This is a genomic window from Cryobacterium fucosi (assembly GCF_004403515.1).
In the GTDB taxonomy this organism is placed as follows: domain Bacteria; phylum Actinomycetota; class Actinomycetes; order Actinomycetales; family Microbacteriaceae; genus Cryobacterium; species Cryobacterium fucosi.
Genome location: NZ_SOHH01000075.1, coordinates 1 through 55,816, shown reverse-complemented (window position 1 = coordinate 55,816; position 55,816 = coordinate 1). Strand labels below are relative to the sequence as shown.

General features: G+C 69.0%; 55 protein-coding genes, 1 tRNA gene and 1 pseudogene (1 of these 57 cut by a window edge). 35 read left to right on the top strand and 22 right to left on the bottom strand.

Translation table 11 applies throughout. The features are described from left to right. The 3 genes in view from E3T48_RS11280 to E3T48_RS11270 are tightly spaced (each overlapping or abutting the next) and all read right to left on the bottom strand, a layout consistent with a single transcriptional unit that may run on beyond the window. Positions 1–272, bottom strand: the 5' portion of a protein-coding gene (locus E3T48_RS11280) for an ABC transporter permease (protein ID WP_241986775.1). Its footprint begins 517 nt before the window's first position; only the first 272 of its 789 coding nucleotides appear in the window; it begins with the start codon at positions 270–272; the stop codon falls past the left edge of the window. Then, on the bottom strand, positions 269–1,330 hold the full coding sequence (locus tag E3T48_RS11275) for an ABC transporter ATP-binding protein (RefSeq protein ID WP_420898368.1): 1,062 nt from the start codon (positions 1,328–1,330) through the stop codon (positions 269–271). The genes E3T48_RS11280 and E3T48_RS11275 overlap by 4 nt, the downstream gene beginning before the upstream one ends. Next, the gene (locus E3T48_RS11270) at positions 1,323–1,988 is read right to left on the bottom strand and encodes an ABC transporter permease (protein ID WP_241986774.1); all 666 of its coding nucleotides are present in this window, start codon (positions 1,986–1,988) and stop codon (positions 1,323–1,325) included. Before E3T48_RS11270 ends, E3T48_RS11275 begins: the two co-directional genes overlap by 8 nt. A gap of 146 nt (positions 1,989–2,134) precedes the next feature. On the opposite strand from E3T48_RS11270, the gene E3T48_RS11265 reads away from it, so the two are divergent. The 4 genes from E3T48_RS11265 (at position 2,135) to E3T48_RS11255 (ending at position 4,702) form a co-directional block, all read left to right on the top strand. Further along, positions 2,135–3,013 carry an IclR family transcriptional regulator gene (locus E3T48_RS11265; protein WP_134524147.1) on the top strand — a complete coding sequence of 293 codons (879 nt, stop codon included), beginning with the start codon at positions 2,135–2,137 and terminating at the stop codon, positions 3,011–3,013. A gap of 226 nt (positions 3,014–3,239) precedes the next feature. Then, positions 3,240–3,401 (top strand): hypothetical protein, encoded by a 162-nt coding sequence (locus tag E3T48_RS16775; RefSeq protein WP_166789709.1) that lies wholly within the window; start codon positions 3,240–3,242, stop codon positions 3,399–3,401. A 67-nt stretch (positions 3,402–3,468) separates the two neighbouring features. Continuing rightward, positions 3,469–3,813: a substrate-binding domain-containing protein gene (locus E3T48_RS11260; protein ID WP_338145236.1), complete on the top strand. Its 345-nt coding sequence runs from the start codon at positions 3,469–3,471 to the stop codon at positions 3,811–3,813. Beyond that, positions 3,806–4,702, top strand: a complete 897-nt coding sequence (locus tag E3T48_RS11255; RefSeq protein ID WP_134524145.1) for a carbohydrate kinase family protein — start codon at positions 3,806–3,808, stop codon at positions 4,700–4,702. Before E3T48_RS11260 ends, E3T48_RS11255 begins: the two co-directional genes overlap by 8 nt. 85 nt (positions 4,703–4,787) lie before the next feature. Here E3T48_RS11255 and arsM read toward each other — a convergent pair whose 3' ends face one another. The 4 genes from arsM to E3T48_RS11235 form a co-directional block, all read right to left on the bottom strand. Next, positions 4,788–5,603 (bottom strand): arsenite methyltransferase, encoded by an 816-nt coding sequence (arsM, locus tag E3T48_RS11250; protein ID WP_134524144.1) that lies wholly within the window; start codon positions 5,601–5,603, stop codon positions 4,788–4,790. 81 nt (positions 5,604–5,684) lie between these two features. Next, positions 5,685–6,458, bottom strand: coding sequence for an SGNH/GDSL hydrolase family protein (locus tag E3T48_RS11245; protein WP_241986773.1), 774 nt, complete (start codon positions 6,456–6,458; stop codon positions 5,685–5,687). A 114-nt stretch (positions 6,459–6,572) separates the two neighbouring features. Next, on the bottom strand, positions 6,573–7,184 hold the full coding sequence (locus E3T48_RS11240) for a HEAT repeat domain-containing protein (RefSeq protein WP_134524143.1): 612 nt from the start codon (positions 7,182–7,184) through the stop codon (positions 6,573–6,575). A 71-nt stretch (positions 7,185–7,255) separates the two neighbouring features. Beyond that, the gene (locus tag E3T48_RS11235; RefSeq protein ID WP_166789708.1) at positions 7,256–7,720 is read right to left on the bottom strand and encodes a GNAT family N-acetyltransferase; all 465 of its coding nucleotides are present in this window, start codon (positions 7,718–7,720) and stop codon (positions 7,256–7,258) included. Positions 7,721–7,775: 55 nt separating this feature from the next. Between E3T48_RS11235 and E3T48_RS11230 the strand changes: the two genes are divergently transcribed. From E3T48_RS11230 to E3T48_RS11220, 3 genes are read left to right on the top strand one after another with little or no spacing between them, the layout of a single operon-like run. Continuing rightward, positions 7,776–8,222, top strand: coding sequence for a MaoC family dehydratase N-terminal domain-containing protein (locus E3T48_RS11230; RefSeq protein WP_134524141.1), 447 nt, complete (start codon positions 7,776–7,778; stop codon positions 8,220–8,222). Further along, the gene (locus tag E3T48_RS11225) at positions 8,219–8,677 is read left to right on the top strand and encodes a MaoC family dehydratase (protein WP_134524140.1); all 459 of its coding nucleotides are present in this window, start codon (positions 8,219–8,221) and stop codon (positions 8,675–8,677) included. The genes E3T48_RS11230 and E3T48_RS11225 overlap by 4 nt, the downstream gene beginning before the upstream one ends. Then, on the top strand, positions 8,670–9,857 hold the full coding sequence (locus E3T48_RS11220; protein WP_134524139.1) for a UDP-N-acetylmuramate dehydrogenase: 1,188 nt from the start codon (positions 8,670–8,672) through the stop codon (positions 9,855–9,857). The genes E3T48_RS11225 and E3T48_RS11220 overlap by 8 nt, the downstream gene beginning before the upstream one ends. 201 nt (positions 9,858–10,058) lie before the next feature. Here the strand turns inward: E3T48_RS11220 and E3T48_RS11215 are convergent, their stop codons facing one another. The 3 genes from E3T48_RS11215 to E3T48_RS11205 all read right to left on the bottom strand — a co-directional run bounded on the left by E3T48_RS11215 (position 10,059) and on the right by E3T48_RS11205 (position 13,200). After that, entirely contained in the window at positions 10,059–10,931 is an 873-nt protein-coding gene (locus tag E3T48_RS11215) for an ABC transporter permease (protein ID WP_241986772.1), read from the bottom strand. Then, positions 10,928–11,887: an ABC transporter ATP-binding protein gene (locus E3T48_RS11210; protein ID WP_134524138.1), complete on the bottom strand. Its 960-nt coding sequence runs from the start codon at positions 11,885–11,887 to the stop codon at positions 10,928–10,930. The genes E3T48_RS11215 and E3T48_RS11210 overlap by 4 nt, the downstream gene beginning before the upstream one ends. A 110-nt stretch (positions 11,888–11,997) precedes the next feature. Beyond that, a complete protein-coding gene (locus E3T48_RS11205; protein ID WP_134524137.1) occupies positions 11,998–13,200 on the bottom strand; it encodes a pyridoxal phosphate-dependent aminotransferase in 1,203 nt (400 codons plus the stop codon). Positions 13,201–13,423: 223 nt separating this feature from the next. Here E3T48_RS11205 and E3T48_RS11200 point away from each other — a divergent pair. From E3T48_RS11200 to rplA, 5 genes are all read left to right on the top strand, one after another. Beyond that, a tRNA-Trp gene (locus E3T48_RS11200) sits at positions 13,424–13,496 on the top strand. A gap of 42 nt (positions 13,497–13,538) precedes the next feature. Then, the gene (secE, locus tag E3T48_RS11195; protein ID WP_134524136.1) at positions 13,539–13,814 is read left to right on the top strand and encodes a preprotein translocase subunit SecE; all 276 of its coding nucleotides are present in this window, start codon (positions 13,539–13,541) and stop codon (positions 13,812–13,814) included. A 94-nt stretch (positions 13,815–13,908) separates the two neighbouring features. After that, positions 13,909–14,871, top strand: a complete 963-nt coding sequence (gene nusG, locus E3T48_RS11190) for a transcription termination/antitermination protein NusG (protein WP_134524135.1) — start codon at positions 13,909–13,911, stop codon at positions 14,869–14,871. Positions 14,872–14,955: 84 nt separating this feature from the next. Continuing rightward, positions 14,956–15,387: a 50S ribosomal protein L11 gene (rplK, locus tag E3T48_RS11185; protein ID WP_134424703.1), complete on the top strand. Its 432-nt coding sequence runs from the start codon at positions 14,956–14,958 to the stop codon at positions 15,385–15,387. A gap of 92 nt (positions 15,388–15,479) precedes the next feature. Further along, positions 15,480–16,169, top strand: a complete 690-nt coding sequence (gene rplA / locus E3T48_RS11180) for a 50S ribosomal protein L1 (protein WP_134524134.1) — start codon at positions 15,480–15,482, stop codon at positions 16,167–16,169. A 369-nt stretch (positions 16,170–16,538) separates the two neighbouring features. Here the strand turns inward: rplA and E3T48_RS11175 are convergent, their stop codons facing one another. The 4 genes from E3T48_RS11175 to E3T48_RS11160 form a co-directional block, all read right to left on the bottom strand. Beyond that, complete coding sequence (locus E3T48_RS11175; protein ID WP_134524209.1) at positions 16,539–16,916, bottom strand: VOC family protein; 378 nt, start codon at positions 16,914–16,916, stop codon at positions 16,539–16,541. 56 nt (positions 16,917–16,972) lie between these two features. Beyond that, the gene (locus E3T48_RS11170; protein ID WP_134524133.1) at positions 16,973–18,406 is read right to left on the bottom strand and encodes an aminobutyraldehyde dehydrogenase; all 1,434 of its coding nucleotides are present in this window, start codon (positions 18,404–18,406) and stop codon (positions 16,973–16,975) included. Between the two features lie 105 nt (positions 18,407–18,511). Then, positions 18,512–19,324 (bottom strand): cache domain-containing protein, encoded by an 813-nt coding sequence (locus tag E3T48_RS11165; protein WP_420898369.1) that lies wholly within the window; start codon positions 19,322–19,324, stop codon positions 18,512–18,514. Then, positions 19,299–20,075 (bottom strand): FadR/GntR family transcriptional regulator, encoded by a 777-nt coding sequence (locus E3T48_RS11160; protein WP_134524131.1) that lies wholly within the window; start codon positions 20,073–20,075, stop codon positions 19,299–19,301. The genes E3T48_RS11165 and E3T48_RS11160 overlap by 26 nt, the downstream gene beginning before the upstream one ends. Before the next feature lie 124 nt (positions 20,076–20,199). Here E3T48_RS11160 and E3T48_RS11155 point away from each other — a divergent pair, with 124 nt between their 5' ends. From E3T48_RS11155 to E3T48_RS11130, 6 genes are all read left to right on the top strand, one after another. Further along, positions 20,200–21,408, top strand: coding sequence for a CaiB/BaiF CoA transferase family protein (locus E3T48_RS11155; RefSeq protein ID WP_174844156.1), 1,209 nt, complete (start codon positions 20,200–20,202; stop codon positions 21,406–21,408). A 62-nt stretch (positions 21,409–21,470) separates the two neighbouring features. Continuing rightward, entirely contained in the window at positions 21,471–22,622 is a 1,152-nt protein-coding gene (locus tag E3T48_RS11150; protein ID WP_134524207.1) for an acyl-CoA dehydrogenase family protein, read from the top strand. 168 nt (positions 22,623–22,790) lie between these two features. Next, entirely contained in the window at positions 22,791–23,447 is a 657-nt protein-coding gene (locus E3T48_RS11145) for a GntR family transcriptional regulator (RefSeq protein WP_166789707.1), read from the top strand. A gap of 118 nt (positions 23,448–23,565) precedes the next feature. Next, positions 23,566–25,251: a circularly permuted type 2 ATP-grasp protein gene (locus E3T48_RS11140; protein WP_134524129.1), complete on the top strand. Its 1,686-nt coding sequence runs from the start codon at positions 23,566–23,568 to the stop codon at positions 25,249–25,251. After that, a complete protein-coding gene (locus tag E3T48_RS11135) occupies positions 25,245–26,174 on the top strand; it encodes an alpha-E domain-containing protein (RefSeq protein ID WP_134524128.1) in 930 nt (309 codons plus the stop codon). Before E3T48_RS11140 ends, E3T48_RS11135 begins: the two co-directional genes overlap by 7 nt. Continuing rightward, the gene (locus tag E3T48_RS11130) at positions 26,171–27,016 is read left to right on the top strand and encodes a transglutaminase family protein (RefSeq protein ID WP_134524127.1); all 846 of its coding nucleotides are present in this window, start codon (positions 26,171–26,173) and stop codon (positions 27,014–27,016) included. The genes E3T48_RS11135 and E3T48_RS11130 overlap by 4 nt, the downstream gene beginning before the upstream one ends. 171 nt (positions 27,017–27,187) lie before the next feature. On the opposite strand, the pseudogene E3T48_RS11125 reads toward E3T48_RS11130, so the two are convergent. Continuing rightward, positions 27,188–27,520, bottom strand: a pseudogene (locus tag E3T48_RS11125) (hypothetical protein); the annotation flags it as partial. Between the two features lie 112 nt (positions 27,521–27,632). Then, positions 27,633–29,123, bottom strand: coding sequence for a helix-turn-helix domain-containing protein (locus E3T48_RS11120; RefSeq protein ID WP_134524126.1), 1,491 nt, complete (start codon positions 29,121–29,123; stop codon positions 27,633–27,635). A gap of 142 nt (positions 29,124–29,265) precedes the next feature. Between E3T48_RS11120 and aceB the strand changes: the two genes are divergently transcribed. Together aceB and E3T48_RS11110 are read left to right on the top strand one after the other, a co-directional pair. Further along, the gene (aceB, locus tag E3T48_RS11115) at positions 29,266–31,002 is read left to right on the top strand and encodes a malate synthase A (RefSeq protein WP_134524125.1); all 1,737 of its coding nucleotides are present in this window, start codon (positions 29,266–29,268) and stop codon (positions 31,000–31,002) included. A 123-nt stretch (positions 31,003–31,125) separates the two neighbouring features. Further along, the gene (locus E3T48_RS11110) at positions 31,126–31,653 is read left to right on the top strand and encodes a GNAT family N-acetyltransferase (protein ID WP_134524124.1); all 528 of its coding nucleotides are present in this window, start codon (positions 31,126–31,128) and stop codon (positions 31,651–31,653) included. On the opposite strand, the gene E3T48_RS11105 is transcribed toward E3T48_RS11110, so the two are convergent. From E3T48_RS11105 to E3T48_RS11095, 3 genes are all read right to left on the bottom strand, one after another. Beyond that, on the bottom strand, positions 31,650–33,128 hold the full coding sequence (locus E3T48_RS11105) for a cryptochrome/photolyase family protein (RefSeq protein ID WP_277613516.1): 1,479 nt from the start codon (positions 33,126–33,128) through the stop codon (positions 31,650–31,652). The genes E3T48_RS11110 and E3T48_RS11105 overlap by 4 nt on opposite strands. Further along, positions 33,125–34,198: an NADP-dependent oxidoreductase gene (locus tag E3T48_RS11100; RefSeq protein ID WP_241986770.1), complete on the bottom strand. Its 1,074-nt coding sequence runs from the start codon at positions 34,196–34,198 to the stop codon at positions 33,125–33,127. The genes E3T48_RS11105 and E3T48_RS11100 overlap by 4 nt, the downstream gene beginning before the upstream one ends. A 402-nt stretch (positions 34,199–34,600) precedes the next feature. After that, positions 34,601–35,230, bottom strand: a complete 630-nt coding sequence (locus E3T48_RS11095) for a YqaJ viral recombinase family protein (protein ID WP_134524204.1) — start codon at positions 35,228–35,230, stop codon at positions 34,601–34,603. A 251-nt stretch (positions 35,231–35,481) separates the two neighbouring features. On the opposite strand from E3T48_RS11095, the gene E3T48_RS11090 reads away from it, so the two are divergent. Both E3T48_RS11090 and E3T48_RS11085 read left to right on the top strand, forming a co-directional pair. After that, the gene (locus E3T48_RS11090) at positions 35,482–36,228 is read left to right on the top strand and encodes a response regulator transcription factor (RefSeq protein WP_134524123.1); all 747 of its coding nucleotides are present in this window, start codon (positions 35,482–35,484) and stop codon (positions 36,226–36,228) included. Further along, complete coding sequence (locus E3T48_RS11085; protein ID WP_134524122.1) at positions 36,228–37,706, top strand: sensor histidine kinase; 1,479 nt, start codon at positions 36,228–36,230, stop codon at positions 37,704–37,706. Before E3T48_RS11090 ends, E3T48_RS11085 begins: the two co-directional genes overlap by 1 nt. Positions 37,707–37,938: 232 nt before the next feature. Here the strand turns inward: E3T48_RS11085 and E3T48_RS11080 are convergent, their stop codons facing one another. After that, on the bottom strand, positions 37,939–38,760 hold the full coding sequence (locus E3T48_RS11080; protein ID WP_241986769.1) for a GntR family transcriptional regulator: 822 nt from the start codon (positions 38,758–38,760) through the stop codon (positions 37,939–37,941). Positions 38,761–38,775: 15 nt separating this feature from the next. Here E3T48_RS11080 and E3T48_RS11075 point away from each other — a divergent pair, with 15 nt between their 5' ends. From E3T48_RS11075 to rplL, 5 genes are all read left to right on the top strand, one after another. After that, positions 38,776–39,510 carry a DsbA family protein gene (locus E3T48_RS11075; RefSeq protein ID WP_134524121.1) on the top strand — a complete coding sequence of 245 codons (735 nt, stop codon included), beginning with the start codon at positions 38,776–38,778 and terminating at the stop codon, positions 39,508–39,510. Further along, a complete protein-coding gene (locus E3T48_RS11070; RefSeq protein WP_134524120.1) occupies positions 39,510–40,421 on the top strand; it encodes a cytochrome c biogenesis CcdA family protein in 912 nt (303 codons plus the stop codon). Before E3T48_RS11075 ends, E3T48_RS11070 begins: the two co-directional genes overlap by 1 nt. Before the next feature lie 54 nt (positions 40,422–40,475). Beyond that, positions 40,476–40,778 (top strand): DsrE family protein, encoded by a 303-nt coding sequence (locus E3T48_RS11065; protein ID WP_166789706.1) that lies wholly within the window; start codon positions 40,476–40,478, stop codon positions 40,776–40,778. A 425-nt stretch (positions 40,779–41,203) separates the two neighbouring features. Further along, positions 41,204–41,719, top strand: coding sequence for a 50S ribosomal protein L10 (gene rplJ, locus E3T48_RS11060; RefSeq protein ID WP_134524118.1), 516 nt, complete (start codon positions 41,204–41,206; stop codon positions 41,717–41,719). A 52-nt stretch (positions 41,720–41,771) separates the two neighbouring features. Beyond that, the gene (gene rplL, locus E3T48_RS11055; protein ID WP_134510997.1) at positions 41,772–42,155 is read left to right on the top strand and encodes a 50S ribosomal protein L7/L12; all 384 of its coding nucleotides are present in this window, start codon (positions 41,772–41,774) and stop codon (positions 42,153–42,155) included. A 340-nt stretch (positions 42,156–42,495) separates the two neighbouring features. Here the strand turns inward: rplL and E3T48_RS11050 are convergent, their stop codons facing one another. Further along, positions 42,496–43,524: a LacI family DNA-binding transcriptional regulator gene (locus tag E3T48_RS11050; protein WP_134524117.1), complete on the bottom strand. Its 1,029-nt coding sequence runs from the start codon at positions 43,522–43,524 to the stop codon at positions 42,496–42,498. Positions 43,525–43,846: 322 nt separating this feature from the next. Here E3T48_RS11050 and E3T48_RS11045 point away from each other — a divergent pair, with 322 nt between their 5' ends. The 3 genes from E3T48_RS11045 to E3T48_RS11035 all read left to right on the top strand — a co-directional run bounded on the left by E3T48_RS11045 (position 43,847) and on the right by E3T48_RS11035 (position 47,446). Then, positions 43,847–45,163 (top strand): ABC transporter substrate-binding protein, encoded by a 1,317-nt coding sequence (locus tag E3T48_RS11045; RefSeq protein WP_134524116.1) that lies wholly within the window; start codon positions 43,847–43,849, stop codon positions 45,161–45,163. Positions 45,164–45,341: 178 nt separating this feature from the next. After that, positions 45,342–46,475 carry a carbohydrate ABC transporter permease gene (locus E3T48_RS11040; RefSeq protein ID WP_134524115.1) on the top strand — a complete coding sequence of 378 codons (1,134 nt, stop codon included), beginning with the start codon at positions 45,342–45,344 and terminating at the stop codon, positions 46,473–46,475. After that, positions 46,472–47,446 (top strand): carbohydrate ABC transporter permease, encoded by a 975-nt coding sequence (locus tag E3T48_RS11035; protein WP_134524114.1) that lies wholly within the window; start codon positions 46,472–46,474, stop codon positions 47,444–47,446. Before E3T48_RS11040 ends, E3T48_RS11035 begins: the two co-directional genes overlap by 4 nt. A gap of 180 nt (positions 47,447–47,626) precedes the next feature. Here the strand turns inward: E3T48_RS11035 and E3T48_RS11030 are convergent, their stop codons facing one another. Next, entirely contained in the window at positions 47,627–48,490 is an 864-nt protein-coding gene (locus E3T48_RS11030) for a DUF559 domain-containing protein (protein ID WP_166789705.1), read from the bottom strand. Between the two features lie 413 nt (positions 48,491–48,903). Between E3T48_RS11030 and E3T48_RS11025 the strand changes: the two genes are divergently transcribed. The 5 genes from E3T48_RS11025 to E3T48_RS11005 all read left to right on the top strand — a co-directional run bounded on the left by E3T48_RS11025 (position 48,904) and on the right by E3T48_RS11005 (position 55,725). Next, positions 48,904–50,823: an ABC transporter ATP-binding protein gene (locus E3T48_RS11025; RefSeq protein WP_241986768.1), complete on the top strand. Its 1,920-nt coding sequence runs from the start codon at positions 48,904–48,906 to the stop codon at positions 50,821–50,823. 378 nt (positions 50,824–51,201) lie between these two features. Then, the gene (locus E3T48_RS11020; RefSeq protein ID WP_134524112.1) at positions 51,202–52,566 is read left to right on the top strand and encodes a cystathionine beta-synthase; all 1,365 of its coding nucleotides are present in this window, start codon (positions 51,202–51,204) and stop codon (positions 52,564–52,566) included. Between the two features lie 19 nt (positions 52,567–52,585). Continuing rightward, positions 52,586–53,740 (top strand): cystathionine gamma-synthase, encoded by a 1,155-nt coding sequence (locus tag E3T48_RS11015; protein ID WP_134524111.1) that lies wholly within the window; start codon positions 52,586–52,588, stop codon positions 53,738–53,740. Between the two features lie 128 nt (positions 53,741–53,868). After that, positions 53,869–54,546: a cyclase family protein gene (locus E3T48_RS11010; RefSeq protein ID WP_166789704.1), complete on the top strand. Its 678-nt coding sequence runs from the start codon at positions 53,869–53,871 to the stop codon at positions 54,544–54,546. A gap of 156 nt (positions 54,547–54,702) precedes the next feature. Further along, positions 54,703–55,725, top strand: a complete 1,023-nt coding sequence (locus E3T48_RS11005; protein WP_134524109.1) for a LacI family DNA-binding transcriptional regulator — start codon at positions 54,703–54,705, stop codon at positions 55,723–55,725. Positions 55,726–55,816 lie beyond the last annotated feature (91 nt).

Sequence of the window (55,816 nt, the reverse complement as noted above, 5' to 3'; positions counted from 1 at the left end):
CCGGTGGGAATCGCGAGCACGGCGACGAGCGCCGAGGCAACCACGGTCAGGCCGAGGTGCTCGCGAGTCCGTGCGACGATGTAGTCCAGGTTGAGGGTGCGTTGTTCAATCGAGTCCAGGTTCAGGCTTGAGAGCCACAGGAGGGTCAGACCGAGCACGAGGACAACCACGAGCGGGGTCACGAACCGGGTTCTCGTGAAGAATGCGTGGCGAGGACTGGGCGGCTGCCGGATCGCCAGCATCTGGCGGGTGGCATCGAGGGTCATGGTCATGCCCCCTGGCCGGTGCCGGCGCTCCGCCGCGCCACGGGGGCGATCGGAACCTCGGCTCCGAGCACCGCCGAGATGCGGTCGACGCTGATCGATCCGACCGGCCTCTCAGACCGGTCGACAACGGTCAGGGCCGGGAGCCCGGTGAGCACGAGCGAGTCCAGCGCGTCGCGCAGGGAGTCGTCCACGCTGACCGTGATCGGCCCGCCGGCTGACTGGCCGACCGGACCGAGTTTCGCCTCTGTGACGGGGATGAGGACGAGGCGCTTGATCGCGGCACCATGCCCGATGAAGGAGGCGACGTAGTCGTTTGCGGGGCTGGTCAGGATGTTCGCGGGGGTGTCGAACTGTTCGATTTGGCTTCGGTTGCTCAGCACGGCGATGCGATCGCCCAGGCGCACGGCCTCGTCGAAGTCGTGGGTGACGAAGATGATGGTCTTACCCAGCGATTCCTGAAGCCGCAGGAATTCGGCCTGGAGCTTCTCCCTGGTGATCGGGTCCGTCGCGCCGAACGGCTCGTCCATGAGCATCACAGGCGGGTCCGCAGCGAGGGCGCGGGCCACCCCGACCCGCTGCTGCTGGCCACCGGACAGTTGTTTGGGGTAACGGCCAGCGAATTCGGATGGCTCGAGCTCCACCGTGGCGAGCAGTTCCTCGACGCGTTCGGTGGTCTTCGCCTTGCTCCAGCCAAGCAGCCTGGGCACGACGGCGACGTTTTCGGCGATCGTCATGTGGGGGAACAACCCGATCTGCTGGATCACGTACCCGATGTGGCGGCGGAGTTCGTTCGGGTCGAGCGAGAGCACGTCCCGCCCGTCAATGGAGATGGAGCCGCTGGTCGGTTCGATGATGCGGTTGATCATCTTCATGGTTGTGGTCTTACCGCAGCCGCTGGGACCGACGAACATGATCAGTTCGCCCGGCTCCACGGTCATCGAGAAGTTCTCCACCGCAGCGATCGGCTGGTTGTGGTAGGTCTTGGTGACGCCGTCGAGCACGATGCGTGCGCCGCTGGTGTTGCGGGCGATCTGCATGATGGCGGTGTCTGCTGGCTTAGGCACGGAGTCCCCTTGAGGTTGTGGAACGGGTGATTGCGACGAAGATCGCGTCGATCAGGAGCGCGAGGATGACGACGCCCAGGGTGCCGGTGAGGGCGAAGTTGAGGGCGTTCTTGGAGCCGAGTGACGACAATCCCTTGAAGATGAAAGCCCCCAGGCCCGGGCCGGCGACGTACGCGGCGATTGCCGCGATTCCGACGGTGAGTTGGGCAGCGACGCGCACCCCGGTGAGAATCACCGGCCAGGCCATCGGGAGCTGAATGCTGAAGAGCACCTTGACCGGGCTCATCCCCATCCCCTTGGCGGACTCCATGATGGCGGGCGGAACTTCCCGCAGTCCGACGACGGTGTTGCGCACGATCGGGAGCAGAGAGTAGACGACCAGGGCGATCACCGTGGGGGTCCAGCCCAGGCCGAAGGGCGGGATCAGGATGGCCAGCAGCGCGAGGGACGGAACGGTCAGCGCCACGCCGGCGGCCGCGATCGTGACTGAGCGGGGGATGGGGCGGTTCCAGACCAGCATGCCGATGCCGACGCCGATCGCCATGGCGATGACGAGGGCGACGGCAACGACGGTGACGTGCTCGACGACCAGCCCGAGGATGTCGTCCCAGCGGCGCGCCCAGAACGTCAGCAGCCCGGTGAAATCAAATTCCGTCACGGATGCTTCCTCCTTCACTCTTCGTTGAGTTGAGTTGAGGTCGGCTCGGAACCGAAACGACCGTCGAATAGAACGAGGCTACGAGACGGTTCTTATTTGCGCAACTGTCGTTGTGCATATGGCAACTGACGGTTATAGTCGCATCCATGATGGAGGACACCAGCCCCGCGGTCGCCCCGGGGCCACGCCGGAATTCGGCCGGACTCCGGCGTGATTTCGAGTTGATGGAGGCCCTCGGGTCCGCTGAGGCCGAATCGTCCGGCGGGCTGGGGGTGGTGAGGGTTGCCGAGCTGGTGAACAGGGACAAGGGAATCGTGTCCCGCACCCTGGCAACGCTCGCCGAGGTCGGCCTGGTGGCCAGGGATCCGGTGACGCAGAACTACCGCCTGGGCTACCAGCTCTACGCGCTCGCCGCGCGCACCTTGGAGGCCCAACTGGTGCGGGCATCCGTGCCCTACCTGCGGCGCGTGGTCACCGCCACCCGGGAGACGGCGAACCTGTGCGTGCTGCGCGGCGGCAACGTGCTGACGCTCTCGAGTCAGATGAGCGAATACGCGTTCCGGGGGGTCGGCTGGGAGGGCGTCAGTACCGCGGCGTGGCAGACCTCATCGGGCCGGGTCCTGGTCAGCGATTGGGCCGACGAGGACCTGCGCCGGTGGTACGACGTTCATGGACACGACACCGCGGTGCTCCGCCCGTTCGCGACAGTCGCCAACCCGGCAGGGGGGCTGGAGTCGCTTCCGCCGCGCCAGGGCCGGCCGCGGATCACGGATTTCGCCGGGTTCCGGACGGAGATGCTCCGGATCCGCGCGCACGGCTATGCCACGGTGAACGAGGAATTCGAGAAGGGAGTGGTGGGTGTCTCGGCACCGGTCCTCGATTTTCGTCAGAACATCGTGGCGGCGATCAACGTGTCGGCCCCAAAACCCCGCCTGGGAGCGCACCTCGAGGAGGTCGGCGCGCTGACGGCCCGAATCGCACGGGAGCTCTCCGCCGAGCTCGGTGCGTTCCAGAGCGAACAGTAGGGCCGCCGGATCACCGCTTGCGGACACCGCCATGGCCACGCGCGGCCGATCCCGGTCGAGCTCAAGCCGCACGGCATCAACGTCGTCAGCATCGAACCCGGCGCGAACCGCACCGGGTGGAACACCATCGCCAGGAGCCGGGTGGTGCCCGAAACGACCGGATCGGACTAGGCTGCCGGTTACCGGGGAGGTCCCTCGGCAGTAGAGCAAGTTGAGGTCGGCAATCATGAACCTGTTACTGATCATCATCGCAATCGTGGCCGTCGTGCTTCTCCTCACCGGCGGCTTCGTGCAATCCCTGCAGTTCCTGCTCTGGGTCGGGGTCGTGCTTCTCGTCATCGCCGTGATCATGTTCCTGGTCCGGTCGATCTCGGGACGTCGCACCTGACACAGCCCCAACTGACGCCAGCGAAAGGGTCGCCCGGATGTGGGGCGACCCTTTTGCGGCGTTCAGCATGTTGCAAGCCGCGAGCCGCGGCACCCCCGGGCTGCACGACGAGGAGGCGGCCGCGCGGGCGATCTTCAGCAGCCAGCACCTCGTCACCATCGGTGCCATCCGGGCGCTCCGCGCCCTCGGGCTGCACCGCACGGTGGCGCTGATCGGCTTCGACGACGTGCCGCTGGCCGACCTGCTCGACCCGGGCATCACCGTCGTCGCCCAGGACCCCCAGGGCATCGGACGGCTGGCCGCCGAACGTGTTTTCGCACGGCTCGATGGTGACCGCACCATCGGGAAGACCTATATCGTGCCAACCGAGCTGATTGCTCGCGGATCAGGGGAGATAAGACCGAATGACTGAAACAAACCGTGTCGTCGTCGTCGGCGACGCACTCATCGACGAACTGCGCGACGTGGAGTCCCTCCGTGAATTCCCGGGCGGCGCAGCCCTGAACGTGGCCGTCGGCCTGGCCGTGCTCGGCGTTCCGACGACGCTGATCGCCATGGTCGGCGACGACTCGGACGGCGCGGTGCTCCGGGACTTCCTCGCCGCCCACGACGTCGCCCTGGTCGCCACTCCCGGCCCGCACGGCAGTTCGCGCGCCACCTCGGACCGCACGGACGGCGAGCCGCGCTACGCCTTCAACGAGGCCGCGAAAAAGCGCCGGATCGAGTTCGGCGAGGCCGAGCGCGCCGCCCTCGACGCCGCGAGCCTGGTGGTCGTCAGCTGCTTCCCGTTCGACGACACGGCCCAGACCGACGCCTTCCTCGCGGCGGTCGCCGACCCGGAGCGGCGTCTGGTGATCGACCCGAACCCGCGGGCCGGCATGCTCGCCGACCGCGAGGCGTTCGTGCGTAACTTCGAGCGCGCCGCCGCCCGCAGCCTGCTGACCAAGGTCGGTGACGAAGACGCCGAGTTGCTCTACGGCAGCACCCTGGCCGAACTGCGGACCCGGCTCGTGGCCGCCGGAGCCCACCACGTGCTGGCGACCGCCGGGCGCGACGGGGCGACGATCGAGACCGACGACGGCCTGCTCGTGAGCGAACCGATCAGCCCGCTTCCCGGCGCCGTGGTCGACACGATGGGCGCGGGCGATGCGACCCTGGCCTCCAGCGTGCAGACGTTCCTGACCCAGGGCGTGCCCACGGATGCCACCGGCTGGCAGCGCCTGCTGGCCGACGCCATGCGCATCGCGGCCGCCACCTGCCGCGAGGAGGGTGCCCTGCTGCGGGTGCCGCCCGTCGTCTGACGCCCGGCCGCTCGCCCGGCCGCTCGCGGCCGCCCTTCGGCGACCGGACGGCCGGGATCAGACGGCCGGGATCGGACGGCCGGGATCAGACGGCGTCGAGCGGCTTGACGGCTCGCACGATCGCACCGTGCATGCCGGGAGCGACCTCGTGGGTGAGGCTGACGCTCACCTGCTCGAAACCGGCCCGGCCGAGTTCGTTCGTGTACTCCTCCACCGAGAGTGCGCCGGCGATGCAGCCGACGTGCGAGCCTCGGGCGGCCCGCTCGGCCGGGCTGAGCTGGTTCTCGGCCACCACGTCGGACACTCCGACCCGGCCGCCCGCAACGAGCACCCGGAACATCTCCCGGAGCACGGCCGGCTTGTCCGTGGACAGGTTGATCACGCAATTGGAGATCACGACGTCGATGCCGGCGTCGGGCAGCGGGAGGTCCTCGATCGTTCCCTTCCGGAACTCGACGTTCTCGGCGTGCGCGGCCGCGGCGTTGGCCCGGGCGAGGTCGAGCATTTCGTCGGTCATGTCGACGCCGTAGGCGAACCCGGTGGGACCGACCCGGCGGGCGGAGAGGAGCACGTCGATTCCTCCGCCGGAGCCGAGGTCGAGCACGGTTTCTCCGGGGCGGAGGTCGGCGACCGCCGTGGGGTTGCCGCAGCCGAGGCTGGCCAGCACGGCCGCCTGGGGGAGGGCGCCGGTCGATTCGGGGTCGTAGAGCGCGGCACCGAAGACGAGGCTCTCGTCGACGAACGCCGGTCCGCAGCAGTCGGCCGCGGCATCCGCCCCGTCGCTGGGTCCGCAGCACGCGGCGGTGGCCGCCGGGGTCGCGTCCCGCCGGGTCACGGCCAGGGCCGCGCTGGCGTAGCGGGCGCGTACTGCCTCGCGCACGGTGTCGGTGTCTTCGCTCATGAGGGCTCTCCGTCGGTGCGGTGATCGTTGTCGATGCACTCATCCATCATATATTGATGAGCGTCAATATACGCGGGTGGCTCAGGCGTCCACGAGCTCGAGGGTGGGGCGCTTCGGCGGCCGTCCGTCGCCGGACGAGCGGCCGGTGAGACGCCGCCCGATCCACGGCAGCACGTACTCGCGGTAGTACGCGGCCGTTCCCTGCACCCGGTCGCCGGCGGCGGCCTCGACCTCGGCCCATCCGGCGGGCACCGGCACGCCGAGCGCGTCGAGCACGTTGGCGGCGACCCGCGTGTGCCCGAGGGCGTTCAGGTGCAGCTTGTCGACCGACCAGAACCGCGCGTCGGCGAGGAGCGCGTCGGCCCAGTTGTCGACCAGGGTGACCCCCGGACGCACGAACGCGTCCCGCGCGGCCTCGGCGAGCCGATCGCCGCGGCGCTGCATCACCGCACCCATCGGCAGGTGGCGCGACGGGTTGCCGCCGCTGAGCACGAGCACGTGGGCGCCGCTGGCGAGCCCGCGCTCGACGACCTGGCCCAACAGGTCGATGACGTAGGAGATCTCGACCCGCGGCCGCATCAGGTCGTTGCCGCCGCCGCAGATGGACAGCAGGTCGGGGGCCTGGCTGATGGCCGGTTCGAGCTGCTCGGCGACGATCGGGCCGAGCAGGCGCCCGCGCACGGCGAGGTTCGCGTAGGAGACCGGGGCGTCGGATGCCGCGGCGAGGCCGAGCGCGACCAGGTCGGCCCAGCCGCGAAGCCGGCCGCCCTGCAGCTCGTCGCCGACGCCCTCGGTGAAACTGTCGCCGATGGCGACGTAGCGCTGGAACATCAGATCCCCCTCATCCTGCGACATTCGCGATGATTTCGACGAGCTCAATCACCGGTGGTCGAGCTTGTCGAGACCCCCGATACCCTGATTTCGACGAGCTCAATCACCGGCGGGACGAGCCCAATCACCGAGGCGATGCTACTCGCCCTCGTCGTGGGTGTGCCGGGTGCCGTGGGTCTGCTCGGCGCCCTGGCTGGTGTTCTTCGGCAGGTTCCAGCGGCCGGAGAGCACGTCCCTGGCCTGCTGGGCGGCGCGGCGGACCTCCTTGTCCGGGTCGCGCAGGCGCTGCACGATGGTGGCGAGGTGGTCGGCGCTGCCCTGGGCGGCGAGCGCGTGCAGGGCGGCGGCGCGCACACGGGGCACCTCGTCGGTGGTGAGGCGCACGAGCTTCGGGGCAACCTGGAGGCCCCGAAGCAGGATGACCCGCGCGCACATCTCGCGCACCCGCCAGGCCTGGTTGTTCAGTCCGACCACGACGTAGGGTGCGGCGGCCTCGCTCCAGACGTGGAGCAGGGCGCGGGCGCCCCACAGCTCGGGCCAGTACAGGGCCGGGGCGCCGTCGAGAATGCCCAGCGCGTGGCGTCCGCCGGCGTAGAGGAGGAAGTCTTTGCCCGCGTTCTTGGCGCGGAGGAGAGCGATGGAGTTGTCGATGACCGCTTGTTCGCCATAGTGCTCCACGGCGGCGTGGATGCGCTCGGCCGTCGGCAGGTCGATGGGAAGGTCGGGGTGGGGATCTAATTTGTTATGCATGGCACTGCCAAAACTAGCAAGCGAGTGCGGTGCAGGCCAATGCCGGATGTCGGCAGGCGGGGCGTCCGCGATCAGAGGGAGGCGTCTTCGGCCGGGAACGACCGCTCGAACCCGGTCGCCCGGTCGTAGATGCCGTAGTTGCCGATCTCCCGGTAGCCGAGGCGGCGGTAGAGGGCCAGCGCCTCCGGCTGGGCGTAGCCGGTCTCCAGCCGCACGTGCCGGTAGCCGAGTTCGCGGGCCAGCTCCTCGAGGGCGGCGAGCACGGCCGACGCGTGGCCGGCCCGGCGGTAGGCCGGGTTGGTCCACATCCGTTTGACCTCGCAGGTGGCGTCGTCGAGGCGACGGATGCCGCCGCCCGCCACGGTGTTCGCGCCGTCCAGCAGCACGACGAAGCCGCCGTGCGGCAGGTCGAAGGCGTCCGCCTCCACGTCGTGCACCGAGTCGCCGTCGCCGTAGCGTTCCTCGTACTCGCGGCGGAGGTCGGCGAGGAGAGGGGCGACCTCGGGGTCGGCCAGGCGAACGCGGGCGAGTTTCACACCCCTCAGTCTGCCCGATCGGCCCGCTTCCCACCGCGACGGGTAAACTCCTCCTGTGTCTGTCAACCCCGAACTGCAGGGCCGGGTCTTCCCGCCGGTCGCCCCCTATCTCGTCGGCCGGGAGAAGGTGCGCGAGTTCTCCCGCGCCGTCTTCGCGACCAACCCGATCAATCACGACCCGGAAGCCGCGCGCGCAGCGGGCTACGCCGACGTCGTCGCCCCGCCCACCTTCGCGGTGGTCGTGCAGGAAGCGACCCTGGCCCAGCTGCTGGCCGAGCCCGATGCCGGCATCGACTTCAGCCGGGTCGTGCACGGCGACCAGCGGTTCAGCTTCAGCCGCCCGATCGTCGCCGGCGACGAGCTCACGGCGACGCTGACCGTGGCGAGCGTGAAAAGCCTCGGCGGCCATTCGATGGTGACGGCCGAGTCCCGCGTCGTCGACGCGTCCGGCGCCCACGTCGTGACCGCGACCTCCACCCTTGTCGTCAGGGGAGACGAATGAGCATCATCGGCACCACGCCCCGCCTCGATGACCTGGCCGTCGGCGCCGTCGTCGCCGAAGCGAGTTTCCCGTTGATCCGCGATTCCCTCGTGCGTTACGCCGGGGCATCCGGGGACTTCAACCCCATCCACTACCGCGACGATGTGGCCGTCTCCGTGGGGCTGCCCGGCGTGCTCGCGCACGGCATGCTCACGATGGGCCTGGCCGTGCAGCCGGTCGTCGACTGGGTCGGCGACCCCGGCAGAATCGTCGACTACCAGGTGCGCTTCACCCGCCCGGTGCTCGTCGACCCGGCCGGCGGCGCCGTCGTGACGGTCGTCGCCAAGGTCGGCGCGATCGACGCGGAGGCCGGCGTCGCGCGCATCGACCTCACCGTGACGTTCAACGAGGCGACCGTGCTCGGCAAGGCGCAGGCGCGCGTCAGCCTCGCCGCCGCGCCGCGCACGGATGCCTGATTCCGTGCCTGATTCCGTGGCGTTCGCCGGTCGGGCCCCCCGGTTCGCCGACCTGACCACCATGCGCGTCGGCGGGATGCCGGCGCGGCTGCTCGCCCCGGCCACCGAGTCGGAGCTGGCCCTGGCCGCCCTCACCGTGTGGGGATCCGGCGACGAGTGGATGCTGCTCGGCGGCGGCTCGAACACGGTCGTCTGCGACGACGGCTTCGACGGCACCGTGATCCGGGTGCTCACCCGCGGCGTGACGGTGCTGGAGCCCGGTGCGGGCGGCGCTGCCGCGCCGGACCGGGTGCGTCTGCGTGTGCAGGGCGGCGAGCCGTGGGACGACCTCGTCGCCCACACGGTCGCGCAGGGCTGGTCGGGCCTCGAGGCGCTCTCCGGTATCCCCGGCTCGACCGGGGCCTCCCCCGTGCAGAACATCGGCGCCTATGGCCAGGAGCTCTCCGACAGCCTGGTCGCGATCGACTTCCTCGACCACGGGACCGGCGCCCGCCGCCGGATCGAGGCGGCCGAGCTCGAGCTCGGCTACCGCACCTCGGCGCTCAAACAGGGGCTTCTCGGGCTGGTGCTCGCGGTCGAACTGGAGCTGCACGACACGCGGGCCGAGGCATCCGTGCTCGGCAGTGCGCTCAGCCGGCCCGTCGCCTACCCGCAGCTGGCCGCGGCGCTCGGGGTGCAGGTCGGCGACCGGGTGCCGCTCGAGGCGCTGCGGGCATCCGTGCTCGCCCTGCGCGGCGCCAAGGGGATGGTCCTCGACGCCGGCGACCCCGACACGCACAGTGCCGGGTCGTTCTTCACCAACCCGATCGTGTCGCTGGCCTTCTCACGCACGATGCCGGATGCGGCGCCGCGCTGGCCGCTCGGGGGCCTGGAACTGCCCGACCGGGTCATCCCGCTCGACGAGTACTACGGGGTGGGGCCGGTTCCGGATGCGACGCCGGCGCGGCTCGTGAAGCTCAGCGCCGCCTGGCTGATCGAGAATTCCGGGATCTCGCGCGGCTTCCGGCTGCCGGGGTCACGGGCGGCGATCTCCGGCAAGCACACCCTCGCGCTCACCAACAGCGGCGGGGCGACCGCGGACGAGGTCGGCCAGCTCGCCCGCTTCGTGCAGGGCCGGGTACAGTCGGAGTTCGGCGTCATCCTGCAGCCGGAGCCCCTGCTCGTCGGCCTGGACCTCTAGCCCCGCGCCGCCGGTTCTCGCTCGTGGCGCAGGTTCGGGAAGCCGGCGCATGGTGCACCCTGCGCCGGGTTCCGCAGGGTGCGCCGCGAGCGTTCCCAGCCGGACGCCTTCCGTCCGGGACGCCGCGGCGGCACCCCGACCGGCCACGGATGCCCCGCTACGGCAAGCCCAGCGCCATCGCCCGGGTCACGGTCCCGGCGTTCAGGCGTCCTTGCGGATCCATCGGAACGTGACCCGGCTGAGCACGAGCCCGACCAGGAGCCAGATACCGAGGTTGAGGGCCACCAGCGGGAGGTCGAACGAACCGGACTGCTCCAGGCTTGAGAAACTTTCCGGCAGGAACACCGCGCGCATGCCCTGCGCCATCCACTTCAGCGGGAACAGGCTCGCCAGGTTCTGCATCCACTCCGGCAGGAGGTAGAACTGCAGGTAGACGCCCGAGATGAACTGCAGGATCAGCACGATCGGGATGACGACGGCCGTGGCGCTCTTGCCGGAGCGGGGGAGGGCCGAGAGCGCGATTCCGAGGAAGGCGCAGGTGATCACGCCGAACAGGGACACCCAGGCGAAGGTCAGCCAGGTGTCCGGGTCGGTCGGCAGGTCGATGCCCAGCACGAACCGCGCCACGAGCATCAGCAGCGCCGCCTGAATCGTGCCCGTCACCAGCACCATGCCGATCTTGCCGATGAAGTAGCTGAGCGGGGACAGCGGCGTGCCGCCGAGGCGTTTGAGGGTGCCGTCGCCCTTCTCCCCGGCAATGTCCACCGCGAGGTTCTGCACGCCGGAGAGCAGCATGCCCGCGGCGAGCATCCCGGGCAGGTAGTACGCGCCGACGCTGATGCCGCCCGTGCCGTCCGGGGCGGTCCCGATGTTGCCTCTCGCCCCGAACGCCGCCGTGAAGATGCCCAGCATGATGAACGGGAACAGGAAGGTGAAGAACACGCTGTCCGGGCTTCGGAAGTAGACCCGGGTCTCGTAGGCCACGCGGGAGGCGCCGAGCCTGAGCAGGCCGGGCCGCCGCATCCGCATGCCGTCGACCGGGCGGCGGACGCCGGCTGTGCCGGTGTCGCTCATGAGCGCACCTCCGTGACGGTCGCCTCGCCGGCTGCCGCCTTGCCGCCCGCCGTATCGCGGTAGTCCGCCTCCTCGCCAGCATCCGCCTTGCCACGGATGCCGTCGGCCGTGCCGCGAACGAGCCCCAGGTACACATCCTCCAGGCTGGGCCGGATCACCTCGAGGTCGGCCGGTTCCCCGCCCGTGGCGGCGACCAGCTCGGCCACCACCTGGCCTGGCCGATCGGTGCGAACCTCCCTGACCACGCCTGGTTTGTCCCGCCAGCGCACGCGCGGAACCCGCGCCTCGGCTCCGCCGATCTCGCCGATGGCCCCGATGTCGATCAGGCGGCCGCCGCTGATCACACCGGCGCGGTCGCCCAGCTGGGCGGCCTCGTCGAGGTAGTGCGTGGTGAGCAGGATCGTGGTGCCTTCCGCCTTGAGCCGGCGCACCAGGTCCCAGAACTGGTGCCGCGCCTCGGGGTCGAATCCCGTGGTCGGCTCGTCCAGGAACAGAAGCTCCGGCCGTCCGATGATGCCGAGCGCGACATCCACTCGGCGGCGCTGCCCGCCGGAGAGCTTGCTGATGCGGGTCTTCGCCTTCTCCTCGAGTCCCACGGCGGCGATGACCTCGGCGACGCCGCGCGGATTCGGGTAGAGGCCGGCGAAGTGACTGAGCTGCTCGGTCACGGTGACGGTGCCGCTCTCTCCGGTGGACTGCAGCACGATGCCCAGGCGCGCCTTCCAGTCGAGGCCGCCGCGCTGCGGGTCGGTGCCGAGCACGCTCACCTCGCCGGAGCTGCGGTCGCGGTAGCCCTCGAGGATCTCGATCACCGTGCTCTTGCCAGCGCCGTTCGGGCCGAGCAGGGCGAATGTCTCGCCGGCCCGGATGTCGAAGCTGATGCCGCCGAGGGCCTCGAAGCTCCCGTAGGACTTGTGCAGGTCGCGCACGCGCACGACCGGGGATGAGGATTCCATACCAGTAGAGTCCCACGCCTCCCCTCACGCGCGAAAGCGTCGCCCGCCCGCCCCGCCCCATCCATCACGAGACGGATGCACTCTCGCGGTAAAGCGGTAAAGCGGTAAAGCTAGGAGAAGAGGCGCTGCAGGCGCTGGACACCTTCGAGCAGGGCGTCGTCGCCGAGCGCGTAGGAGAAGCGCAGGTAGCCGCTCGGGCCGAAGGCCTCGCCCGGGACCGCGGCCACCTCGACCTGGTCGAGGATGAGGTCCGCGAGTTCCAGCGACGTCGTCGGAGTGACGCCGCCCCAGGTGCGGCCGAGCAGGCCCGTGACATCGGGGTAGACGTAGAACGCGCCCTGCGGCGTCGGGGTCACCATGCCGGGGATCTTGTTCAGCTCGGCGACGATGACCTTGCGGCGGCGGTCGAAGGCGTCCCGCATGGCGAGCGCGGCATCCTGCGGCCCGGTGAGGGCGGCGATGCCGGCGCGCTGGGAGATGTTCGACACGTTCGAGGAGAGGTGCGACTGCAGGTTGGCGGCGGCCTTGATCGCGTCCTGCGGGCCCACCATCCAGCCGAGGCGCCAGCCGGTCATCGCGTAGGTCTTGGCGACGCCGTTGACCAGGATGGTGCGGTCTGCCAGTGCAGGCACGGCCTCGACGATCGACACGGCGGGGACGCCGTCGTAGGTGAGGTTCTGGTAGATCTCGTCGCTGATGACCCACAGGCCGTGCTCCTCGGCCCACTCGCCGATGGCCTTCGTCTGCTGGGCCGAGTAGACCGCGCCGGTGGGGTTGGACGGCGACACGAACAGCAGCACCTTGGTGCGCGAGGTGCGCGCGGCCTCGAGCTGCTCGACCGTGACGAGGTAGCCCTGGTCGGCGCCGGCGAAGACGTCGACCTGCACGCCGCCGGCCAGGCGGATCGACTCGGGGTACGTGGTCCAGTAGGGCGTGGGGACGATGACCTCGTCACCAGGGTCGAGCAGCGTGGCGAAGGCCTGGTAGACCGCCTGCTTGCCGCCGTTGGTGACGACCACCTGGCTGGGCGAGATCGCCAGGCCGCTGTCCCGGAGGGTCTTGGCCGCGATTGCCTCACGCAGGTCGGGCAGCCCGGCCGCGGGGGTATACCGGTGGTTCTTCGGGTCCGTCACCGCGAGGAGCGCCGCCTCGACGATGTGCGGAGGGGTGGGGAAGTCCGGCTCACCCGCGGCGAAACTGATCACCGCCCGGCCGGCCGCCTGGAGCGCCTTGGCCTTTCCGTCAACCTTGAGGGTCGCCGACTCCGCGATGGAGCCGATCCGGGTAGAGATTCGCTTGAGTTCGTGAGCCACGCTTCGAGCATACGGCGGCGGGCCACCCCGGCGGAGGCGTGCGGGCGTGATTCTCGCAACCGGCCGGCCTCCGCGGGGCCCCGGCTTTACTCTCGTCCCGGAGTGACCTAGACTTGATCGAGGTAGTTGAATTCTGCCATGCTTTTTTGCGCCCTTTTTGACGTGTCCGGTTGGACTCGTCCGAAAGTCGCGAAGGAGAGTGGCGCTGAAGGATTCTCTCCATAGGGTGGTGGCTCAATTGGTAGAGCAGCGGTCTCCAAAACCGCAGGTTGCAGGTTCGAGTCCTGTCCGCCCTGCAAGTCGGTGGCGTTCCGTCGGCCCATGAAAGGTGTGAACAGGTGGCCCGAAAAGTTGTCGACGAACCCAGTGAGGAAATCGTCGCAAACGCGAGAATGGCGCGCGATTCCAAGCGCGGTCCCTTCGCTCGGATGTCCCTGTTCATCAAGCAGGTCATGGCTGAGCTCCGCAAGGTCGTCACGCCGACCCGCAAGGAGCTCCTGAGCTACACGGGTGTCGTGCTGGTCTTCGTGGTGATCATGATGGCCCTGGTTTCCGCACTCGACTGGGTGTTCGCGCTCGTCGTGACATACGTGTTCGGAACGCCAAGCGGCTGAACGGATGCCGCCCCGGCGGCTCCCGCAAGGATTCATGGCAACGCTGAACGGGTCACGCTTTCGTGCCCAGGCAATAGATAAGGATTGAGATTTAGTGACTGAGACGAATCACGACGATGTCGACTGGGCCACCGCTGCCGAACAGTCCTCAGACGAAGACGAGGCGCAGGAGGGCAACACCCTCGCCGCCGAAGAAGACTCCGTAGAGGCCGCCGAGCGGGCAGCCGTGCACGTGTTCGACCCGAACGTCGGCGTCGAGGACAACCTCGACGCGGCGCTCGACGCGCTCGCCGAATCGATCGACCCGGAGGCCGACGCGCTCGTCGACGACGCCCTCGACATCGACTCCGCCGATGAAGCGGATGCGTCCGTCGAGGCCGTGCAGGACGAAGAGGCCGTGCAGGACGAAGAGGCAACCGAGACCGAAGCCGTCGACGAGGACCCGTACGCGGAGTTCCGCAAGGAACTGCGCTTCCAGCCGGGCAAGTGGTTCGTCATCCACTCCTACGCCGGCTTCGAACGCCGCGTGAAGTCGAACATCGAGAACCGCAAGCAGTCGATGGCCATGGAAGATTTCATCTACCAGGTCGAGGTTCCGATGGAAGACGTCGTCGAGATCAAGAACGGCCAGCGCAAGATGGTCACGCGCGTTCGCATCCCCGGCTACGTGCTGGTGCGGATGGACCTCAACGAAGACAGCTGGTCGGTGGTTCGCCACACGCCCGGCGTCACCGGCTTCGTCGGCAACGCCCACAACCCGACCCCGCTCCGCTTCGAAGAGGCCTTCGGCATGCTGAAGAGCCTCGTCGAGATCCAGGAAGTCCCCACCGCCAAGTCCGGCAGTGGCCATGGCGGCAAGGTTCCGACCCGCGCCCTCCCGGCCGAGATCGACTACGAGATCGGCGAGACCATCACGATCAAGGAGGGCTCGTTCGCGGGCCTGCCCGGATCGATCAGCGAGATCAAGGCGGAGAGCGGCAAGCTCATCGTGCTGGTGTCCCTGTTCGAGCGCGAGACCCCGGTCGAGCTCAGCTTCGACCAGGTCACCAAGCTCTAAAAAGTTTCCAGTTCACCGGGGCCCGTCCGGGCCACCGGGAGAGCGGCCCTCGCGGCTGCTCGTCATCACAAAGAAGGAAGAACAATGGCACCGAAGAAGAAGGTTACCGGTCTGATCAAGCTTCAGATCAAGGCCGGCGCCGCCAACCCCGCACCGCCCATCGGGCCGGCGCTTGGTCAGCACGGCGTCAACATCATGGAATTCTGCAAGGCGTACAACGCCCAGACGGAATCCCAGCGCGGCAACGTTATCCCGGTGGAGATCACCGTCTACGACGACCGTTCATTCACTTTCATCCTGAAGACCCCGCCCGCAGCGGAGCTCATCAAGAAGGCCGCCGGCGTCGCCAAGGGCAGTGGCACCCCGCACACCGTCAAGGTTGCGAAGCTCACCAAGGCACAGGTTCGCGAGATCGCCGAAGCGAAGATGGTTGACCTCAACGCCAACGACCTCGACGCCGCGTCGAAGATCATCGCCGGCACCGCCCGCTCCATGGGCATCACGGTCGAGGCCTGAGCCTCAACCCCCGGCATCCCGCCACCCAGCAGTACGTGGAAGAGCCAGCCAGGCTCGCACCACACTCTCAAATTCTTGTACAGGAGATTCAAATGGCACAGAAGTCAAAGGCCTACCGGGCCGCGGCCGAGAAGATCGAAGCCGACAGGTTCTACACCCCCGTCGAGGCCGTCACGCTGGCCCGCGAGACCGGTTCGGCGAACTTCAACTCGACCGTTGAGGTTGCCCTCAAGCTCGGCGTCGACCCGCGCAAGGCGGACCAGATGGTGCGTGGAACCGTCATTCTTCCTCACGGAACCGGTCGCACCGCCCGCGTCATCGTCTTCGCAACCGGCCCGGCCGCCGATGCTGCAATCGCAGCCGGCGCCGACGAGGTCGGTGGCGACGAGCTCATCGAGAAGGTGGCCGCCGGCTACACCTCGTTCGACTCCGCCGTCTCGACCCCGGAGCTCATGGGCAAGGTCGGCCGTCTCGGAAAGGTGCTCGGCCCGCGTGGCCTCATGCCGAACCCCAAGACAGGCACCGTGACGCCCGACGTCGCGAAGGCCGTGTCCGACATCAAGGGCGGGAAGATCGAATTCCGCGTCGACAAGCACGCCAACGTGCAGTTCGTCGTCGGCAAGGCATCCTTCACCGCCGAGCAGCTGAACGAGAACATCGCCGCAGCGCTAGAGGAGATCGTGCGCCTCAAGCCGAGCTCGTCCAAGGGCCGCTACATCATGAAGGGCGCCGTGTCGACCACGTTCGGCCCCGGCATCCCGCTCGATGTGAACAGCATCTAAGCACCCGCACAAGAGTGAAGGGCCCGTCGCGCGACGGGCCCTTCACCCGTTAAGGAGCGCTCGGCCGGACGGCGTCCGGTCGAGCGGTGCTCAGTCGGTGACGGATGTCTCCCGCGCGTTCTCGGGGTGTGCCCGCAGCATCGCGGCCACGGCGATCGCGTCGCCCTGTGGCCCCGCCTGTCGGTGGCCCCGCCTGTCGAGACCGAGCGAGGGTGATTTCGACGAGCTCAATCACCGGTGGTCGAGCCTGTCCGGTGGTCGAGCCTGTCCGGTGGTCGAGCCTGTCGAGACCGAGCGAGGGTGATTTCGACGAGCTCAATCACCGGTGGTCGAGCCTGCCAGCCTGTCGAGACCCGGCGTGATCGACGACTACGGGTCGTGGCGCGGCTCGTGGCTGACCAGCCCGACCGTGTTGCCCTCACTGTCGCGGATGAACGCCATCCACTCGTCGGTTCCGGCCGGGCCGAGCGAGTCGTCGGTGTGGCTGAAGATGATGTGCGGCGGGTCGACGATCTCCACCCGCAGCCCGCGGAGCCGCTCGACCGTCGCCGCCACATCGTCGACCTGGAGGTAGACGAGGGCGGATGCCGCCGCCCGCTCGAGCAGCAGGCGGGACCGGCCCACGTTGAAGAAGAGCAGGCCGGGGGGATCGAACCGGGCGGCCGGCGGACCCCCGAGCAGCAACTCGTAGAAGGCGGACGCCCGGTCGAGGTCGTCGGCGTGCTGGGCAACCTGCAGGATCTCCATGGTGTCCTCCACCATGATCATCCGTTGACCGGGCCGCCCTGTCCAGCCCCCATCCGTCAGCCGATGTAGCTCATCACGTGCTTGATCCGGGTGTAGTCCTCGAGGCCGTACATCGAGAGGTCCTTGCCGTAGCCCGAATGCTTGAACCCGCCGTGCGGCATCTCGGCGACGAGCGGGAGGTGCGTGTTGATCCAGACGCAGCCGAAATCGAGACGCTTGGCCATCCGCATCGCGGTCGAATGGTCCCGGGTCCAGACCGAGGAGGCGAGGCCGTACTGCACGTCGTTGGCCCAGGTGAGCGCCTCGGCCTCGTCGGTGAACTTCTGCGCCGTGATGACCGGCCCGAAGATCTCGTTCTGCACGGCCTCGTCGCCCTGGCGCAGGTTGGAGACGATGGTGGCCTCGTGGAAGTAGCCGACGCTGCCCTGGCGGTGTCCGCCGAGGGCGATCTCGGCGTGGTCGGGGAGTCGCTCGATGACGCCCTGCACGCGGGCGAGCTGGTCGGCGCTGGAGAGGGCGCCGAAGAGGATGCCGTCCTCCCGCGGGCCTCCGGTTCTCGCGTTGTCCCTGGCGTGGGCGGCGAGGGCGGCGACGAACTCGTCGTGCACGCCGGCCTGCACGAGCACCCGGGTGGCCGCGGTGCAGTCCTGGCCGCCGTTGTAGAACGCGGCCGCGGTGATTCCCTCGACCGCCGCCGCGATGTCGGCGTCGTTGAACACGATCACCGGGGCCTTGCCGCCCAGTTCGAGATGCACGCGCTTCACGTCGAGGGCCGCGGCACCGGCGACCTCCATGCCGGCGCGCACCGAACCGGTGATCGAGATCATCTGCGGGGTGCGGTCGGTGACCAGGGCGCGGCCGGTCTCCCGGTTGCCGGCGACGACGTTGAAGGCGCCGGCGGGCAGGAACTCGGCGGCGATCTCGGCCAGCAGCAGCGTGGACACCGGGGTCGAGTCCGAGGGTTTGAGCACGACCGTGTTGCCGGCCGCGAGTGCGGGGGCGATCTTCCAGATCGCCATCATCATCGGGTAGTTCCATGGGGTGACCTGGCCGATCACGCCGATCGGCTCCCGGCGCACCATCGAGGTGTGGTCCTTGAGGTACTCGCCGGCCGACTTGCCTTCCAGCACGCGGGCGGCCCCGGCGAAGAATCGCACCTGGTCGATCATGACCTCGATCTCGTCGCCGACGATCCCGGCGCGCGGCTTGCCTGTGTTCTCGCACTCCACGTCGGCGATCTCTTCGGTGCGGGCCTCGAGGGCGTCGGCGAAGCGCAGCAGCGCCAACTGGCGTTCGCCCGGTGTCGTCTCGCCCCAGGTCTGGAAGGCCGTGGCCGCGGCGCCGTAGGCGGCCGCGACATCCGTGTCGGTGGAGATGGGCGTCTGCGCGTAGACCTCTTCGGTGGCCGGGTTGATGATGTCCAGTCGGCCGGTGGCGGCGGAGTCGACGTACGCTCCGTTGACGAAGTTGCGGAGTTCGCGGATGGGCATGGCGGCCTTTCGGGAGTGTGGAGAGCCGGCCGTGACAGCCGTGTCGCCCGGGAGCCGGGAGGCTCGCCTGCACGACGTTACCCTAAATCATCCGGAATGCAATGTTTAAATTGCGGCCGAGCCGATGCGGGTCGCGATGAGGAACGGGGTACCCGGGCAGGGGAGCAGGTCGTAGTCGTCGGCCGGGTGCCGCCGGTTCGGCAGGATGTCGCCGGCCGGGAGCGTCGGCTCGGTCGAGATCACGACGCGGCCCGCCTGGTTGACGAGCACGACCGGGCCGGGCAGGGCGAGGAAGTGCGGCAGCAGCACCTGCTCCAGGCGTTTCACATACACGTCGGCGCCGACGACCCCGATCATCCGCTCGCCCAGCCTCACCGGCATGGTCAGGGTGATGATGTAGTCGCAGGTGCAGAGCTGGTCGACGTAGGGGCCGGTCACGTGGGTCTGGTTCGTGGCCTCCGGCACGGCGTACCACTCGAGTTCGCGGAAGTCGCGGAGGTACTCGGTGTGCACCCGGGTGGCCAGGTCGAGCCGGCTGGCGCCGCTCGTGTTGCCGAGCAGCGGGTTCGACGCGAGCGGGCCGAGCCACCAGGCGAAGTGCGCGTCTCGGCCGTTCACATACTGCGGGGCGGCGATGAAGCCCGCGCCGATCAGGAGCGATTCGGTGGCCGGCGGGGCGTCGGCGACGGGGGAGTCAGCGGAGGCGAGCAGCGCCGGCACGACGAGGGACTCCACCAGGACGTCGAGGTCGGCCCGGTCGGGAACAGCGGCGGCGATCCCGTCGCGCCAGTCGTCGAGGGTGCTGAACACCCGCGCGAAGATCTCGCCGACCTCGGCGGCGCAACTGTCGGCGGTGGTCCGGCCGGCCGGGCGCGCCGTGGGCCTGGCCGTCTCAGGCGTCGGCGACGATGGCGTCATCACGGTATCCTCCTCGTTCGATCCGGGCCTTCATGGTCAGGAGCCACTCGCCGAGCAGCCGCACCTGGTCGGCGGCGAGGGTGCGGGCGGCCTGGCCGTCGCCGCGGGTGATGGCCAGGGCGATCCGGCCGTTCAGCCCGGTGATCAGAGCGCGGGTGTCCGGGTCGCCGAGCCCGAGGAAGAGCAGGGGCCCGAACTCCGCCTGGAGGCGGATCTGCTCGCGGACGAGTCGCGCGGACTGGCTGAGCACGGCGAGCTCGAGGTAGAAGCCGCCCGCGTTGGTGCGCGCGGCCGCGGTGGTCGAGAAGTCGGCGTGGAGCAGCCAGGCGTCCAGCCGTTCGGCTTCGGCGGCGGAGGCGCGGAGGGCGGCTCGTTCGGCGCAGCCTTCCGCGATCGTGGAGAAGTAGACGGCCAGGTCGGAGAGCTCGACCTGGGCGAGGCCGCGCAGCCTGGCCTGCAGCAGCGTGTCGTGCGGGGCATCCGCCTTGATCACGAAGCTGCCGCCGCCGCGCCCGCGCCGGGTCTCGACCAGGCCGGCGTCGCGCAGGATGACCAGGCCCTCGCGCACCGTGATCAGGGCAACGCCGAACCGGCGGGCCAGCTCCTGCTCGCTCGGGAGACGTTCGCCAGGGGTGAGGACGCCGAGGATGATGGCGTCGGTGAGGCGGCGCGCGACCTGCTCGGCGCGGCCGGCCTCGATGAGCTGCGCGAAGATCGCTTCCCGGGCACCGGGACGCAGCTGAGCCTTCATAGGCCCAATCTAGCCGACACCCCGTCGGGTGGCGGGAACTTAATCATGCGATATAGGATCAAATCAAGTGCGACCATTGCCGGTGCTCGGTGATCCGTCGTGGAACCGGGACCGAGGTGGGCGATTGCTGCAGGGGACGCACGGGCAGGACGGCCCGTTGGCCGGGGTTCGGGTCGCCGATTTCTCCCGCGTGCTCGCCGGACCGTACGCCACCATGATGCTCGCGGACTTCGGCGCGGACGTGATCAAGATCGAGAGCCCGCAGGGAGACGACACCCGGCAGTGGCTGCCGCCGGTGGACGCGCAGGGGGAGTCCACCTACTTCGGGTCGGTGAACCGGAACAAGCGCGCGATCGTCTGCGACCTGGCCACCCCGGCCGGCCTCGCCGCCGCCCGGCGCCTGGCCGAGACGGCGGATGTCGTCGTCGAGAATTTCCGGCCGGGGGTGCTCGACCGGTTCGGGCTGGGCTTCGACGCCGTGGCGAGGGCCAATCCGGGGGTGGTCTACTGCTCGATCACCGGGTTCGGCGGCGGCGCGGGCGCCCGGTTGCCCGGCTACGACCTGCTGGTGCAGGCCGTCGGCGGCCTGATGAGCGTGACGGGCGCCCCCGACGGCGCACCGAGCAAGGTCGGCGTGGCCCTCGTCGACGTGCTCGCCGGGCTGAACGCGCTCAGCGGCATCCTGCTCGCGCTCCGGGCCCGTGATGCCGCCCGCTCCGCCGCCGGCGCCGCGTCCCCGACCGGCGAGAGGGTCGAGGTCGACCTGATGGGAACCCTGCTCTCCGCGCTCACCAATCAGGCCGCCGGCACCCTGGCCACCGGTCGGCCGCCGGCCCGAATGGGCAACGCGCACCCGAGCATCGCGCCATACGAACTCTTCGCCGGGCAGGACCGGCCGCTCGTGCTCGCCGTGGGCAACGACCGCCAGTTCCGCACCCTCGTGCGCCTGCTCGGGGCGCCGGAGCTGGCCGCCGACCCGCGCTTCGAGGGCAACACCGCCCGCGTGCGGCACCGGGCCGAGCTGAAGACGCTGCTCGAGCGTCTCCTGCGCGCGCAGCCGGCCGCCGAGTGGGTCGGCACGCTGACGGATGCCGGGGTGCCGGCCGGCCTGGTCAACACCATCGACGAGGCCTTGGCCTTCGCCGCCGCGCTGGGGCTTGCCCCGGTGGTCGAGGTGTCCGGCAGCCGCCAGGTTGCCAACCCCATCCACCTCGCTGGCCGGCCTGCCGCCTACCGCCTGCCGCCGCCGCGGCTCGGCGAGCACGACGGCGCCGGCTGGCTCCGCCCGGACACCGTTCCCCCGGACACCGTTCTGCTGACCCCGTTCCGCTGACACCGTAAAGGACACTCGTGACCGCCTCAGGCCGCCCCACCCCGCTCGTCCACAGCCCCCTCGTGGACGCCGTCTTCGATCTCGACGACCTGCTCGAGGCCGACGAGATCGCCTGGGCCCGGAAGGCCCGCGCGTTCGCGACCAACCGCATCCTGCCCGCCATCGAGCAGGACTTCGAGGACAAGCGATTCCGGGTGGAGCTGGTCGCCGAACTCGGCGCGGCCGGCTTCCTCGGCATGCACCTCGACGGTTACGGCTGTGCCGGCGCGGGGGCGGTGAGCTACGGCCTGGTCTGCCTCGAACTGGAGGCCGCGGACAGCGGCTGGCGCACCTTCGTGTCGGTGCAGGGCTCACTCGCCATGTCCGCCATCCACAAGTACGGCACCGAGGAGCAGAAGCAGCGGTGGCTGCCCGGAATGGCCGCGGGCGAGCTCGTCGGCTGCTTCGCGCTCACCGAGCCGACCGGCGGCAGCGACCCGGCGTCGATGAAGACCACGGCCCGCCGGGACGGCGACGACTGGGTGCTCGACGGCTCCAAGCGCTGGATCGGCCTGGCCAGCATCGCCGACGTCGCGGTGGTCTGGGCAGAGACGTCCGAGGGCGTGCGCGGCTTCCTCGTGCCGACCGGGACGCCCGGGTTCACGGCGACGCCGATCGACAACAAGCTCTCGATGCGCGCGTCGATCCAATGTGACGTCGAATTCGACGCGGTGCGCGTGCCGGGCGACGCGATCCTCCCCGGCGCCCGGGGGCTCTCCGGGCCGTTCGGCTGCCTGAACGAGGCCCGATTCGGCATCGTCTGGGGGGCGATGGGCGCCGCCCGCAGCTGCCTGGACGCGGCGATCGGGCGCTCGCAGACCCGCGAGGTGTTCGGCAAACCGATCGGCGCCACCCAGCTCATCCAGGCCAAGCTGGCCGACATGTTCGTGGAGTACGAGAAGGGAGTGCTGCTCGCCCTGCACCTCGGCCGGCTCAAGGAACGCGGCGCGCTCACCCCGGCGCAGATCAGCGTCGGCAAGCTCAACAGCGTGCGCGAGGCGATCCTGATCGCACGTGAGGCGCGCACGATCCTCGGCGGGGACGGCATCACCAGCGAGTTCCCGGTGATGCGGCACATGGCGAACCTCGAGTCCGTGCGTACCTACGAGGGCACGGATGAGATCCATCAGCTTGTTCTCGGCCGGGCGTTGACCGGCCTGAACGCATTCGCCTGAGCAGCGGGCATGACCGCGCCGGGAGCGCGCCGGGACCGGGCCGGGAGCGCGCCGGCCGGCTCCGGGCGCTTGCCGCCGCGCTCGGGGCAGACCAGGCCGAACTGTCCTGCGCTGGCGGTTGTGCCATAGTGAGGTTCTAGCGTTGTGCGACTTGGGGGCGAAGTGGCGGTGACCGGGGGCCAGAACACGTACGCGACCCTGCGCGGACGCATCCTCTCCGGCGACCTGCCGGCCAACGCCACCCTGCGCGAGGCCGCGCTGGCCGAGGAACTCGGGGTCAGTCGCACTCCCATCCGCGAGGCGCTGCGCCGGCTCGACGAGGCCGGCCTGGTCGAATTCGTGCCCAATCGCGGGGCGACCGTCGTCGCCTGGACGGCCGATGCGCTCCGGGAGACGTACTTCCTCCGGGCGACCCTGGAGAGCCGGGCGGCCGGGCTCGCGGCGGAGCTGATCGGGGAGGCGGACCTCGAGCGGCTCGCGGTGCTGATCGAGCAGATGGAGGCGTTCGTGCGGGCAACCGACGACGCCGGCATCTCCCGGCTCAGCGAGCTCAACGCCGAATTCCACCACATCGTCGTGGCCGCGTCCCAGAGCACCCAGCTGATCGCGCTCGCGGCATCCGTCACCCGCGTTCCCATGATGAGCAGCTACTTCCGCCGTGACGGGGCGCGCTTCCGGGCGGTGAGCAACCACCACCACCGCGACATCCTCACCGCCCTGCGGTCCGGCGACACGGTCTGGGCCGAGGTGGCGATGCGCTCGCACATCCTCGCGGCGCGGAACGCCGTCGCGCCGACGGTCGCCGACGCCGACGCCGACCGGTAGCTCCGACCGGTAGTCGCGACCGGCCCGCGTTTGGGCCCGAACTGGGGAACCGTTGTATGCCGTTCTCTCGACGTTTCCGTGAAACATTCCGGCAACACGGTGCGGCTACGCTCCCATCATGGTTGACCTGTTCACGGGCTACGGCGCTACCGCGGCACTCCGGGCGGAACGAGGCGCCCCCAGCGCCTGGGACGAGATGTTCCCCGACCTCACCTCACTCACACCGTTCGAAGCCCGCGCGGCGTACAAGGACGTCTTCCACGCGCTGGCTCAGATGACGCAGGAGGAACTCCGCGGGCGAACGGATGCCCTCGCCTCCTCCTACCTCGCGCAGGGTGTGACCTTCGACTTCGCGGGCGAGGAACGCCCCTTCCCGCTCGATGCCGTGCCACGGGTGATCGAACAACAGGAATGGGTCACCGTGGAGGCAGGTATCACACAGCGCGTCCTCGCGCTCGAGGCCTTCCTCGCCGACATTTACGGTCCCCAGGCAGCGGTGCACGACGGGGTCATCCCGGCCGGGCTGATCAGCTCCTCGAACCACTTCCACCGCCAGGCGGCCGGAATCGTTCCGGCGAACAACGTGCGCATCCAGGTCTCCGGGATCGACCTCATCCGCGACGAGAAGGGCGCCTGGCGGGTGCTCGAAGACAATGTGCGGGTGCCCAGCGGCGTGAGCTACGTCATCTCGAACCGGCGGGTGATGGCCCAGACCCTGCCGGAGTTGTTCGCGTCGATGCGGGTGCGCCCGGTCGGGGACTACCCGAACAAGCTGCTCCAGGCTCTGCGCGCCTCCGCCCCGGCCGGGATCGACGAACCGAACGTGGTCGTGCTCACCCCCGGCGTGTTCAACTCGGCATACTTCGAGCACACCCTGCTGGCCCGGCTGATGGGCGTCGAACTCGTCGAGGGCCGCGACCTGTTCTGTTCCGGGGGCAGGGTCTGGATGCGCACCACCGCCGGCCCGACCCGGGTCGACGTGATCTACCGCCGGGTCGACGATGAGTTCCTCGACCCGCTGCAGTTCCGCGCCGACTCCCAGCTGGGGTCGCCCGGCATCCTGATGTCCGCCAGGCTCGGCAACGTCACCATCGCCAACGCGGTGGGCAACGGCGTCGCCGACGACAAGCTCGTCTACACCTACCTGCCCGAGCTGATCAGGTACTACCTCGGCGAGGAGGCGATCATCCCCAACGTCGACACCTGGCGGCTGGAGGACCCGCTCGCCCTCGAGGAGGTGCTCGACCGGCTCGACGAGCTCGTGGTCAAGCCCGTCGACGGGTCGGGCGGGAAGGGGCTCGTGGTGGGGCCGGCGGCATCCGCTGCCGAACTGGAGACCCTGCGGAAGCTGCTGGTCAGGGACCCGCGCGGCTGGATAGCCCAGCCCGTCGTTCAGCTGTCGACCATCCCCACCCTCGTCGAAGACGGCCTGCGCCCGCGCCACGCAGACCTGCGCCCGTTCGCCGTGAACGACGGCAGCGACGTCTGGGTGCTGCCAGGCGGCCTCACCCGGGTGGCGTTGCCCGAGGGCGAACTCGTCGTCAACTCCAGCCAGGGCGGCGGTTCGAAGGACACCTGGGTGATCGGCTCCGAACCGGATTTCTCCGCCGAGGCGGCGGCGCGCTCCGTGCAGGGGCTGGTCGCGAACCAGGCGGCGAACGTCCGTTCGGCCGGGGTGGTGCACGCGGTCGATCACTCACCGCAGGACAAGCCGTTCAACGACAACGAGCAACAGCGACAGCAACAGCAACAGCAACAGGCGTGCGCGCGACCTGTCGGGGAGAGGAAGGTCCGGGAATGTTGAGCCGTATCGCGGAAAGCCTGTTCTGGATCGGACGCTACATCGAGCGCAGCGACGGCACGGCCCGGATCCTGGACGTGCACCTGCAGCTCCTGCTCGAAGACCCGTGGATCGAAGAGAGCATCGCCTGCCAGTCGTTGTTGCAGCTGATGGGCAGCGACGTTCCGCCCGACCGGCTGCTCACCCGTAAGGACGTGCTGGCGACGCTGGCCGTCGACCGCGCGCATCCTGCCTCGATCGCCTATTCGGTCAAGGCGGCCAGGGAGAATGCGAGGCGGGCGAGGGAAATCGTGCCCACCGAGCTGTGGGAGTGCCTCAACACGACGAGCGCCAGGATGCCGCGCAAGGTGGCGAGCGAAAAGACCCACGACTTCTTCGGCTGGGTGCGCGAACGCGCCGCGCTCGCCGTGGGAATCGTGGAGTCCGGGGTCAGCCGCGACGAGGCCTGGCACTTCTTCAACCTCGGCCGCAGCCTCGAGCAGGCGGATATGACCGCCCGGCTGCTGGCGACCCGGTCGCTGACCGAGACGAGCGGGCCGTCCTGGACCACGATCCTGCGCTCCTGCGGCGCCTACGAATCGTACCTGCGCACCTACCGCGGTGTGCCGTCGGCGCGGAATGCGGCGGAGTTCCTGCTGCTGGACCGGCTGTTCCCGCGGTCGATCGTGTTCTCCGTGTCCCGCGCCGAGCAGTGCCTGCGCGAGATGGAGCCTCGAACTGGCCGGGTCGGAGTGTCCGGCCGGGCGCAGCGGGTGCTGGGGCAGATCCGCAGCCAGCTCGAATACCGGCCGATCATGGACATCCTGAGTGATCTGCCGCACCAGATGGACATCGTGCAGGAGGCCACGAGCACCGCCTCGGAGGCCATCGGAGAGCGGTACTTCCCGACCAGCACCGTGCCGACCTGGACGGGGGAGGCCTCGTGAACAGGCTCCGGATCCGGCACCGCACCGGCTACCGCTACCAGGGCGAAGTGGGTGCCTCCTACAACGAGGCCAGGATGCTGCCGGTCAGCTCAGCCGAGCAGCTGGTGTTGTACTCCAACCTCGAGATCTCGCCGGTGTCGAGCAACCACCACTACATCGACTACTGGGGCACCCAGGTGTCGTCGTTCGAGGTGCTCACTCCGCACGCCGAGCTCACCCTCACGGCCACCAGCCTGGTCGAGGTGCGGCCGCTCACCCACCTGGCCCATCCGATGCGCTGGGCCGAGCTGGCCTCGACCGCCGTGCGCAGCACCGCGACGGTAGAGCATTCCCGGCAGACCGGGCTCACCGAGCCGCCCGCCGATCTGCAGGCCCTGGCCGCCGAGATCGTGTCCCGCCACGAGAGCCCGTGCGACGCCGCGCTGGAAATCTGCACGGCCATCGGCGACCGGATGCAGTATGTGCAGGGCGTCACCGGCGTTCACTCCACCGCCGCGGAGGCGTGGGCCGACAAGCGCGGGGTGTGCCAGGACATCACCCACATCGCGCTCGGCGCGCTTCGCTCGGTCGGCATCCCCGCACGCTACGTCTCCGGTTACCTTCACCCCAGGCCGGATGCCGGGATCGGCGAGACCGTGACCGGCGAATCCCATGCCTGGGTCGAATGGTTCTGCGGCGATTGGCGCGGCTTCGACCCGACCAACTCGATCGGGATCGGCGACCGCCACGTCTCGGTCGGCCGGGGCCGCGACTACGACGACGTGCCTCCGCTGCGCGGTGTGTTCGCCGGCCCGTTCGGCTCCGAGCTCTTCGTCACGGTGGAGATCACCCGGGAGGCCTGAGGCTGCCGCGCCACCCTTCCGCCCCTGCGCCCCTCGCCCTTTCGTCCGGGGGCGCGCCGCCCCCGTGGCCAATTCAGGAGATCCGGGCCGGCGACGCGCATCCGCCGCACTGGTCCGCGGGATGCTGCCGGCGGGGCAGGGAGTACTCCTGAATTGGCCACAGGAGGCAGGTCAGACCCGGGCGGTTTCCGGCGCGGGTTCCCAGTCGAGCGCGGGGCCGGCATCCGTGTTGCCGCCGGTGCCGGGAGTCGCCGGGCGGGCGACGGATGCCAGGCGGCGGGCACCGCGGGCCGCGGCGAGCAGGACCGCGAGCCCGAGCACCGTGACGCCGGCGCCGGCCCAGATCGGCGAGGTGTAGCCGAGCCCGACCGTGATGGTCAGCCCGCCGAGCCAGGCGCCGAGCGCGTTGCCGAGGTTGAACGCGGCGATGTTGGCGCCCGAGGCCAGGGTCGAGGTCGCGCTGGCGTGGCTGAGGACCCGCATCTGCAGGCCCGGCACGGTGGCGATCACCCGGGAGGCCTGAGGCGGTTTGTGTGGCCGGGATCTGTTGCCCGCGCCGCGAAGCGCCACTCACCAGCCTCAGCCCGGATGACGGATGCTTGGCGCCTTGCCGAGGTCAGTGCGTGGGCGAGTGAGTCTCGAGGAACTGGTAGACCTCGGTCTGGTCGACGCCGGGGAAGGTGCCGGTGGGCAGCGCGGCGAGCAGGCTCGTCGGGGTGCGCGCGGCGGGCCAGGACTGGCCGGCCCAGCGGGTGGCCAGGTCGTCGGGGGCGCGACGGCAGCACGACTCGTCAGGGCAGCGGGACACGGCGCGGTTGGTGGTCTCGCGGCCGCGGAACCATTTCACATGCTCGAACGGCACTCCGACGCTCACCGAGTACTCGCCCTCCTTCGCCTTCTCGATCCGTGAGGTGCACCAGAAGGTACCGCTCGGCGTGTCGGTGTACTGGTACCAGGGGCTGAACCGGTCGGGCACGTCGAAAACAGTTCGAGCGGTCCAGCTGCGGCACACGGTGGTGCCCTCGACCGCGCCGAGAGCGTCGCTGGGGAAACGCACCGAGTCGTTCTCGTAGGCCTTGATGATCGTGCCGGACTCGTGCACCTTCATGAAATGCACGGGGATGCCCAGCCGGGCCGTGGCGAGGTTCGTGAACCGGTGTGCGGCCGTCTCGTACGACACCGAGAAGGCGTCCCGCAGGTCTTCCATCGAGATGCGCCGCAGGTTCTTCGCCTCGGTCAACAACCGCACGGTGTCCTTCTCCGGCAACAGGATGGCCGCGGTCAGGTAGTTCGTCTCCACCCGCTGGCGGAGAAAATCCGCGTAGTTTCCTGGTTCGTCGTGTCCGCAGAGCAGGCTCGCGAACGCCTGCAGGATGGGGGTGCGTGAGTCCCGGGAGGCGGACTGGGCGGTCGGCAGGTAGATCCGGCCATTGCGCTTGTCGGTGACCGACCTGGTCGAATGCGGCAGGTCGCCGACGTAGTGCAGCGAATAGCCGAGGTGGGTCGCCATATCGGCGACCACCTGGTGCGACACCGGTCCGCCGGAGTGGCCGACTGCGGTGAGGAGCTCGAGCGCCTGTTCCTCGAGCTCCGGGAAATAGTTGTCCCTGGCGCGCATCGTCGCCCGCAGTTGCGCGTTGGCCCGCCTGGCCTCCTCCGGGGTGGCCGCCCGTTCGCGGTGCAACCGCTCGATCTCATGGTGCAGGGTGAGGATCGTCTGCAGCGTCTCATCACTGGTTGCCCGGCTGACCCGGATTTTCGCCAGACCGAGGGCCGTGAAGACCGGGCCGCGCTGGGCGCGTTCGACGGCGATCTCCAGCGCGGCCCGCGCGGAGGGGGCCTCGGGTTTCAGGAGATCGTCGACGGTGGTGCCGAGGGCGGTGGCGATCGTGCGCAGCATCGACAGGCGCGGCTCCCGGTTGCCGTTCTCGATCATCGAGACCTGCGACGGGGCCCGGTCGATGGCCGCAGCGAGACTGTCGAGGGTCATCCTTCTTCCCGTGCGCAGTTCACGGATGCGCCGCCCGAGCGTGAGGGCGTCAAGCCCATGCTCGGCCGGCGGGGGCGCTGAGAGGGCGGAACGGAGGAGCGGATCGGCATTGACCATGCCCCATCGTCACACGGGGCAGAACTTCACGCAAGCAGAAGAACTGCTCTTTTTCTGTTGGCTGGAGTGGCCTCCGGGGTCGCCGCCGGGCGCAGAGTTGGTGCACAGGCAAGCAAGGACGCTCACCGAAGGAGACCAGACCATGAACACACCGCCCCTCACGACCACCAACCGGGTCTCGACAGGCTCGACCACCGGGACCACCGGGACAAGCTCGGCCACCGGGAACAGCTCGACCACCGGGACCACGACCAACACCGGCAGCTTCGCCACGATCGAGCCGCACCTCGAGATCACCGGCGATCTCGGACCCCGCTACGCGGAGATCCTCACCCCCGAGGCCCTGGTCTTCCTCGCGGAGCTGCACGACCGGTTCGCGGGGACTCGGCACGACCTGCTCGCCGCGCGGCTCCGCAAGCGTGTCGACGCGGCCAACGGCCGGGACCCCGGCTTCCTGACCGAGACCGCGCACGTGCGTCGTGACCCGAGCTGGCGCGTCGCCGGCGCCGGGCCGGGCCTGGAGGACCGCCGGGTGGAGATCACCGGCCCGACCGACCGGAAGATGGCGATCAACGCCCTCAACTCCGGCGCGAAGGTGTGGTTGGCCGACCAGGAGGACGCCACGAGCCCCACCTGGGCGAACGTCATCGAGGGGCAGCTGAGCCTGTTCGACACCGTGCGCGGGCAGCTGAGCTTCACCAGCCCCGAGGGCAGGCAGTACGAGGTGACCGGCGGACCGACGGGCCAGACCCCCACGATCGTGATGCGTCCGCGCGGCTGGCACCTGGTTGAGAAGAACCTGATCTTCGTCGACCGGGCCAACCGGCGGATGAGCGCGTCGGGCAGCCTCGTCGACTTCGGTCTCTATCTCTTCCACAACGCGAAGCGGCTGATCGAGGACGGCAGCGGACCGTACTTCTACCTGCCGAAGCTGGAGAGCCACTACGAGGCCCGGCTCTGGGACGACATCTTCAGCCACTCCGAAGAGCGCCTCGGAATCGAGTACGGCACTATCCGTGCCACCGTGCTGATCGAAACGATCCAGGCCGCGTTCGAAATGGAGGAGATCCTCTACGAGCTGCGCGACCACTGCGCCGGGTTGAACGCCGGTCGCTGGGACTACATCTTCAGCATCATCAAGACCTTCCGCTCCCGCGGACGCCGATTCGTCTTCCCCGACCGCAAGCAGATCACGATGACCGTGCCGTTCATGCGGGCCTACACCGAGCTGCTTGTCTCCACCTGCCACCGCCGGGGGGCGTATGCGATCGGCGGCATGAGTGCGTTCATTCCGAATCGGCGTGACCCCGAGGTGACGGCCCGGGCCCTGGAGCAGGTTGCGGCGGACAAGCGCCGCGAGGCGACGGACGGCTTCGACGGCACCTGGGTGGCGCACCCCGACCTCATCCCCACCGCGCAGGCCGAGTTCGACGCCGTGCTCGGCGAGAAACCGAACCAGGTGCACCGCACCCGCGACGAGGTGAACGTGAGCGCGGCCGACCTGCTCGACGTGGCATCCGTCGGCGGCGAGATCACCGAGTCAGGGGTGCGCGACAACGTGAAGATCGGGCTGCGTTACATCGAGTCCTGGCTGCGTGGCGTCGGCGCGGCCGCGATCGACAACCTGATGGAGGATGCCGCGACCGCCGAGATCTCCCGCTCCCAGATATGGCAGTGGATCCACGACAACTCGGTCACCGCCGAGGGTCGCCGGATCGAGAAGACCTGGGTCAACGAGCAGGTCGCCGAGGTCTTCGCCGGGTTCGAGCGCACTCCAGGGGACCGCTTCGACGACGCCCTCGAGGTGTTCCGGGCATCCGCCCTCGAGCCTGAGTTCCCGACGTTCCTCACCGTCGGCGCCTACGCCCGCTACCTCTAGTCCCGTTCTCCTCTCCCCGCGAGAGTGCACTTTTGGCCCCTTCGATCACCGTGAGAGGGCGAAAAGTGCACTCTCGCGGAAGGTTTGGGCGGGGGCGGCGGGGCGGGTCGGTAGGGTGAAGCGATGATCACGATACGACGGGCGACCGGGGCGGATGCCGCGGCGCTGGCCGAGTTGGCCGAAGCCACCTTCTGGCTGGCAACGCCCTCCCACACCACGGAGGAAGCGGTGGCCGAGTTCCTCCGCGACCTGCTCGCCGAGGCCAACTTCGCCGGTTACCTGGCCGACCCGGACCGGGTCGTCCTCGTTGCCGAGGAGGCCGGTGCTCTGCAGGGCTACACCATGCTCGTCTTCGGCGATCCGACGGATGCCGACGCCAGGGCCGCCGTCCGCGTGCGCCCCACGGTCGAGCTCAGCAAATGCTATCTGCGCGAGGAAACCCACGGCCGCGGAGTCGCCGCCCCGCTCATGGCGGCGACGTTGGCGGCGGCCAGGGAGCGTGGCGCCGCCGGCAGCTGGCTCGGCGTGAACCAGGAGAACGGGCGCGCCATCCGGTTCTACGAGAAGAACGGCTTCGTCAAGGTCGGCGTGAAACGCTTCCTGGTCGGCGGGCAGTACGAGGACGATTTCGTGCTCGAGCGGGCCCTCTAAGCCGGTCCGACGGGGAGGGCGACGGTCGCCCCGGGTTCCCGGGCGCGGGCCGCGAGCGCCTGCTCCTTGAGTCCCTTGATCTTCTCGTAGGCGGCGAGGGCCGCTCGTCTCGTTTCGCCGAGGTCGACGATCGGGGCGGGGTAGGCATCCGTGCCCCACTCGGGCACGTTCTCACGGATGTACTCGCCCCGGGGGTCGAACTTCTGCGCCTGCAGCTCCGGGTTGAAAACCCGGAAGTAGGGGGCGGCGTCGGCGCCGGAGCCGGCCACCCACTGCCAACCGAACGGGTTGCTTGCCGCGTCGGCGTCGACGAGGGTGTCCCAGAACCACGCTTCGCCCTCCCGCCAGTCGATCAGCAGGTTCTTGATCAGGAACGACGCCGCCACCATCCGCACCCGGTTGTGCATGCTGCCGGTGCGCCAGAGCTCGCGCATGCCGGCGTCGACCAGGGGGTAGCCGGTGCGACCCTGCTGCCAGGCGGCTAGGGCCCGCTCGTCGAGCGGCGGCCAGGGGAAGGCATCGAACTCGGGCCGCAGGTTCACGGTGGCCAGGTCGGGGGCGTTGAACAGCACATGGTGGCTGAACTCCCGCCAGCCCACCTCGGTGAGGAACCGGGTGGCGCTCTCCTGGGCCCGACCGGCCAGGCCGGTGCGGGCCCACTCTGTCGCATGCCAGATTTGGAATGGACTGATTTCGCCCCAGCGCAGGTGCGGCGAGAGCCGGGAGGTGGCCGCCCGGGCCGGCTCGTCGCGTTCGTCGGCGTAGCGAGGGAGCGAGTCGCGGAGGAAGACGTCGAGCAGACGCTGCGCGGCGGCCTCGCCCGGCTGCCAGGCTGCGCGCAGACCGGCCGCCCAGTCCGGCCGGTCGGGCAGGAGATCCCAGTCCGCGAGGACGTCGGAGACGAGCGGGCCCGAGTAGCCGGGGAGCGCCGCGGGCGCCGGGTACGGCGGCCGGGGCGGAGGAGCGGCCCGGCAGGCACGCCAGAACGGGGTGAACACCGAATACGGCCCGCCCTGCCCGGTCTGGATCGTCCACGGCTCGTGCAGCAGCGACCCGGCGAAGCTGCCGGCCCAGGTGCCGGACTTCCGCAGTCCTGACTTCAGACGGGTGTCGACGGCCCGTTCGGCGGCACCGTAGCGGCGGTTCCAGAACACGGCCCCCGCCCCGACGGATGCCGCCAGCTCGGTCAGTACCGCCTCGGCCGGCCCGCGCCGGAGCGTCAGGCGCGCGCCGAGGCTCTCCAGCGAATCGGCGAGGGAGACCAGGCTCCCGTGGAGCCACCACCTGGCCGCGCCGCCGAGCGGCCGGATCCCGGCCGATTCCTCGTCGAGGAGGTAGACGGCCACGATCGGCCGGCCGCGCCCAACGGCCGCGTGCAGCGCTGGATTGTCGGCGAGCCGGAGGTCATCCCGGAACCAGACGATCGACGGCCCGGTTCCCGCGGCGGCTTCGCCCGGCTCGAGGATGCCGGTCACGCGCGGGAATCCGCCCCGGCCGGGCCGGCGACGTCCGCGTCCGCGGGTGCGCTCCCGCTCGCCGCGGCGCCCCCGGCGGTCAGCGGCACGTCCGAAATGCGCAGCACGATCTTTCCCCTGGTGTGGCCCTGCTCGATCAGGCGGTGGGCCTCCGCCCCGTCCGCGAGCTCGAACACGCGGTCGACGTGCACCCGCACGGTGCCGTCCTCGATCAGGCCGCTGATCCAGTCGAGGGTGCGCGCGTCGGCCGGAACCTTGTAGCCGGTGGCGCGGATGCCGGCGGCGGCGGCATCCGCGGCCATCGTCGGCCAGCTGCCGGTCGGCGCGTTCACCAGGATGCCGCCCTCGCGGAGCACGGCCAGCGACCGGCTCCCCGTGTTGTCGTGCACATTGCCGACCAGGTCGATCACCGAGTCGAGCCCGGACAACACCTCGTCGAACCGGGTGACTGTGTAGTCGATGACCTCGTCGGCGCCCAGCTGGCGGAGGAACTCCAGGTTGCGGGGCGACCCGGTGGCGATCACGTGGGCTCCGAACGCCTTGGCGAACTGCACCGCGAAGTGGCCGACCCCGCCGCTGCCGGCGTGGATCAGCATCCGCTGCCCCGGCGCGGCCTCGGCCAGCTCGACGACCATGCCCCAGGCTGTGAGCGCGGCGACCGGCACGGCGGCGGCCTCGATGTGGCTGAGCCGTTTCGGCTTGCGGGTGACGCTCAGGCTGGACACGGGGAGGTACTCCGCGTAGCTGCCCGACGTGCGGGGGACCCGCGCCATGCCGTATACCTCGTCGCCGGGCTGCAACGGGAACGCCTCGTACGGCGCGCTGACGACGACGCCGCTGAAATCGTTGCCGAGCACCGCGGGGTAGGCCGAGATGGCCGCGGAGACCCCCTTGCCGGCTCGGGTCTTGGCGTCGATCGGGTTGACACCGGCCGCCACGACACGCACGATGAGCTCATCGAGCACGGCGATCGGGGCGGGCAGGACGGCGAGGCGGAACTCGTCGGGAGCGCCGGGCCGGTCGATCACGAGGGCGCGCATGGACAAGGGCAGTTTCGTGGCGTTTCCCATCTCCCCATTCTCCACCGGCAGCCGGGTTCCACCGCGACGCCCGGAGGAGCCGGACCGTTTCTCGGCCGAATCCCGGCCCCGGTTGGCGGGTGTGCCCCGAACTGGGGGTGTGGAAATCCCCGATGTCCTCATCTTGGGGGTGCCGGGGTCTGGCCGCAGGCCGGCATTGCCGCATAGTCTGTCCTCGTAAAGGGGGACCACGGTTCTCCTTTTAGGGGGAACCGGCCAATGTGGGCGCCACGGGGAACCGGTGGTGCTGTGTCCACGTTCCACTTCTTCCGGCAGTGAGCGGGGGATCGCGCCGAACCCGAACCGGCGCGATCCTCCGCCATTCGCCCCGCCCCGGACGTACGGCCGGGCCCTCCGCGAGTGCCGGAAGCCCGAGGCTCCTTCGGTTGCCCGTTACCGCGCGCTCATCGTGTTGAGTCGGGCGATGAGATCGTTGGCGTAGCCGACGAGGATCGCGATCTGGTCGTCGTCGCGTTCGATCCAGCGGCACTCCGGCTCGGGGTTCACCGGCACGAACTCCTTGTGCTGCTCCCAGACGAGCAGGGTGCGTTCGGCGCCGAGCACGTACTGCTGCCACCAGACCTGGCGCAGGTACGAGCGGGGGATGCTGCGCCACGGTTTGCTCGTCGTCTTGATCTCGGCGAGTTCCAGCCCGCCCGCCCCGGTGCCCACGCCGTCGGGCGTGGCCAGGTGGCGGCGATGCTCCGCCGCGTGGAAGAGGGTCGTGCTGGGTTCGATCCCGTAGTTGCCGAGCACCCAGGCCGCGATTTCCGGCTCGCGGGCCCGGCCGTGGTCGGTGAACGTGTTGCCGCTGAAACTGCTGCCGTTGAACTTGTCGAAGGCCGCGTTCCGCACCGATTTCGGGGTGGCGAGCTTTGCGACATCCGTGGCCGTGATCCCCTGGCTCCGCGCCCGCAGCCACGCCACCCGGTCGGTCGAATCGGCCACGATGCGGAGCAGGTGCGGTGCGGCAGCCGCCGCCGCCGGAACCGGTGACTCGTCCTCCTCGAACAGGGAGAGCATGGTGTCGGTCACGTCCCCATTGTCTCCCGTCCCGGCTCCCGCCGCCGCCACCCGGTCAGGCGACTTCCGTGAGCACCCCCTGCCTGATTGACGCTGCAGACGGATTCGAGCACCGTGGCCTGGGCGAGCTGCACCCCGCTGGACACGGTGTTTCGATCATGGCCAGGCCATGGGGGCGAGAATGAGCGTCTTCACAGGAGCGGCACGGTTTTCGCATAGCCGTTTCATAGCTGACTCGGGATACTGGGGACATGAGTACTCGTGAGACCGACCAGGCGGCCCGCGGCCCGCGGCTGCACAAGGCGGACGGCAGCCCGATCCGGGTGCTGGTGGTCGACGACGAGCCGACGCTCACCGACCTGCTCTCGATGGCCCTGCGCTACGAGGGCTGGGAGGTGCGCACGGCCGGCGAAGGGCGCCAGGCGCTCACCATCGCCCGCGAATTCCGGCCGGATGCGATCGTCCTCGACATCATGCTGCCGGACATCGACGGCCTGCAGGTGCTGCAGCGGGTTCGGGCGGACGGGTACGAGACTCCCGTGCTCTTCCTCACCGCCAAGGACTCCCTCGACGACCGGATCTCCGGCCTGACCGCGGGCGGCGACGACTACGTCACCAAACCGTTCAGCCTCGAAGAGGTCGTGGCGCGGCTCCGCGGCCTCATCCGCCGGTCCACCCTCGCGGTGTCCGACTCCACCGACCCGCGGATCTCGGTCGGCGATCTCACCCTCGACGAGGACAGCTACGAGGTGTCCAGGGCCGGCGTGCCGATCGAGTTGACCGCGACCGAGTTCGAGCTGCTGCGCTTCCTCATGCGTAATCCCCGCCGGGTGCTGAGCAAGGCGCAGATCCTCGACCGGGTCTGGAGCTACGACTTCGGCGGCAAGTCGTCCGTGGTCGAGATCTACATCTCCTACCTGCGCAAGAAGGTCGACGCCGGGCGCGTGCCGATGATCCACACCGTGCGCGGCGCCGGCTACATGCTGAAGACCGCCTGATGAATTCGAGGCGTCCGCGCCGTCCGCGCGCGCCCTGGACCCTCCGCCGGCGGCTCGTGCTCGCCGTGGTCGGCCTGCTCGCGCTGGTCAGCGTCTCCATCGGACTGGTCAGCGTCGCGATCCTCCGGGCATCCCTGCTCGACGGCCTCGACCAGCAGCTCAGCGCGGCGGCGGACCGCTCCCGCGCCGTGCTCGAGGGGCACCGGGACCTGGACGACGGCGCCCCGGCGCTCTTCCTCCCGACGGCGGAGATGATCCTGAACGGCCCGGCCCAGCCGCCCGGCACCCTCGCGCTGGTCTTCGACGGCACGAGCATCTCCTCCGGCTACACGACCGTGAGCGGTGACATCGCCGCGCTCAGCACCCACCAGAAGGAGATCCTGGCCCGGCAGATGCAACCGTCCCGGGCCGTGAGCATCGACCTCGGCGGCACCGTGGGCGACTACCGGATCATGGCCGACGTCAATCGCGACGGGGTGCTCTACCTGGTCGGGCTCCCGCTCGCCGAGGTGAACGGGACCGCCGCGCAGCTCGCGATCATCGTCGGCGTCGTCTCCCTGGCCGGCATCGTCGTCGTGGCGGTCCTGGCGCTCTGGATCGTCCGGCTCGCGCTCCGCCCGCTGCAGCGGGTCACCGAGACAGCGGCCAGGGTCGCGGAACTGCCCCTCGACCGCGGGGAGGTGTCCCTGATCGACCGGGTTCCGGCCGCCGACACCGACCAGCGCACCGAGGTCGGCCGGGTGGGATCCGCGCTCAACCGGATGCTCGACCACGTCGATGTCGCCCTGGAGACCCGGCAGGCCAGCGAGCGCAAGGTGCGCCAGTTCGTCGCGGATGCCAGCCACGAGTTGCGCACGCCGCTCGCCTCGATCCGCGGCTACTCCGAGCTCACCCGCCGCACCGGCCAGGACCTCCCACCCGACACCCTGCACTCGCTCGGGCGGATCGAATCGGAGTCGATCCGGATGACGGGCCTGGTCGAGGACCTGCTCCTGCTCGCCAGGCTCGACGAGGGCCGGGACCTCGAACGCGGGCCGGTCGACCTGACCAGTCTGCTCGTCGACGTCGTCAGCGACGCCCACGCGGCCGGGCCTGAGCGGGTCCTGGGCCTCGACCTTCCCGACGAACCGGTCCACGTCGTCGGCGATGCCGCGCGGCTGCACCAGGTCTTCGCCAACCTGCTCGCGAACGCCCGCATCCATACGCCGCCGGAGACGACGACCGAGGTTGCGCTCTCGGTCCTGGGCGACCGGGCCGTGGTGACCGTGACGGATGACGGCCCCGGCATCCCCGAGAACCTCCAGGCGACCTTGTTCGAGCGTTTCGCCCGCGGCGACAGCTCCCGCTTCCGCGGCACCGGCAGCACCGGCCTCGGCCTCGCCATCGCCCGTGCCGTGGTGACCGCCCACCACGGCGATCTGACGGTGGACAGCCACCCGGGGCGCACCTGCTTCCGAGTGTCCCTGCCGCTCGGCTGAGCCGGGTCTCGACAGGCTCGACCACCGCCGGTGATTGAGCCGGACCGCCGGTGATTGAGCCTGTCGAAATCACGCGCCCGGGTCTCGACGGGCTCGACCACCGGGTCTCGACGGGCTCGACCGCGCCCGGGTCTCGACGGGCTCGACCACCGGGTCTCGACGGGCTCGACCGCCGCCGGTGATTGAGCCGGACCGCCGGAGCCTGTGGGCGTGCAGGGAGGGGCTGGATCGGCTACGAGCGGGGAATCCCTTCGCCGAAGGATGCCGTCACCACGAATCGATCGCCCCGGATGTGACTGCACCGTAGCTCCAGCGCGGATCCCTGACAAAAGCCGATCCTGCTGATCCGAAACAGTGGTGCACCGATGGCGCAGTCGAGGTTAGTCACATCTGCGGCTGTTGCGATGTCGGCGCGAACTTCCTCCCGCCCGCCGTCGAGGGTGATGCCACAACGTTCCCGGAGCTCCTGGTAGAGGGCCGTATCGGTGAAGTCAACCTCGAGCAATGGTTGCACGCGAGTGGCGGGGAGCCACGCGTGGTCAACGGCGAGCGGCTCTCCGTCCGCCAGGCGCAGACGAGACAAGTGGAACAGTTCCACTTCCGGGGGGAGGGACAGCTGCGCAGCGGCGACCGGGTCAGTGGTGAGCTCGCGAACAAGGACGATGCTCCGCTGGCTCATTCCGGTTGCCCGCACGGATGCGAACAGGCTGTAGACCGGCCCGTATGCACCTCGCCCACCGCCCCGGATGAGGTGGGGCTTCCGGCCTCGCTGGGCGGTCACGGCCCCGGTCTCGCGCAGCGGCCGAAGGGCGCTCCGAATCGTGCCCCGGCTCACGCCGTATTCCCGCGCCAGGTCCAGTTCACCGGGGAAGCCGTCCGTGAACTCGTCTTCTGTGATACGTCGGGACAGGTCCGCGCAGATGCTTTGCCACAGCGGGCTCGTCGGCACCGACGGGCTCAAACGGAAAGGGACGGGCTCAACCTCAGTGTGTGCTGGCAATGGTTTCCCTCCTCCAAGAAATGTATATACATTGTAGGGGATCGTGTTGATCAAACGGAGGAGAATTTCATGGCGTCCACGCAACGGAAAGCGACTTCGGGTCGGCCTCGGCGCAGGGGCCTGGTGTATTTCATCGTTGGGGGGATAGCGATTGTGGCGGTGCTCGGAGTCGGCCTGGCCGCGCAGTCCGGTACGGCGCAGCCCGATGCTGCCCAGGTCGCGGGTGGTACCGGGGCCGGTCCGGCGCTTCCCGATTTGGCACGGCGGATTGCGGGCGATCCGACTGCGCTCGGCGAAGTCACGGCTCCGGTCGTGCTGGTGGAGTACGCGGACTTCCGATGCCCATTCTGTGGGGTCTACGCCCGTGAGACTCTGCCGCCGCTCGTCGCCGAGTATGTGAAGTCCGGCAGGCTGCGGATGGAGTGGCGGGATTTCCCGGTCTTCGGACAGGAGTCCACCGATGCCGCGGTCGCCGCGAGGGCAGCAGGGGAACAGGGGAGGTTTTGGGAGTTCAACGCGGTGATGTACGCGCACGCCCCTGAACGCGCTCACCTCGAAGTGACGAGGGAGATTCTGCTCCAGTTCGCCCGGGATGCCGGCGTGCCCGACCTGACGCGCTTCGAGAGCGAGCTGTCCAGCCCGGCTCTTCTGGAGCGCGTGACCGCGGACACGGAGGAGGCCTATTCGATCGGCGCGACGGGCACCCCGCTTTTCCTGGTCAACGGCACGCCCATTTCCGGCGCGCAACCCCTCGAGGTTTTCCGCCAGGCAATCGACAACGAGCTGGCGAAAGCGGCGAAGTAGTGGATATCGGTTATGCGGGCGCGCTGATCGGTGGGGTGCTCACCCTGTTGAGTCCATGCTCGGTCATGCTGTTGCCGGCGTTCTTCGCCTTTGCGTTTTCGACTCCCGCCAGGCTCCTGGGCCGGACAGCCGTGTTCTACCTCGGGTTGATCGCCACGCTTGTGCCGGTTGGGGTTCTGGCGGGCACGGTGGGCGCCTTCTTGATCCAGAACCGCACCGTGCTCGTTGTCGGCGCCGCATCCATCGTCATCGTGCTGGGGCTCATCCAGCTGATCGGGATTCGGCTTCCGGCGTTCACTCGAAATGGGGCGGGGGATGGGACATCCGTTGCCTCGGTTTTCGTACTCGGGTCTGTCTATGGGGTCGCCGGCGTGTGTGCGGGTCCCATTCTCGGGTCGGTTCTGACCGTCGCCGCGGTGGGAGGCAACGCCGCCTATGGGGGCATCCTGCTGGCGATCTATGCACTCGGCATGACCGTTCCGCTCTTCGTGCTGGCGCTGATCTGGGATCGACTGAAAATCTCCGAGCGAGGCTGGTTGAAGCCCCGCACGGTGCGCGTCGGAGGTTGGCAGAATTCGTGGCTGATGATCGTGTCAGGGCTGCTCTCCATCGGAATCGGAGTACTCCTCCTGCTCACCGATGGAACGGCCGGCCTCGGCGGTATCCTCACCATCGGCGATCAGTTCACCGCTGAGTCCTGGGTGTTGAGCAGTTCATCGGGCATCTCCAACCTTGTCTTCGGCCTTGCCGCGTTCGCTGTTTTGATCGGAGTCGCCGGGGTCTACACCCTGCGCACCCGTCGACGAGCCGTCGAGTCGGACCAGGTTGCCGAGCCGGGTGTCCGCGGGGCGCTCCTGACGGGATCCGCACGCACCGGCGAATCAGCCGCGCCCGATCGACTGGACGGATAGATGACAATTCACCCAGGCCTCCTCCTGCACGTCAGCGGCGCCGAGGAACCCCAGTTGAAGGCAGGAATCAGGGCGGCCCACAATGCCCGAGCGCAGTTGCCGGACCTGATGATGGAGATCGTCGTGCAAGGGCCGGCGGTGGCCTTTCTGCAGTCCGGTTCAGCCCTCGAACCAGAATTGGCCTCCGACTTGACCGACCTCGGTCCTGTCCACGTTGCCGTGTTGGCTTGTGCCAACAGCATGCGCTCGATCGGCGTGAAACCCGACGAGCTTCTCCGTGGCGTGATTGTGGTTCCGGCCGCCGTCGCACATCTGGCGACCAGACAACTTGACGGGTGGGCCTACATCAGAGTCTGAGTGACGGTGGTCGCGGCGAAGCGGGCCCCGTTGGTGACCCGTTCGCCTGCGCGAGGAACCGCGCCCGGCTGTCGACCGGAACCGGCCGGGTCTTCAGCCCAGGTCGGAGAGCAGCGTGGCCACGAAGTTCCAACGCCAGCCGAACGCATCCGTTACCACCCCGCTACGGAGCGGGCCGCCGCCACGCCGTGGATTTGCGGGCGCACGGCCTCGTCGCCTAGAGTGATCCCTAGCCACAGACCGCCGGTTGTCATCGCCCCTGTAATGGGAGCGGTGATCGAAGGTTCATTCACGTGAACGGCCCGCGCAGGTGTTCGAAGCACGATGCAGCCCTCGGGTCGCTCCCACAGCTCCGGCGCTTGCGCTGGAGCTTTTTTCATGTCTGCGCCCCGGGCTACCGGCACATGAAAACCAAGAGGAGCGCCATGGCGAACAAGGAAGCAACGGTCGCCGAGCTGACGGAGAAATTCCGGAGCTCGACCGCCGTTCTGCTCACCGAGTACCGCGGTCTCACTGTTGCGCAGCTCAAGACGCTGCGCGTTTCCATCAGTGCGGACGCCACGTACGCCGTGGTAAAGAACACGCTGACCAAGATTGCGGCCAACAACGCCGGCATCACGTCGTTTGACGACGAGCTTGTCGGTCCGTCCGCCATCGCCTTCGTGCACGGAGACCCCGTCGCCGTCGCGAAGACCCTGCGTGCCTTTACCAAGGCAAACCCTCTCCTGGTGGTGAAGGGCGGTTACTTCGACGGTAACCCGCTCACCGCCGCAGAGGTAGGCAAGCTCGCCGACCTCGAGTCCCGTGAGGTGCTGCTGGCCAAGCTGGCCGGCGCCTTCAAGGCCTCGCTGTTCGGAGCCGCATATCTGTTCAACGCACCGCTGTCGAAGGCTGTTCGCACCATCGACGCGCTGCGTGAGAAGCAGGAGTCCGCGAACTAGGCATTTGCCTGGCATCGCGGTGAGTAACTAAGAAACTATAGGGAGAAAAATCATGGCAAAGCTTTCCACCGAAGAATTGCTCGAACAGTTCAAGGGTCTGACCCTGATCGAACTCAGCGAGTTCGTCAAGGCGTTCGAGGAGACCTTCGAGGTCACCGCTGCCGCTCCGGTCGCCGTTGCCGGTGCCGCCGGACCTGCCGCTGCTGCTGAAGAGGTCGAAGAGCAGAGCGCGTTCGACGTCGTTCTCGAAGCCGTCGGCGACAAGAAGATCCAGGTCATCAAGGTTGTGCGCGAGCTCACCAGCCTGGGCCTCGGCGAGGCCAAGGCAGTCGTCGATGGCGCGCCGAAGGCCGTCCTCGAAGGCGTCTCCAAGGAGGCCGCTGAAAAGGGCAAGGCTGCTCTCGAAGCTGCCGGCGCCACCGCAGTCCTCAAGTAACCGGGCCCCTCTGGGGGGTCGGACGGCGTCAGTCGTCCTGCACAATGACGGGCGTCGCATCCACTGGGTGCGACGCCCGTCGTCCGTCAACCCGCCTGCTCACCCCCCCGTGCGTGTGTTCCGAATTCAGGTGTCGGCATCCGCATTCCGGCGATGGCGGCCAGAACGGGCCAGAGAACAGGGTCGACACCTGAATTCGGAACAGGGCGGCAGGGGCGGGCGACGGATGTCCATCGCGGGGCTATGGGTATAAATAGCCAAGCTATGTACAGCGGAGGATGCACTCCGCCCCGGGTTCGGCGTGCTGGCCGCCGCCGGGCGGCTGCCGGGCGGCCGGCGGTCAGGCGCCGGGCGGGTTCCGCGGCGGGCTGGTGCTCGAACGGAACACCAGGTTGGTCGGCAGCACGGTCAGGTGGTCGGACTCATCCCGGTGCAAGGGAGCGTCGAGTTCGGTCAGGAGCGTCGCCACGGCGAGCCGCCCCTGCCGCCTGGGGTGCTGCTCCAGCGTGGTCAGGCGGAACATGTCGGCATAGGGATGCCCGTCGATGCCGATCACGGACAGGTCCGCCGGCACCTGGATGCCCAGTTCCCTGGCCGCGACGATGAGACCGATCGCGATCTCGTCGCTCGCCGCGAAGACCGCGGTCGGGCGGCTACGCGGGTCGCCGAAGACGGACAGGCCCACCCGGTAGCCGCCCGGCATCGTGAACTCGCACGGGTAGAAGCATCCGCTTGTCGCACGCCCAGCATCGCGCATCGCCGCATAGAACCCGGTCAGCCGATTGCTGTGCACCTTGAAGTCCATCTCATCGGCCTGGTTGCCGCCGACGTGCACGATGTCCTGGTGGCCGAGGCTGAGCAGGTGTTCCGTGGCGAGCCGGGCGGCGGCGACGTCGTCGATCGCGATCGTCTGCACTCCCCGGATCGGCCCACCGATGCCGACCAGCGGCCGGCCGAGGCGGTGCAGATGGTCGACCTCTCCCTCGCTGAGCGCGACCCCCACCGAGATCACTCCGTCGAACCGCTTGCGGGCCAGGAAGTAGTCGAACACGCTGTCCCGCTCGGGGGAGGCGGCGGGCAAGTTGTAGAGGGTCATGTCGTAGCCCTCGGCGAGGAGAGCCTCTTCCATGCTCTCGAGTACCTCGGAGAAGAACCAGCGGCTGATGAACGGGATGATGACGCCGATGCTCTTGGTGCGGCCGGTGACCAGGCTGGCGGCATTGGGGGAGGCGACATAGCCGATCGCCCTCGCCGCGGCGACGACCTTCTGCCTGGTCTCCTCCGAGACGTAGCCCCGGCCGCTCAGGGCACGGGACGCGGTGGCCTTCGCCACACCGGCGAGGCGGGCGACATCCGCGATCGCGCTCATTCCGGCCTCCATCGTTGGTTGTGCTGACGACAGACTAGCGTCAAACGGGCAGTTCTGGAACCGGTTCCATGAATATTTCCGCTCGGCACCGTCCCGCATCCGGTCACGCCGATGCCCTCCGTTCCCCCCGCCCAGTGTTGAGAGCGTTCTCCCGCGATCTTTTTCAATTTGTGACCACATCGGTCTTGCGCATAATCGGGTCGTGCCGTAACTTGTGGTGTGGAACCGGTTCCCTATCCGGGCGTTTCCAGCACCTGCAGCACCTCGGTGTCCATGGGGAATCCCCCGATCGAACACCACCACATCTCAATGAGGAGGAATAATGCGGCTCTCGCATCGCCGTTTCACAGCACCCATCGCCATTGCGGCGATCGCCGGCTTGACCCTGGCCGGTTGTTCCGGCGGACCCGGAAGCACGACGTCCGACGCCGGCGCCAAGGGCGACGGCGTCGTCACCGTGTACGGCACGATTGCCGACACCGAGGCCAAGCTGCTCGAGCAGTCCTGGGCCGACTGGGAAAAGAAGAACAACATCGACATCCAGTACGAATCGTCGAAGGAGTTCGAAGCGCAGATCGCGATCCGCGCCCAGGGCGGCAACGCACCTGACCTCGCCATCTTCCCGCAGCCCGGCCTGATGGCCGACCTCGCCAGCCGTGACTTCCTGAAGCCGGCTCCGAAGGCAGTCGAAGACAACGTCGACAAGAACTGGTCCGAGGACTGGAAGGCCTACGGCACCGTCGGAGACACCTTCTACGGCGCCCCGTTGATGGCCAGCGTCAAGGGCTTCATCTGGTACTCGCCGGCGAAGTTCAAGGAGTGGGGCGTTGAAGTGCCCACGACGTGGGACGAGCTGCTCGCCGTGACCAAGACCATCCAGGAGAAGTCCGGCACCGCACCCTGGTGCGCCGGCTTCGGCTCCGGCGACGCCACCGGCTGGCCGGGCACGGACTGGGTCGAAGACCTTGTCCTTCGCGAAGCCGGACCGGAGACCTACGACAAGTGGGTCAAGAACGAGATCCCGTTCACCGATCCCGCGATCAAGACCGCGTTCGACTCCCTCGGACAGATCCTGCAGAACCCGGCCTACGTCAACGCCACCTTCGGCGACGTGCGCTCGATCAACACCACGGCCTTCGGCGACGTTGCCACACCGATCGCCAACGGCACTTGCGCCCTGACCCACCAGGCGTCCTTCTTCGACGGCTTCATCACGGATGCCGGCGGAAAGGTCGGTCCTGACGGCGACGTGTGGGCCTTCATCACTCCGGCCGCCGAAGCCGGCGGCCAGGCCGTGACCGGTGGTGGCGAGATCGTCGGCGCATTCTCCGACGACGCCGACACCCAGAAGGTCCAGGCCTACCTCTCCAGCGCCGACTGGGCCAACAGCCGCGTCAGTCTCGGTGGAGTGATCAGCGCAAACAAGGGTCTCGACCCGGCCAGCGCGAAGAGCCCGATCCTTCAGCAGGCCATCAAGATCCTCCAGGACCCGAAGACCACCTTCCGCTTCGACGCCTCCGACCTCATGCCGGGTTCGGTGGGAGCCGGAACGTTCTGGAAGGGAATGGTCAACTGGATCAACGGCACTCCGACCGACGAGGTGCTGACCAGCATCGAAGGCGGCTGGCCGTCCAAGTAGCAGGACAGGGGCTCAGACCCCGCGTAACACAGCACGTGTAGTAGCAGCACCGAACAGTGGTGGGCCGCTCGTCTTGAAAACCGGGCGGCCCACGCCATTGTGGGTGTAGCGTGGCGGTAAATTTTCCCGCCAGACCAGCGATCACCGTGAGTCCACAGTCGTACTCGAGAGGTTTCAGATGTCAGCGTTCTTTGCCTGGCTGGGGCAATTGCCGGCCCTCGCACAAATCCCCATCATCGTCCTGGCCTTCGTCGCCCTGGTCGGGGCGATCCTGTTCTTCGTCGAGATCGCCCCGCGGTCCGGCAAGATCTACACCGTCGTCCGGCTCGTGGTGTGTGTGGCCGCTCCGCTGCTCGTGCTCCTCGCCGCCGGGTCGTACTGGTGGGCAGCGGCCGCGGCCGCAGTGCTCGGCGGGGTGTTCTTCATCGTCGACTACCGGTCACGATCCGGAGCCGGCTATCTCTTCCAGCTCGTCGGATTCCTCGCCCCGGCCATCCTGCTCCTCGTGATCGGCCTGGTCATCCCGACCATCCAGACCACGGTGCAGTCGTTCATGAACTCCCGCGGGACCGCCTTCATCGGCTTCGACAACTTCGTCTGGGTGTTCACCCAGCCTGAGGCGATCCGCACGGTGCTCAACACGATCGTTTGGGTGTTGGTCGCCCCGCTCGTGTCCACCATCGCCGGGCTCGCCTACGCGGTGTTCATCGACAAGAGCCGCGGCGAGAAGTACTTCAAGATCATGGTGTTCATGCCCATGGCCATCTCCTTCGTCGGCGCGTCGATCATCTGGCGCTTCGTCTACACCGCCCGGCCGGCCGACCAGAACCAGATCGGCCTGCTCAACCAGATCGTGGTCTGGTTCGGCGGCCGGCCGATCGACTTCATCGCCAACGAGCCATGGAACACGTTGTTCCTGATCATCGTGCTGATCTGGGTGCAGACCGGATTCGCCATGGTCGTGCTGTCCGCGGCCATCAAGGGCGTGCCGGCCGAGCAGATGGAGGCCGCCGAACTCGACGGCACCAACGCCTGGCAGAAATTCACGAACGTGACGGTTCCCGGTATCCGCAGCGCCCTGATCGTCGTCCTGACGACGATCTCCATCGCCTCGCTCAAGGTCTTCGACATTGTGCGCACCATGACCGCCGGCGCCAACGACACGAGCGTGATCGCGAACGAGATGTACACGCAGTTCAAGAACTTCGAGCTGGGCCGCTCGGCAGCCTTCGCCGTCGTCCTGTTCCTGCTCGTGCTGCCGATCGTCATCTACAACGCCCGCCAAATCCAGAAGCAGAGGGAAATCCGATGAGCGCGATACTTCCGGTTGAGCTCCCCGTCGACCCGTCCACCAAGAAGCAGTTGCGCAACGGGGCCCGCAAGTCGGAGTTCGCGGCGGCGCGGCGCACCAAGACGCGTCTGACCAGCCGGGGCGCCACGATCGCGGCCCTCGTGATCGCCGTGGTCTGGACGATCCCCACCTTCGGTCTCTTCGTCTCGTCGTTCCGGCCGGCCCAGCAGGTGCGGACCACGGGCTGGTGGACGATCTTCTCCAACTGGGGCGTCACGCTCGACAACTACTCGGACGTGCTCCAGGCCGGCAACAGCCAGCTGAACCTGGCCGGCGCGTTCATCAACTCGATCGCGATCACCCTCCCGGCGACGCTGCTTCCCCTGATCATCGCTAGCCTTGCCGCATACGCGTTCGCCTGGATCGACTTCCGGGGCAAGAACGTGCTGTTCATCGCGGTCTTCGCTCTGCAGATTGTGCCGCTGCAGATGGCCCTCGTGCCGCTGCTCCGGTTCTTCTCGAAGGGTGAGATCTTCGGCTTCCCGGTGGTCACGGCGATCAGCGACGCCGGCGGCTACTCCCAGGTCTGGATCGCCCACACCATGTTCGCCCTGCCTCTGGCGATCTACCTATTGCACAACTTCGTCTCGGAGATCCCGGCCGACGTGATCGAGGCGGCGCGCGTGGACGGCGCCGGCCACGGCCAGATCTTCTTCCGGATCGTGCTGCCGCTGACGATGCCGGCCATCGCATCCTTCGCCATCTTCCAGTTCCTCTGGGTCTGGAACGACCTGCTGGTGGCGCTGATCTTCGCCGACGGCGCCGTCGCCCCGATGACGAAGCTGCTGGCGGAGATCACCGGAAGCCGCGGCCAGGACTGGCACCTGCTCACCGCCGGCGCCTTCATCTCGATCCTCGTGCCGCTGATCGTGTTCTTCAGCCTGCAGCGCTACTTCGTGCGCGGCCTGCTGGCCGGCTCGACCAAGGGCTAGCCCCGGCATCCGCCCGCCGATCGACCGCCCGCCCCGCCCCGCCCCGCCTCGACCGCCCGCCCGCGTTCCGAATTCAGGCGTCCAGCCCCGTTCTCCGGCAATTCCGCTCGAATCCGGCCCGAGAACGCCCTGTACTCCTGAATTCGGAATGCCTGCGGGCGGGTGCGGGCGGGACCGGGCTCACGGGCGGTGACCGGCAAGGGCCGCGCGGATCGCAGCAAGCACGAGGGGCCAGTTGCGCATTACCAGGGCGTAGCTGAAGCGCAGGCTGCGAAAACCGCGAATAGCGAGCTCGGCGTCCCGCCGGCAATCCTCGTCGTGGGCGGGCCCGTTGTCGTGGTGCTCCAGCCCGTCCCATTCGACCACGAGCCAACCCTGCAGCAGCAGGTCGACGCGGCCGACGCCGGCGATCCTGACCTGGTGCCGGCCGCGGATGCCCGCATGCGCGAGCCGAACCCGGCCAATGCTCTCGAGGAAACTGTGGCACAGCGCAGTGCAGTCCTGGAGTTCGGCCAGAATAGTCTCCGGCAGATCCAGCAGCCACAGGTCCAGCTCGGTGCTGCCGTCCGGATCCAGGTGAAGGAACGAGTCGAAGGCGGCGACAGCGAGTTCGGCGCTCTGGCAGAGCGCGATCTGCAGCACCGTTTCGCGCGGCGAGGTGACCAGGCGCGTGAGCGGCTCGGAAGGCACCCGGTCGGCCCAGTGCAGGGTGATCCCGTGCGGCGCAGGGGCGGACATCCGTTCCCGGGGGTCCAGAGGGGTGCGCAGGCGCGCCGCGTTCGGGGCGAGGCAGACGTGCAGCCCCGGTCGTTCCTGCACGGCCCAACCGTAGTGACGCGCGGCCGAGACGCACGCGAGTCGGCCGCCGATTCGCACCGCCCTGACCAGATCGGACGGCGTGCCGGGGAGCGCGTACCAGCCCTTCCTTGGTCGGAACACGTGCCCCTGATTGACCGCGATGCTCAATTGCCGACCGGTTGCACCACGGGCGATGAGTTCGCGCCGCTGCGCGACTCCCTGAAGCGTGGTGAGGACATCCGTCACGTGTGTCATGCGGGGAGCCTCGCGCGCCGGGCGGGAGCCTCACGGCTGAGCGCGCCGTCTGTGGAGAAACACCGCCCCGCGCATCCTGTGGATGACCACCGCCCAGCCAGCTTCCCACGCGGGTGCCGACCCGTCACGTCCCGGTGCCGAATTCAGGTGCAGAGCCCCGAATCCGGCGGAGTTGGTCGGGCTTCCGCACTCCCGCGCCCTGTACTCCTGAATTCGGAACGGGGAATGGGCAACGGGGAACGGGGAATGGGCAACGGGGAATGGGCAACGGGGAATGGGCAACGGGCAACGGTACGGGGAATGGGGAACGGGCGGGGAGTGGGGCGGGAACGGCCTTTCCGACCGGGGTATCCGCCCGCCGGCGCCCGGGCCATCGGGCGGCCTCGGGAGCTTAGAGTGAATCCATGAGTGGAATGCACGGCGGAGGCAGCCCGCGCCAGGCCGGTCAATACGGGCGTCCCCGAGGCCGGGTCAGCGGCGGGGACGCCGTGGCCCAGCGGGCGGAGAACGCGGAGGCGCCGCGCATCCCGAACCTGCTGCGCCGCATCGGCTCCCTGTTCGCGCCGCACCGCCGGGATCTGTCGATCACCGTCGTGCTCGTCTTCATCAGCGCAGCCCTGTCGGTGCTGCCGCCGCTGCTCGTGCAGCGCGCCTTCGACGAGGGGCTCTTCCCGCCGGGCGGCAACCCGAACCTGCCGCGACTGGCCACTCTGGTCGGCCTGATGATCGGCATCTACCTGGGTTCGCAGCTGCTCGGCGTGTGGCAGACCTGGCTGACCGCCACCGTGGGCAACTCGGTGATGGGCGCGCTCCGCGTGCGCCTGTTCACCCACCTGCAGGCGATGGAACTCAGCTTCTTCACCAAGACGAAGACCGGCATCATCCAGTCCCGGCTGCAGAACGACGTCGGCGGCGTGGCGAGCGTGCTCACCAACACCATCTCCAGCCTGCTCGGCAATGTTGTCACCGTGATCGCGGCCCTCGTGGCCATGCTGCTGCTGAACTGGCAGCTCGCCATTGTGGCCGTGATCCTGATGCCCGCGCTCGTCATCGCGCAGCGCCGGGTCGGCCAGGTGCGTGCCCGGATTGCGTCGAGGACCCAGGAGTCGCTTTCCGACATGACGGCCATCACCCAGGAGACGCTGAGCGTGTCGGGCATCCTGCTCTCGAAGAGTTTCACCCGGCAGCAGGCCGAGATCGGCCGCTACTCCGACGAGAACGACAACCAGGTGCGGCTGCAGGTCAGCCAGCAGATGAGCGGCCAGTGGTTCTTCGCCATGGTCAGCATCTTCCTTTCCAGCATCCCCGCGATCGTCTACCTGGTCGCCGGCCTGCTGATGGTCAACGGCACCACGGATGTCACGCCCGGCACGATCGTGGCGTTCACCACCGTGCAGTCCCGGCTTCTGTTCCCGCTGCTGGGGCTGATGCGGGTGGCACTCGATCTGCAGACCTCCAGCGCCCTGTTCGCCCGCATCTTCCAGTACCTCGACCTCACCCCCGCGATCAGCGACGCTCCGACCGCCGGCGACGTGCCGGCCGCCGGCGAGGCGACCGGCCGGGTCGAGTTCGACGCCGTCACCTTCGCCTACCCGGATGCCACGGCCGACTCCCGGCCGACGCTCGACGCCGTCTCGTTCCGGATCGAACCGGGCGGGTTCGCGGCCTTCGTCGGCCCGTCCGGGGCAGGCAAGACCACGGTCTCCTACCTGATCCCGCGCTTCTACGAGGCCTCGGCCGGCCGGGTGCTGTTCTCCGGCGTCGACGTGCGGGACCTCAAGCAGGAGTCCCTCGTCTCCCACATCGGCATAGTCAGCCAGGAGACCTACCTCTTCCACGCCACGATCGCCGAGAACCTGCGCTACGCGAAACCGGATGCGTCCGACGCCGAACTCGAGGCCGCCGCCCGTTCCGCGAGCATCCACGACACCATCGCGTCGTTCCCCGAGGGCTACGCCACGGTCGTCGGGGAGCGCGGCTACCGGCTCTCCGGCGGTGAGAAGCAGCGGATCGCGATCGCCCGGGTGCTCCTCAAAGACCCCGAGGTGCTCATCCTCGACGAGGCGACGAGCGCCCTGGACTCCATCTCCGAGCGGATCGTGCAGACCGCGCTGGACACGGCGTCCCGGGGCCGCACGACCATCGCCATCGCGCATCGGCTGTCGACGATCGTCTCCGCCGACGTGATCTTCGTCGTGGACGGCGGCCGGGTGGTGGAGAGCGGCACCCACGCGGAGCTGCTCGCCGCGAACGGCGTCTATGCGCGGCTCTACGCCGAGCAGGTGACCGCGCCGTCGCCGTCCCGGCTGCTCCCCGCGGAGTAGCCCGCGGCATCCGGCGCCGCCTGCGGCGCCCCCGCATTCGTCGTGGCGCACGTTTGGGAAGGGGGCGCACGTTCTATCGTGCGCCGGCTTCCTCACCCTCCGCCGCGAGCCCGCCGGACCCCGTCGCACGTCGCAGTCTGGTGACTCCGGGCGCGCTTCGATAGAGTGGGAAACGTGCTTGTTCTGATGTCGTGTCCGTGGTGTGGCTGTCGATAGCCGACCCCGCACTAGCCGACGCCACGCCGGCCGGCCCCGCGCCGGTCGACCCGGGCAATCCCACGACCTCGCGGTTCCCTCGATTTGCGCACAGCCGGCGCGCGCAGCCTCCGGCCGCGCGGCGAGTCAAAGACGGCGCGACACCATGACGAAGGACATTCCATGAAAATTGCCGACACCATTCTCGACCTGATCGGCGACACTCCGCTGGTCAGGCTCCACAAGGTCACGGAGGGCGTGGCCGCCACCGTGCTGGTCAAGCTCGAATACCTCAACCCGGGTGGGTCGTCCAAGGACCGCATCGCGACGCGGATCATCGACGCGGCCGAGCGGGACGGCCTGCTCCTGCCCGGCGGCACCATCGTCGAGCCGACGTCCGGCAACACCGGCGTCGGCCTCGCCCTGGTCGCCCAGCAGCGCGGCTACCGGTGCGTGTTCGTGCTCCCGGACAAGGTCGGCGAGGACAAGCGCAACGTGCTCACGGCGTACGGTGCGGAGATCGTGGTGACCCCGACATCCGTCGCCCCCGACCACCCCGACTCCTACTACAGCGTCTCCGACCGGCTGGCCCGGGAGATCCCGGGGGCGTTCAAGCCGAACCAGTACGCGAACCCGAACGGGCCGCTCAGCCACTACGAGACCACCGGTCCCGAGATCTGGCGCGACACCGACGGCACCGTCACCCACTTCGTGGCGGGCGTGGGCACCGGAGGCACCATCACCGGCACCGGCCGCTACCTGCGCGAGGTGTCCGGCGACACCGTGCGCATCATCGGCGCCGACCCGGAGGGCTCGGTCTACTCCGGCGGCACCGGCCGGCCCTACCTGGTCGAGGGCGTCGGCGAGGACTTCTGGCCGGCTGCCTACGACCCGGCCGTGGTGCACGAGGTGATCGCGGTCTCCGACGCCGACTCCTTCGCGATGACTCGCCGCCTCGCCCTCGAGGAGGGCATCCTCGTCGGCGGCTCGAGCGGCATGGCCGTCGTCGCCGCCCTGCGCGCCGCCGAGAAGCTCACCGCCGCCGACACCGTCGTCGTGCTGCTGCCCGACGGCGGCCGCGGCTACCTGGGCAAGATCTTCAACGACGGCTGGATGCGCAGCTACGGTTTCACCAACGCGCCGGCGGGGCACACCGTCGGCAACCTGCTCGAATCGAAGACCGGCACGCTCCCGGCCTTCGTCTACGTGCACCCCAGCGCCACCGTGCGCGACGCGATCGAGCGGATGACGTCGTCGAGCGTCTCCCAGGTGCTCGTGCTGACCGCGAAACCGCCGGTCGTCATGGGCGAGGTCGTCGGCTCCCTCGACGAACGCCACCTGATGGAACTCGTCTTCTCCGGGGAGGCGAAACTGGGCGACCAGGTCAGCGCCTTCGTCAGCGAGCCCCTGCCGATGATCGGCGTGAACGAACCGGTCGCCGCGGCGCGGGCGGCCTTCGCCGGCCATGATGCGCTGCTCGTCACCGACGGCGGCAAGCCCCTCGGCGTCATCACCCGTCACGACCTGCTCAGCTACCTGAGCGCCTAGACAAGTAAGGATCCTTTCCATGGCTCGCACGCAGAACTTCGACACCATCGCCATCCACGCCGGGCAGGACTTCGATCCCACGACCGGCGCCGTGATCCCTCCGATCTACCAGACCTCCACCTATGTGCAGGAGAGCATCGGCCTACTGCGCGGCGGCTACGAGTACAGCCGCGGCGGCAACCCCACCCGCACGGCGCTCGAGACCCTGCTCGCCGCGCTCGAGGGCGGCAAGCACGGACTGTCCTTCGCCAGCGGGCTCGCCGCGGAGGACACGATCCTGCGTGCCCTCCTGGCGCCCGGCGACCACATCGTGCTCGGCAACGACGTCTACGGTGGCACCCACCGGCTCATCAACAAGGTGCACGGGGCCTGGGGTGTGCGGAACACGACCGTCGAGATGTCTGACCTGGCCGCGGTCGAGCAGGCGATCATCCCGGGCAAGACGAAGATCCTCTGGGTGGAGACGCCGAGCAACCCGCTGATGAAGATCAGCGACATCTCCGCGCTCGCCGAGCTCGGCCACCGCTTCGGGGTCACCGTCATCGTCGACAACACGTTCGCCTCGCCCGCGCTGCAGCATCCGCTGGCCTTCGGCGCCGACGTGATCGTGCACTCCACCACCAAATACCTCGGCGGGCACTCCGACGTGCTCGGCGGGGCCCTGATCATCAACGACGACGCGCTGGCCGAGAAGGCGCAGTTCCTGCAGTTCGCGGCCGGCCCGGTCTCCGCCCCGCTCGACGCCTGGCTCACCGTGCGCGGCATCAAGACCCTGTCGGTGCGGATGGATCGCCATTGCAGCAACGCCCAGGCCATCGCCGAGCACCTGCAGGGCCACCCGGCCATCGACACCGTGTACTACCCCGGACTGCCGGACCACCCCGGCCACGACCTGGCGAAGAAGCAGATGCGCGGCTTCGGCGGCATGCTGTCCCTCGCGTTCGCCGGGGGAGCTCCGGCGGCGCGCGCCTTCGCCGAGTCGACCCACCTGTTCCAGCTGGCCGAGTCCCTCGGCGGGGTCGAGTCCCTCGTGAACTACCCGTCCGAGATGACGCACGCCTCCGTGCGCGGCACCGAACTCGAGGTGCCGGACAACATCATCCGGCTCTCGGTGGGCATCGAGGACGTGGCCGACCTGATCGACGACGTTGAGCAGGCCCTGCCCCGCCGCTAGAAGTGAGACAGTGATTTCTAACCCCGTGTCGACGGATGCGTCTCCCGCGAACGCCGGATCCCTCGGCCTGGTGCAGGGCACCGCCCTCTACATCGCAGCCGTGCTCGACAGATCCCCGAGGAGACCCCATGACCGACACCCATTCCCGCTTCATCGATCTGAGCCACGAGATCCGGGCCGGTCTGGTGACCTACCCCGGGCTGCCGGCCCCGGTGATCACGCCCCACCTCACCCGAGAGGACTCGCGGGCGCGCTACGCGCCGGGCACCGAGTTCGCGATGGACCTGATCACCATGATCGGCAACACGGGCACCTACCTGGACAGCCCGTTCCACCGCTACCCGGACGGCCCCGACCTGGCCGGCCTGTCCCTCGACACCCTGGTCGACCTGCCCGCCCGTGTATTCCATCTGACGGATGCATCCTCCCGCGGCATACCCGCCGACGCATTCGACCTGAGTGGGAGCGACCTGACCGGGGCGGCCGTGCTGTTGCACACCGGCTGGGACGCTCACTTCGGCACCCCGGAGTACGCCGTCGGCGCGCCCTACCTGACCGGCGAGGCGGCACAGGTCCTGGTCGAGGCCGGCGTCGTCCTGGTCGGGATCGATTCCCTCAACATCGATGACACGGAGTCCGGCGGGGAACGGCCGGCGCATTCCCTGCTTCTCGCCGCAGGCATCCACGTGGTCGAGCACCTCACGGGGCTCGCCGCGCTGCCGCAGTCGGGCGCGCGGTTCACGGCCGTGCCACCGAAGATCGCGGGGTTCGGCACCTTCCCGGTGCGGGCCTACGCCCTGTTGTGACGCTCGCTCGCCCGGATGTGACAGTAACCTGAGCGGTTTCCGCCGGCATCTCCTGGGAATGTGACTGTCACACCGCGCTTTCCGACCGGCGGCCAGGTGTGCATAATTGATGTGCGTTCACATTTGTGACCGTGCACATGTGAACAAGGTCGTTACGTGACAGAGAATTTGCCCAAGGTGCGCGCGCCCAGCATCCGGGATGTGGCTCGCCTGGCCGGGGTCTCCCACCAGACCGTCTCGCGCGTGCTGAACAACCACCCGAGTATCCGGGAATCGACCAAGGCCCGCGTGCTCCAGGTCATGGCAGACCTCCAGTACCGGCCGAACCGTGCCGCGCGGGCGCTCTCCCGCGGACGGTCCCGCACGATCGGAATCCTTTCGGCGCAGAGCTCAGAGTACGGCCCGGCCAGCAGCATCGCGGCGATCCAGGACGCCGCCCGGGAAGCCGGCTACTACGTGAACACCGCAAACCTGGACACGGTCGACCAGGAGTCGATCGAGGCGGCCCTCATGCACCTGATGCTCCAGGCGGTGGAGGGCATCGTGGTGATCGCTCCCCAGGTGCGGGTCTTCGACGTGCTCGAACAGCTGTCGATCACGGTGCCCTTCGTGTCGCTGCAGTCGACCGGTCACCTCGACGACCACGCCCTGTCGGTCGACCAGATCGCCGGCGCCCGGCTGGCCACCCGGCACCTCATCGACCTCGGCCACCGGCGGATCTACCACCTGGCCGGCCCGCAGGACTGGATCGAGGCGGAGGCGCGGATGCGTGGTTTCCTCGACGAGATGGGGGCGATGGATGTCCCCACGACGGCGCCGATTCTCGGCGACTGGACCGCGGACTTCGGCTACCACGCGGGACGGGAGCTCTTCGGCCGCCGCGATTTCACCGCGATCTTCTCCTCGAACGACCAGATGGCGCTCGGGCTCATGCACGCGGCCCGGGATGCCGGCCTGGACATCCCGGGGGACATCAGCATCGTGGGATTCGACGATATCCCGGAGGCGGCACACTTCTGGCCGCCGCTGACGACGGTGCGGCAGGACTTCGGCGAGCTCGGCCGCCGTTGCATCGCGCTGCTGCTGAGCAACCTCCCGGGCAGCGAGCCCATTGCCGACCGCGAACCGATCATGCCGCGGCTGATCGTGCGCGAGTCGACGGCGCCGCCGGCCTTCTGACGCCGCGCCCGTTTCGGCAGGCCGCCACCGCGGGGGCGGGCGCGGCCTGCCGAAACCGGCGCGCCCTGGCGCCGACAGCCGCGCCGGGGCG

Coding starts and splice junctions, on each gene's coding strand:
- E3T48_RS11260 (WP_338145236.1), top strand. CDS start 3,469: ATGTTGCAAGCCGCGAGCCGCGGCACCCCCGGGCTGCACGACGAGGAG.
- E3T48_RS11240 (WP_134524143.1), bottom strand. CDS start 7,184: ATGCATAACAAATTAGATCCCCACCCCGACCTTCCCATCGACCTGCCG.
- E3T48_RS11265 (WP_134524147.1), top strand. CDS start 2,135: ATGATGGAGGACACCAGCCCCGCGGTCGCCCCGGGGCCACGCCGGAAT.
- E3T48_RS11255 (WP_134524145.1), top strand. CDS start 3,806: ATGACTGAAACAAACCGTGTCGTCGTCGTCGGCGACGCACTCATCGAC.
- E3T48_RS11160 (WP_134524131.1), bottom strand. CDS start 20,075: ATGAAGGCTCAGCTGCGTCCCGGTGCCCGGGAAGCGATCTTCGCGCAG.
- rplL (WP_134510997.1), top strand. CDS start 41,772: ATGGCAAAGCTTTCCACCGAAGAATTGCTCGAACAGTTCAAGGGTCTG.
- E3T48_RS11175 (WP_134524209.1), bottom strand. CDS start 16,916: ATGGAGATCCTGCAGGTTGCCCAGCACGCCGACGACCTCGACCGGGCG.
- E3T48_RS11075 (WP_134524121.1), top strand. CDS start 38,776: ATGGCGTCCACGCAACGGAAAGCGACTTCGGGTCGGCCTCGGCGCAGG.
- E3T48_RS11215 (WP_241986772.1), bottom strand. CDS start 10,931: ATGAGCGACACCGGCACAGCCGGCGTCCGCCGCCCGGTCGACGGCATG.
- rplA (WP_134524134.1), top strand. CDS start 15,480: ATGGCACAGAAGTCAAAGGCCTACCGGGCCGCGGCCGAGAAGATCGAA.
- E3T48_RS11090 (WP_134524123.1), top strand. CDS start 35,482: ATGAGTACTCGTGAGACCGACCAGGCGGCCCGCGGCCCGCGGCTGCAC.
- E3T48_RS11120 (WP_134524126.1), bottom strand. CDS start 29,123: ATGGTCAATGCCGATCCGCTCCTCCGTTCCGCCCTCTCAGCGCCCCCG.
- E3T48_RS11135 (WP_134524128.1), top strand. CDS start 25,245: ATGTTGAGCCGTATCGCGGAAAGCCTGTTCTGGATCGGACGCTACATC.
- E3T48_RS11170 (WP_134524133.1), bottom strand. CDS start 18,406: ATGCCCATCCGCGAACTCCGCAACTTCGTCAACGGAGCGTACGTCGAC.
- E3T48_RS11010 (WP_166789704.1), top strand. CDS start 53,869: ATGACCGACACCCATTCCCGCTTCATCGATCTGAGCCACGAGATCCGG.
- E3T48_RS11025 (WP_241986768.1), top strand. CDS start 48,904: ATGAGTGGAATGCACGGCGGAGGCAGCCCGCGCCAGGCCGGTCAATAC.
- E3T48_RS11100 (WP_241986770.1), bottom strand. CDS start 34,198: ATGGGAAACGCCACGAAACTGCCCTTGTCCATGCGCGCCCTCGTGATC.
- E3T48_RS11085 (WP_134524122.1), top strand. CDS start 36,228: ATGAATTCGAGGCGTCCGCGCCGTCCGCGCGCGCCCTGGACCCTCCGC.
- arsM (WP_134524144.1), bottom strand. CDS start 5,603: ATGAGCGAAGACACCGACACCGTGCGCGAGGCAGTACGCGCCCGCTAC.
- E3T48_RS11110 (WP_134524124.1), top strand. CDS start 31,126: ATGATCACGATACGACGGGCGACCGGGGCGGATGCCGCGGCGCTGGCC.
- E3T48_RS11050 (WP_134524117.1), bottom strand. CDS start 43,524: ATGAGCGCGATCGCGGATGTCGCCCGCCTCGCCGGTGTGGCGAAGGCC.
- E3T48_RS16775 (WP_166789709.1), top strand. CDS start 3,240: ATGAACCTGTTACTGATCATCATCGCAATCGTGGCCGTCGTGCTTCTC.
- rplK (WP_134424703.1), top strand. CDS start 14,956: ATGGCACCGAAGAAGAAGGTTACCGGTCTGATCAAGCTTCAGATCAAG.
- aceB (WP_134524125.1), top strand. CDS start 29,266: ATGAACACACCGCCCCTCACGACCACCAACCGGGTCTCGACAGGCTCG.
- E3T48_RS11045 (WP_134524116.1), top strand. CDS start 43,847: ATGCGGCTCTCGCATCGCCGTTTCACAGCACCCATCGCCATTGCGGCG.
- E3T48_RS11210 (WP_134524138.1), bottom strand. CDS start 11,887: ATGGAATCCTCATCCCCGGTCGTGCGCGTGCGCGACCTGCACAAGTCC.
- E3T48_RS11220 (WP_134524139.1), top strand. CDS start 8,670: ATGCCTGATTCCGTGCCTGATTCCGTGGCGTTCGCCGGTCGGGCCCCC.
- E3T48_RS11035 (WP_134524114.1), top strand. CDS start 46,472: ATGAGCGCGATACTTCCGGTTGAGCTCCCCGTCGACCCGTCCACCAAG.
- E3T48_RS11040 (WP_134524115.1), top strand. CDS start 45,342: ATGTCAGCGTTCTTTGCCTGGCTGGGGCAATTGCCGGCCCTCGCACAA.
- E3T48_RS11165 (WP_420898369.1), bottom strand. CDS start 19,324: ATGACGCCATCGTCGCCGACGCCTGAGACGGCCAGGCCCACGGCGCGC.
- E3T48_RS11020 (WP_134524112.1), top strand. CDS start 51,202: ATGAAAATTGCCGACACCATTCTCGACCTGATCGGCGACACTCCGCTG.
- E3T48_RS11225 (WP_134524140.1), top strand. CDS start 8,219: ATGAGCATCATCGGCACCACGCCCCGCCTCGATGACCTGGCCGTCGGC.
- E3T48_RS11140 (WP_134524129.1), top strand. CDS start 23,566: ATGGTTGACCTGTTCACGGGCTACGGCGCTACCGCGGCACTCCGGGCG.
- E3T48_RS11015 (WP_134524111.1), top strand. CDS start 52,586: ATGGCTCGCACGCAGAACTTCGACACCATCGCCATCCACGCCGGGCAG.
- rplJ (WP_134524118.1), top strand. CDS start 41,204: ATGGCGAACAAGGAAGCAACGGTCGCCGAGCTGACGGAGAAATTCCGG.
- E3T48_RS11095 (WP_134524204.1), bottom strand. CDS start 35,230: ATGCTCTCCCTGTTCGAGGAGGACGAGTCACCGGTTCCGGCGGCGGCG.
- E3T48_RS11245 (WP_241986773.1), bottom strand. CDS start 6,458: ATGTCGCAGGATGAGGGGGATCTGATGTTCCAGCGCTACGTCGCCATC.